This window comes from Fodinibius roseus (assembly GCF_900129315.1).
Lineage (GTDB): Bacteria > Bacteroidota > Rhodothermia > Balneolales > Balneolaceae > Fodinibius > Fodinibius roseus.
Map to the genome: position 1 here is coordinate 57,672 of NZ_FQUS01000015.1, position 57,671 is coordinate 115,342.

Sequence of the window (57,671 nt, forward strand, 5' to 3'; positions counted from 1 at the left end):
GAATACGACCTGATCCTTTATTTCGCTTCCAATAAAAATCATGTACTCTCCAAGCAAACCATCGCCGAACACCTGTGGGGTGATTACGTGGATCACCTTACAAATCTTGATTTCGTCTACCAGCATATCAAGAACCTGCGCAAAAAATTGGAAAAAGCCGGGGCTCAGAATTATATAGAAAGCGTGTACGGAATCGGCTACAAGTTCAAAGTGAACAACCGCGCATGAAACTCATTAATAAATTTATATTGATTTACCTTGTCGTCACCGTCATTGTGCTGGGCATTGCCGGGTATATATCCTTTTTCGTGATCAAGGGTGAGCTGGACAATGAGCTGAAGTGGCGTTTTATGGACCGGATTGACCGGGTGACGTACCTGCTGGATGAGGGAAAGAATTTTAAATCCAAAAAATTGAAAGGGTCGGGTGATCGCAACCTGATTATCCAGCAGCTTCCCCAAAAAGTAGCCCCGGAAACTGTTATCAAAGATACCATGGTCTGGCACGACCGCCTGCAACAGATGGAACCCAACCTGAAAGTATCGGCCTACCGGACGGTGGAAGACACTTCTTATTTTATTTCCACCTACGGGGCCCTTGTTGAAACCGACGATATCACGGAAGCAGTGGTGCAGATTTTATTGTGGATTTTGGGACTGCAGGTCATCGGGGCGATCGGGGTCGGATTTATCGTCTCCGGCCGGCTGTTTAAACCCTTTCGTGAAACTCTGGCCCGTATCAAGCGATTTAATATCCAGGATAAGGAACCTATTCTGGCCAGAGAAACCAACGTCGAAGAATTTAATGATCTGAACCGGTTCGTGGAAGAGATGACCCGCAAGGCCGTAAAGGACTATAAGAACTTAAAAGAATTTGCTGAAAATGCGTCTCATGAACTGCAAACACCTCTTTCTATTACCAAAGGGAAGCTGGAGCTGCTTACCGAGACCGATCTTACGCCCGAACAGTATCAATATGTGGAAGCAAGTCAGCGTTCAATTAAAAAACTGTCGCGGCTCAGCGAGTCGCTTGCCCTGCTGACCAAGATTGAAAATCATGAATTTACCAACAAGGATGAGGTGAATGTTACGAACCTCATCCGGGAAAGCACGCAGGCTTTTGAAGAGTTTATCAAATTAAACGGTCTGCAAGTGGAAACGGACCTTGAAGAGGATGTCTTTTTGCAGATACACCCGGTGTTGGCCGATATCATGTGGACCAATCTTTTTCAGAATGCTATTAAGCATAATATTGAGGATGGCCGCATCCGAATCAGGCTGACAAAAGACAGCCTGGAGATCTCGAATACCGGCAAGCCGCTGGATATGGATACCGACCTGCTCTTCAAGCGTTTTAAAAAGGCTGACCACGGCGTAGACTCTATCGGTCTTGGTCTCTCGATCATCGAACAAATTGTGGATCAGAATAACTACGCGATCTCTTATGACTATGAAGATGGCTGGCATACCATAAACGTGAAATTTCATCCGGAGTCTGTGTAAAACGGGATCTATATAAGAAGGTTTTGAAAAACGGGGGTTTTGTTCCATACCCAAACCTGAGCATTTTTTAAAACCGCAGTTAATGTATAGAGGATAATGAGGCGGTTGAAACCGCGAAAATGCAGAGAATGGGCAAAACAACAGCTTCGCAAAGCTCTCTAAAAAGGTTTTTTCCCGCAGCTTCTAACTGTTTTCCTTTCATTCGACTATCCCGGCAATCTCCTCTCCCTCGTCTTAGACGAAGTATTAGCTGCTTCGGTGCCGCCTGAATGTTCATCGTTCTGCCGTACAGCTTAGATTGTTCCTGCGGCGTGGCTTCCGGCCTTGCATCCACCTGCTTGTTCAGGCGAAGCAAAGAGCGCTCGGCAAAGTCAAAGATTCATTTTGTAAATATTTGTTAGAAGTATTTAAAAGCATAAATAATTCAGATTTCCTTCAGCTTTCATACAATCTTACCACAGGTTCATTTGTTACGTTAAACACAAACAGAAAAGGAAACCATATTATTTGAATGAAAAAGTTACTATTAGAGGTTTTTGAAAAACCAGGAATTTTCTTCAAGGTCAAGACCAAAGGGAGGGTGAAGTCGCAGCATATTGCGCCCATAGGTGAGAATTTCAACCGACCGATTACGCCGGCATTGGGCAAAAAAACGGTTTTGAAAAGGTTTCTATTATTATTTGTCTTCATTTTATTGACCGCTCCCTTTGCCATCGGACAGACCGGAGAGGGGATTATTACGGGGGAAGTTCTGGACAACCAGGACGAGCCCGTACCTTCCGCTTCGGTATCGGTGTATGATTCTACCGAGTCGGAGGTGATAACCGGAGCCCCCACCGGTTCTGACGGGACCTTCAGGATTGGTATAGATCCCGGCCGATATGTCTTGAAAATCACCTTTCTGTCCCTCTCCCCCCATACGCAGCCGGTAGAAGTCGATACCGGTGAAACCGTGGATATTGGTCAGGTAACGCTGACCCCTACCTCCCAGGAAATGGAGGAAGTGGTGGTCCGCGGGGAAAGTTCACAAATGGAGATGAGTTTCGACCGGCGCGTTTTTAATGTGGGCCAGGATATTACCAGCCTGGGCGGATCGGCCGTAAATGTGCTTGATAACGTGCCTTCTATTGCTACGGATATCGAAGGGAATATCAGCCTGCGGGGAAATGAGTCGGTCCGCGTCCTTATCAACGGCAAGCCGTCAAGTATGGTGAGCAGCAGTAATGTGGATGCCCTGAGAAGTATTCCGGCTTCCATGATTAAGGAAGTGGAAATCATCACCAATCCCTCCTCCAAATATGCTGCCGAAGGGTCAGCCGGTATTATTAATATTATCCTTATGGATGACCGGGAGCTCGGACTGAACGGGAGCGCCAATATCGGCACGGGTCATCCCGAAGAATATGAAGGCTCGGTAAATCTTAACTATCGAACGCCCAGGGTGAACTGGTTTGCTGACGTGGGGGTTGACTACCGCTCCGAACCGGAATCCGGCTATTCTTTCCAGCGATTTTCCGGTCCCGATACCGAGTATATGTATCGCGAGGAAACGGATGCCCGTGAATCGGAAATTGACGGGGACTTTCGTTTCGGGGCCGATTTTTATCTTTCAGATGATGAAATCCTGACCGCCAGCAGCTATATCAGTCTTGAAGAAGAGACGAATGAAGAAGACATGACTTATACCGACTGGGCCTATTCCGACTGGGAGTACAGCGGGGATAACTTCGAGGGAGATCCAATGGATTATATAAGCGCCCCGCCCGAAGAGATTACCCGCCGGGATACCGAGGAAACGGAAAAAGGAAGCAATGTTGATTTCAATCTCGATTATGAGAATGAGTTTGACGGGGATGAGCATAAATTCGAGGCCGATGCCAGCTTTGATATCAGCCGGGAGAATGCCGAGACGGATATTGATGAAGTCGTACAGCAGGGATCGGCCGACCCGCTGCAACAGCGAGCCGAAGACACCGAAGAAGAGATGGACCTGCGGTTCGATGCCGAATACGTGCGTCCCCTCGGTGAAAACGGCAAGCTGGAAACCGGTCTTCGCAGCGATACCGAATGGATGGATACGGGCTATCTGGCGGAAACGCTCGTCGACGGTACCTGGGAGCAGGAACCGGCCTATACGCAAAACTTTCTCTACCGGGAAAATGTGAATGCGGCCTTTCTTATTCTGGGCGGTGAGCTTGGCGACTTTTCCGGGCAGGTTGGCGTGCGGGCCGAAAACACGAATATCCGCACTGAAATTAAAGAAACAGGCGATGTAAATGAACAAAATTATATCGGCCTGTTTCCCAGCGTCTTTTTGAACTACTCCTTCAATGAGCAGCAATCGGTACAGGTAAGCTATAGCCGCAGGTTGCGCCGACCGTGGTCCCGTTCGTTACTGCCGGGCATCGACTTTGATGACAACCGGAGCCAGTATACCGGCAACCCCGATCTGACGCCCGAGTACAGCAATTCCTACGAAGCGGGTTACCTGCATTACTGGGGAAGCGGGTCGCTGCTGACCAGTTTTTACTACCGCTATCGCACGGATGTGATTGAACGCATCACCGAGCAGAGAGATGGGGTGCAGTTCCGGTTCCCGATCAACTTTGCCAGCGAAGAAGCGTGGGGCGTTGAGTTTTCGGCAGACCAGGAGATCGGTGATATTTTTACCCTTACCGGCAGTGCCAACCTGTTCCAGTCAAATACGGACGGCACGTACGAGGGACGGGTGTTCAGCAGCGAGTCGGATAATTTTCAGGCACGCATGCGACTCCGGTGGGAGATTGTTGAGGGCTTGAATTACCAGGCGTCCATGCGGTATCGCGGTCCGAGCAATACGCCACAGGGAACCCGAGACGGTATGACAATGACCGATACCGGCATTTCTTACGACCTGCTTGATGAAAAAGCAAAAATTGTCTTTAATGTGCGCGATGTGTTTGATGCCCAGAATTATAGCAACACGGTCAATACGGATGGAAACCCCGATACCGACTACTTTACCCACCGGGAATTCAGCTGGTCAACGCGTTCGTTTTCCCTGAACTTCCAGTACTTCTTCGGAAGTCAGCGGAACCGGTGAGGGCGCTATTTTTCCTTCACCTTGCTGAAGAAGAAATTTCCCGGTGAGAAATCCTGGATAATCGCTCCGGCTCCCGGCTAATGCGATTCCCTCCGGACGGCGCTCCCGGATCCCCCGGCCAGGAAATCCATGTCGGCTCCCAGGTGGGCCTGCTGCACGTGGTCGATGTAGAGGCGGACGTAGCCCCGCTCGTAGTCGTGGGGAGGCGGATTCCACTGGGTTCTCCTTCGCTGCAGCTCCTGCTCGGACACCTCGAGGTGGAGGCGCTTGTTTTCCACGTCGACCTCGATCATATCCCCGTTTTCCACCAGCGCCAGGGTCCCGCCGGCATACGATTCGGGGGACACATGCAGGAATGCCGTGCCGTAGGCCGTACCGCTCATGCGCCCGTCGGAGATCCGAACCATATCGTCGACTCCCTGCCGGAGAATCTTTTTCGGCAGCGTCATATTGCCAACCTCGGCCATTCCGGGGTAGCCTCTGGGACCCACATGCTTGAGGACCAGCACAGAGTCCGGGGTCACCTCCAGCTCGGGGTCATCGACCCGGGCGTGGTAATCCTCGATGGTTTCGAAGACTACGGCGGGTCCCCGGTGCCGGAGCAGCTCCTGGGAGGCCGCCGAGGTCTTGATCACGGCCCCGTCGGGGCACAGGTTGCCCCGCACCACGGTGATTCCGGCCTCCCGCTGGAACGGCTCCTCGATGGAGGCGATCACATCGCGGTCGTAACAGGGAGCGTCCCGGTTATTATCCACCAGGGTTTTGCCATTGGCCGTTACCGGCTCTTGGCTTAAATGATCCTGCAGCTCGCAGATAACGGCCGGCAGCCCGCCCGCATAGTAAAAATCTTCCATGTGATACTCCCCGGAAGGTTTCAGGTTCACCAGCAGCGGTACCTGGCTGCCATAGGTGTCAAAGTCCTCCAGGGCCAGGGGGACCCCGATGCGGCGGGCGATGGCCGTCAGGTGCACGATAAAATTGGTGGAGCCGCCAATGGCGGCGTTGATTTTAATAGCATTCAGGAAGGCCTCGCGGCTGAGGATCTCCGAGAGGGTAAGGTCTTTCTCCACCATCTCCACGATCCGCCGGCCCGAGCGGTGAGCCAGGACCTTGCGGCGGGCGTCGACGGCGGGAATCGCCGCGTTGCCGGGCAGGCTGATCCCCAGCGACTCCGCCATGGAGGCCATGGTGGAGGCGGTGCCCATAACCGCGCAGTGGCCGGCGCTGCGGCACATGGCCCCTTCAGCCTCCCGGAACGCTTCCGTGCTCAGATCGCCCACTTTGTGCTCGGCGGCAAACCGCCACACGTCGGTGGTGCCGATATCCTCCCCCCGGAACTTCCCTGTGAGCATGGGTCCCCCGGAGACCACGATCGCCGGGATATCCACGCTGCAGGCCCCCATCACCAGCGCGGGGGTGGTTTTGTCGCACCCGCACATCAGCACGACCCCGTCGAGGGGATTGGCCCGAATCGATTCCTCAACATCCATGCTGGCCAGGTTCCGGTACAGCATGGCGGTGGGACGAATGAGCGTCTCGCCCAGCGACATGACGGGGAACTCCAGGGGAAGCCCGCCGGCCTCCCAAATTCCCCGCTTAACTGATTCTGCCAACTCCCGGAAATGAGCATTACAAGGCGTTAGCTCTGACCATGTGTTACAGATACCGATGACCGGTTTGCCCTCAAACTCGTCGGGGGGAAACCCCTGGTTCTTCATCCAGGCACGGTAGATGAAGCCGTCTTTTCCGCTTTTGCCAAACCAGTCGCTGCTTCTGAGTTTTTTGTCGGGGGACATAGTATATGTTGTTTTGCTATTATGTTAACCTGTTAGGGGACGTTGCGGGCCAACCTGCGAGGGAGAACAGGCAATATTCATATTACCCACCGAACCGGTGGGCGGGGCTGCCTGCAAAGGGGACGCTCGCTTTAAAAAGCGAACCCGACAGCGGCCACCGCTGGATCTCTTTGCTTGACATATGCTCCCGGGCGGTGGTAATATAAAGCTCGCGGAACTCCGACCCGCCAAAGGTACAGGAGGTGACCTGCGGGACCGGCAGGTGGACTTCAAACAGGGTTTGGCCGCTGGCCGGGTCTATCCTTATTACTTTATTACCCCCGTACAAAGCCACCCACAGCGCTCCCTCCCGGTCGATCGTCATCCCGTCCGGGTAGCCTTCCTCTTCGTCCACTGTTCTCAGGACCTCCGGGTTGGCAATGTCTCCCGATTCCTGATCATAGGCAAAGGCCATGACCTGCCGGGTGGGCGTATCAATAAAGAAAAACCGGTCTTCGCTCCAGGCCATCCCGTTGGAGATAGTCAGATCCTGCAGCCTGACCTCCACTTCCAGGTTCTGGTCCAGGCTGTATAGGCTTCCCGCTCCCTTCTCCAGCTCATACGACAGGGTGCCCGCCCAGAACCGACCGGAAGGGTCGCTTTTGCCGTCGTTGAACCGGGTGCCGGTCCGGTCCGCTTCGGGGTCGGTGATGGGGGTTATCTGCCGGTCCGCCGGATCGTAGAAGGCAAAGCCCGATTGCAGGGCCATCACCAGTCCGCCCTCCCGGCGAAGCCCGATCGCTCCCAGGTGTTCTCCGACATCATGCGCCCTGTTGCGATTGGTCAGAGGATCGTAGCGGAACAGAGTGCCCGACAGGATATCCACCCAGTACAGCCGGCCTTCCCGCTCGTCCCACACAGGCCCCTCGCCCAGCGTGGCATCGTGTTGGTATTCCATGGAAGCTTTTACTTTCTGCATAGTATCTCCGTATTTCCTGTCATCAATCTTTTTTACTTCCCGCTATTTTAATGCCCATCCCGCCGTCAATGCGAATCGGCTGCCCGTTGATAAATGAACCTTTGTCACTGGCAACGAACGCCACCAGCTCGCCGATATCATCCGGCTGGCCCATCCGTCCGGTAAGGTGCAAATCAATCGTTTCCTGGCGGACCTGCTCCGGATCCGGTGACTGCCGGAAGGCGGACCGGTTCATCGGGGTATCTACGCCTCCCGGGCAGATGGCCACGCTGCGCACCCGGGGCGCGTAGTCCACGGCAATGCTGCGGGTAAGCCCGATCAGTGCCGACTTGGAGGCCGCGTAGGCCGCGACGTTCTGCTGGGTCACAAACGCCTGCACGCTCGACATGTTGACCACAATCCCTTCCCCGGCCTCCAACATATGCGGGATGGCATGCTTGGCGCACAGGAAGGCGCCCTTGAGATTGACCCCTAAAAGACGGTCCCAATCCTCCTCCGCCGTTTCGGTTACCGTGGAATAGTGCAGGATGCCGGCATTGTTGACCAGCACGTCCACCCCGCCCAAAGTTACGGCCGCTTGCCCCATGGCTTCTTCCACGTCGGATTCCCGGGAAACATCGCATTCTATGAAGTGTGCCCGGTCGCCGAGATCCGCGCACCGCTGCCGGCCGGCCTCTTCATCCACATCCAGGACCACCACATTCCCCCCTTGCCGGTAAAAAACCTCCGCGCAGCCGGCGCCGATGCCTTTGGCCCCTCCGGTTATCACAATGGTTTTATCTTTGAATGACATAAATAATGTATACAGATTAAGTTTTTTTAAGATACTTGCGAAACGGCTCCGTTTTTAATACCGATTCAGCCCGTATTTCTCACCATAAAACGTTGTGAAGTAACATGGAAAAAAGGACCCCAATCCTTTACTTCATTGGTTAACCACGACCAAAAACGGAGGAGTCCTCTTATTCAAACAATATGGGTTAGCTGTATAACCGGGGATTAAGTGAACGAAAACACTAATTATAACTACCCCTTAAACGTTTACCAAATGACACGGCACCTTTTTGTCTCATATGCTCTGCCGTATGCCCTGTTTAATTAAGGCCAAACGGCAAGTGCCCATCCGGGGAATTCGGATTCTTTACGGGAAGTACCAAGTGCGTACCCATCGTTTAAATAGTTCAACGGCCAACCGCGTTGGAGTCCTTTTCAGACAGTACTGTACCGGCCTTTCCCCATCCCGTATCGACATACAAGTCCGAGAGTTGTTGTTGGAGTTCTTCAACTCCCCGGGGGGTTATCTTTGTTTGCCATACATAAAGTGACTCAAGACGGGGATTTTCCGCCAGGTACTTCAATCCTGTATCACTGACTTCTGTCTTGTATAGATTAAGATACTTCAACTGCTTAAGCGTGTTGAGTGCCTTGAGGCCCGGGTCTCCGATCTTCGTATGTTCAAGATTCAGACGTGTCAGGTTCTTAAACGCAGTCAAGACAGCGAGTGAACTGTCTTCCACAGTCGTTTTGGCCAGATCAAGCCAGACAACCTGCTGTGACAAAGGAAGCAACTGTTTTAAATACACACTATCCGCCGATTCAGGATATTTGACCTGCAAGAAATTCTTGTCCCGGACGATGAGTGAAATCTCGATACCCCTGCTGCGCAGCTGATTGACAACAGTGGAATCCGCCCCGGGAACGTTAGTCCCGGCAAGAAAGGGGGTGCCTTTCACGGTGAGCTTGTTCAAGGCTTCAGAAATGTGTTTCGGCACCTCCAATTCTGATATTTTCCGTTTGATTGGCGCCCCCTGATCGATCCACCAGGCAATCAGATCGATTTGATCGCCGGTTAGCTGCAGTTTGCCTTCCGGAGGCATGTGGTCGTCATCGGCCTCCGGAAGCAACAAGCGATAAACCAAGTTGCTGCTGTCTGCGCTACCTGCCTGCAAGACCGGACCGTTTTCTCCTCCCTTCATCAATTCATCATAACTCGTAAGTAGCAGTTCTCCTTTCTTTTTTTCCGGATTATGACAGGTCACGCATCGGGTATCCAGAATGGGGTGAATCACATCCGTGAACACCTGTGCCGAATCGAGATCCTCAATTTTTTTTATGCCCTTTTTCCGTTTCGGTGGCAACCCGGCTACCGATCGAAGCGGTTCCGGCATATGACGGGTCAGATAGTCGGAACCATGGGTCAGCGAGCCCCCGTAATGACCCGCTGCCATTAGACAGGCGACCATCAGCAACAAGATTCCTTCATACATTGTCCTGATCTTTGGTCGATCAAAAAACCTGGTCCGCAGAATAAAGGCTGACAGTGAAAGTACGGCTACCGTTATCCCGAGCCACATATGGGTCGAGAGCAAGTCCTCCCCATAACCGCCATCCAGGGACAGCAGGTACCCTGTCAGGACAGCTCCTATGGCACTAATACCACCCGAGAGCAAAGAAAAAGGTACCGCATTTTCCAACCCGGCCTCCTGAAATCGTTCCAGGCGCCCAAAACATTCCAGTAAAAAAGCCAGTAACAAAAATCCGATTGGCAAATGTACCAGCAGCGGATGGAATCGCCCAATAAACAGAATCAGATCTGAGGATTCCCCGGCAACAGCAGGTTGTAGCAGGGCTGATACCGCGAATACCACCGCCGGTGACAATACTTCCGCTTGCGAATCGGCAGCAAGAATAAAAAATAAACCTATCAAACAAGAATTTCTCAGCATTTGTTAACTTCTAATTTGGTACAACCATCCTCTTTCACAGGGCAGCCAGGTATGTATGGGGGGGTACATTGGGAAGCTACCCCTATCATGTGGCGGCACTATCTTGCATGCATCAGGTCAAAATATCTTCGATAACGTCACCATGCACATCGGTTAGGCGGAACCGGCGTCCCTGCTGTTTAAAGGTTAGTTTTTCATGGTCAATGCCCATCAGATATAGGATCGTTGCCTGTATGTCGTGGATATGTACCGGATTTTCCAGGATGTTGTATCCGAAGTCATCGGTTTTGCCGTATTCAAATCCCGCCTTCACGCCGGCACCTGCCATCCACATAGTAAAGCACCGCGGGTGGTGATCCCGTCCGTACGTTTCATTAGTCAGCTTACCCTGGCAGTAGGAGGTGCGTCCGAACTCTCCGCCCCATACGACCAGGGTTTCCTCCAGAAGCCCCCGTTGCTTCAGGTCTTTGATCAACGCCGCCGAAGCCTGGTCAATGTCCTTACACTGCAGTGGCAACTGGTCGGGGATACCGTTGTGCTGATCCCAGCCCATATGATAAAGCTGGATAAACTTCACATCTCGTTCAGCCATCCGGCGGGCAAGCAGGCAGTTGGCGGCATAGGTTCCCGGCTTGCGGGCATCCTCTCCATACATATCAAATACCCAGTCCGGCTCGTCAGAGACATCCATCGTTTCCGGGACCGAAGTTTGCATCCGGTAGGCCATTTCGTACTGACTGATACGCGAAGTAATTTCCGGGTCTCCAAAACGGTTCAAATGAAGCTGGTTCAAATCTTTTAGCTTGCTAAGCATATTACGGCGACTCATTTTATTAACGCCTGGCGGGTCATTCAGATTCAATACCGGATCTTTGCCGGAGCGGAACTGTACCCCCTGGTGAAGAGACGGAAGAAAACCGTTGCCCCATAAGCGGGAGTAGAGCGGTTGGTCGAACGGGCGCCCGGATCCCCGGGAAATAAGCACACTAAAAGCGGGCAGGTTTTCATTGTCAGAGCCGAGACCATAGCTGATCCAGGAACCCATACTGGGACGACCCGCTTGCTGGGAACCGGTTTGGATAAAGGTGATGGCCGGATCATGATTAATCGCATCAGTGTAGACTGACTTTATAAAACAAAGCTCATCGACTACTTCGGCGGTATGGGGCATCAACTCACTGACATAAATACCACTGTTGCCATGCCGCTGAAAGTCGTAATGTGAACCTGCCAGGGGCAGACCGTCCTGGTTGGCGGTCATGCCCGTAAGTCGCTGATCACCACGGACCGAAGGCGGCAGATCTTTCCCCTGCATCTCCCGAAGCATGGGCTTGTAATCAAACATATCCTGCTGAGAGGGTCCCCCGCTTTGGAACAGGTAAATGATACGTTTAGCCTTGGGTATGACATGCGGAGAATCCAGCACCCCCTCCAGGGGATCAGTATCGCTGGAAAACAGCGACTTGGGATCTAACAGGAACGCCAATGCCGCCGCACCGATCCCGAGACTGGTTTTAGAAAGAAAATGCCGACGATTCATATTACAGTTCAGCTTGTCAATTTCTTTAGACATAATTCTTTACTCCTTGGTTATGGTTTCGTCAAGGTTCAGTATGGTGCTGGCCACAATAGTTTTCGCAGCAAGCTCGGTCGTATCCAGTCCGGAGCCGACCGGATACTCCCCCACTTCGACTAAGGTATCCCCCCGTTGAGGTTGCGCCCGAAAAGCTTCCAGCTCTTGTCGGTATAGCTCCGAAAGCAGCTCAATCTCTTTGGTTTCCGGTGAGCGGGAAGTAGCCGCTTTAAAGGCAAAAGAAATTTGGCTCTGCAGGCTGTCGCCTCCCTCTTTTATCATCCGTTCGGCCAGCAAGCGGGAAGCTTCTACAAATTGCGGATCGTTTAGCGTGAACAGAGCCTGAAGCGGTGTACTTGTTTGATTTCGTTTTACAGAAGTATGACTACGACTGGGGGTGTCGAACGTGGTCATGAACGGAGGTGGAGAAGTTCGCTTCCAGAAGGTATAGAGACTTCTCCTGTAAAGGGAATCCCCGTGATCCTGTATGTATTCGGTCAGGTGCCGGCCCGACGTTTTTTCTTTCCATAACCCTTCCGGCTGATAGGGTTTCACGCTGGGGCCCCCGACCTTCTCTACCAACAGTCCACTCGCCGCCAGGGCATTATCGCGAATCATCTCCGCTGTCATGCGATACCGCGGTCCCCGGGCCAAGAATTTGTTAGCGGGATCTTTTTGTAATTTTTCTTCGGTCATAACCGCTGACTGCCGGTATGTTCGGGACATAACGATCTGTTTTTGCATCGCTTTTACGTCCCATCCGCTCTCACGAAAAGTAACGGCCAGCCAGTCCAGCAGTTCCGGATGCGAGGGAAGGGACCCTTGATTTCCGAAATCTCCAGGCGTATCTACTATTCCTTTCCCAAAATAATTTTGCCAGTACCGGTTGACGATAACCCGGGATGTAAGCGGATTTTCAGGGCTTACGAGCCATCGGGCCAGCCCACGGCGATTTTTGGGCAAATCATCAGGAAAGTCCGTAATACTATTCGGTACGCCGGGTTTCACTTCCTCACCACGGTTGCTATATATCCCGCGTTTTAACAGATAGGTTTTGCGGGGCTTTATGCGTTCCCTCATCACCATTACTTCCGGCAGAGTATCGGTGAGCTGGCTCTTCCGGGTTCGCAAATCGTTAAGCTCCGAAAAATAGCTATTGAATTCTGCATCCTCTTGCAGCAAGTAGTGATCAAAAAGAAGCTGTTTTTGATACCGGCTCCGTAGTTCCGGTGACTGGGCCATTATACGAGCAAGCTCGTCGTTGTCCGCAAGCGCCAGTATCTCGGCACGGCTTAATCGGCGGCTGTATATTTTTATGTCATCAAGTTTTAACCCTTTATACTCAATTTTTTCAAATGATTTCCGCTCCCCAATCAAAAAATCCTGGGTTCGGTATTTTTCTACATTATCAGTGATATTTATATCCTTAAACAGTTCATCGTGCAGGGTCTGCGTTTTCCACTGTTTACCATCCACATAAATTCGTACTCCTTCAGCCTTGCTGGAGCCATCGTAGGTTATGGCTACATGACTCCACTGGTTTCGGGGCAGTTTTTCAAACGTTTTTACCTGTACGGCATTATAGGGCCACCCGTGAATGAGCCGAAATGAAATCCGGTTTTTATTCAGGGAAACGTCATACCCGCGATATCCGATATAAATGGCGCCCGTTTTAACCAAGACAGGTACTTCTTCGGCCGTGTCAGCCGGATTAATCCAAAAACCGAACGAAAAGGGGTCGGTACGTTCAACATTAGCGATATCGCCCATGTTGATGTAGTCCCCCTTATTAAACTCCAGGGCATCTCCCAGTTTACCACTCACTTTTTTAAGGTCTCCCTCGATGCTTCCGTTCAGCGTATCCTCAACGCTATTGTCGACGGACCTGTCCTGCACATTGTCAAAATGCATATGTGCCACCAGATCCTTGTTATCCGGGATGAAGGAGCCGGCAGATTGCTGGTTTTTCTGCCATAACGTAAACTCCTCTTGCTTTTCTTTCTCAAGAGCCCGGAGCTTTTGCTCCTGTTTACTTATCTCCGCATCAAGGTATTTGATCTGTTGTACGGCAGCGCTGTCGGGCAACAGCATGGTCGGCCCCGAGGCCCCGACATTGGGAATCTGTCCCGCTTCATTGACATTGTTAAAAAAGGCTGAAAACTCATAGTATTCTTTTTGAGAGAGCGGATCGTATTTGTGGTCGTGGCAGCGGGCGCACTCCATCGTCATCCCCAGAAAGGCTGAGGCGGTGGTATTGGTCCTGTCCACTACATATTCTACGCGATATTCCTCGCCGACAATACCCCCTTCCTGATTTTGCATATGAACCCGGTTAAAACCAGTAGCCAGTTTTTGCTCACGCGTAGCGTCTGGCAGCAGATCCCCGGCAATCTGCCAAATGGTAAATTGATCGAAGGGCATATTTTTATTAAAGGCTTCAATTACCCAGTCTCTCCACGGCCACATGTGATTGGGACCATCATCCTGGTAGCCGTGGGTGTCGGCATAGCGAGCTACATCCAGCCACTCGGCGGCCATCCGTTCCCCATATGCGTTGGAGGCCAAAAGACGATCCACGGCCTTCTCGTAGGCATTTTCTGAACGATCGGCAACAAATCGGTTTACCTCTTCGACGGTGGGAGGCAAGCCAGTCAGGTCAAAGGTGACCCGCCGGATCAATTTTTCTTTCGTGGCCTGGGGAGAGGGACTCATTCCTTGCTCTTCCATCCTGCTGAGCACAAAGTAATCAATCGGATTTTCCGGCCAGCTTCGATCCTGCACTTCCGGCAGCTCCGGCTTTTCCGGGGGAATGAAGGACCAGTGCCTTTTGTAATGGGCTCCTTGCTCAATCCACCTTGTAAGGATCGCGATTTCCCGTTCACTGAGATCCAGGTTCGACTCCGGGGGAGGCATCATGAAATCGGGGTCGTCCGAGGATATGCGTTTGTACATTTCACTTTGACGGGGGCTGCCGGGTTTTATGGCGTATCGATCCTTATTATCCCCCAGTGCCGCATAAGCGGTTTTTTCGGTATGTAGTTGCAGGTCAGCTTCTACCGCATTTTCATCAGGACCGTGACAGGCAAAGCATCGATCCGACAGAATGGGCTTTACGTCAAAATTGAAGTCTACTTTTTCGGGTATTTTATCTGTTTGCGGCAAATTTTTTTTATTGTCCGATTGGCAACCGATCAAGGTCACGGCAAGAAGCAATATAATGCCTGTAACAAGAAAGGAATAAATGTCAGAAACACTCCTCTTATTTTCCTTGTGACACTTCATTATTATGACCAGATTATCGGTGTATGTGTGAGGCCTTTCCCCTCCAAAAAATCCCCATTTTTTATAGGCCTGTGCAAAACCGTTCTCCCTCCGATTTCCAGGAACAGGGCCTGATGAAAAAATTGGATCAGAACTTCTAACGTACCGCTGCAAAAGATGCTGAAGAACAGAGCTTGTCCCGGCTATCATCGGGGTTCAACAGGATATGGCAAGGTTTTTCAAAATCTTCCAATATATTTTAAATATGTAAAATATATTTTGTTAAAAAAATTTTAATGCAAAAAAGAAGGGAGAAATATTGTCCGGGCTTTAAAGAAACCCAATACCGGGGTTAACCGAAATATTCATGTATGAATATGACATGATCTTTGCTCATGTTATGTTATTGAGTTTATTCAATGTGTGGTTTAGCTTACATCTGAGGAAAGAGCAAATTTCCTGGTGGATCATCCGGGGCGAGTTATTTCGAAGAGTACATACAGGAAAACGTTTGGCCAGTGTCGCCGGCGTAATCGGTTAATAAGCATTTGAGCGAAGTGACTACTCCCGGCCTTTTTCCTGCCAGTCGGTGTGGAAGAAAGTACCCCCGGGCCGGTCCAGTCGTTCATACTGGTGCGCCCCGAAATAATCGCGCTGCGCCTGGATGAGGTTAGCCGGCAGTCGTTTTGTTCGGAGACTGTCGTAATGAGAAAGTGCCGCTGCGGTTGCAGGCACCGGTATTCCTGTCTCTACGCCGAAACGAGCAGCTGATCGCCACCCCTCCTGAGCGGTATCCAGTATTTTCCTGAAAGCGGGCGCCAGCAGCAAGTGGGGCAGCCCCGGGTTCTCCCGATACGATGTGGCGATCGGCTGTAACAGTGCCGATCGTATGATACAACCGCCGCTCCAGGTATGGGCGACCTTCCCGAACGGTATGTTCCAGCCGAACTCCTCATTGGCGGCTTTCAAGAGCCAGAATCCCTCCGCAAAAGCCACCAGCTGTCCCCCTAACAGCGCCTGCCGCAGCCTGGTAGTGTCGATTGCTTCCCGTTTTTCATCAGTGGCAGAGCGGAAGGCTTCGGAGGCCTGCCGGCGTAAATCCTTAAAACTGGAGATGCTTCGTGCAAAAACCGATTCCGTGATCAGCGGCAGCGGGATGCCGAGTTCCAGGGCCGCAAGGGCGGTCCACCGCCCCGTCCCCTTCTGGCCCGCCCTGTCGAGGATGTGATCGAGAATAAGATTACCGTTTTCCTCTTCTGCATTAAAGATACGGGTGGTAATTTCAAGCAGGTAACTGTTTAATAATCCGCTGTCCCAGCTGTCGAAGGTATCGGCGATGGCCTGATTCTCCATATGTAACCCATCGCGCATCAGCTGGTAACATTCGGCGATAAGCTGCATGATTGCGTATTCAATGCCGTTGTGGACCATCTTTACAAAATGTCCCCCGCTTTCGGGACCCATCCACGCGCAGCAGGAACCTCCGTCCGGAGACAAAGCTGCGATGGACTCCAGGAACGGCTGTACTACCGGCCAGGCTTCCGCATCACCGCCCGGCATCAGTGAGGGACCGTGTCGTGCGCCTTCTTCCCCGCCGGATACGCCCATGCCTATGTAGCGGATATCTCGCTGTGAAAGCATTTCGAGGCGCCGGTTGGTATCGCTGTAGTGTGTATTGCCCCCGTCAATCAGGATATCCTTTTTATCGAGGAGGGGAATGAGCTGATCGATAACCGTATCTACCGGGCGGCCTGCCTTCACCATGAGCAGTATTTTGCGCGGTCTCTCCAGCGAGGCCACAAATGAATCCACCTCATCGAAGGTCCGGATAGGGGTTCCGGCGGCTTCATCGGATGCAAAAGCAGCTGCAAGGTCTTCTTCGCCCGGAAGGTTGGGGTTGTAGGCCGATACCCCGAAGTCGTGGTCATTAAAGTTAAGGGCCAGATTTCGTCCCATCACCCCCAGTCCGTAAATGCCGATATCAGCTTTTTTCATTAATCGGAATTGTTAAATAGCATGTTACGCGGTTAACTGACCTGATGGCATGCGTAACGGGAGTCAACTCCCGTCAGCGGTCCCTGCCAAACCAATAGCTGCAGGTGGCATGAACACGAAAGATCTATTCGGAAAACCAACCGCACAGCGAGTTGTTAATAAAAAACAGGAATATCAAAGTGTTACTCTTACTATTAGCTACCGAATCGACAGCAAAGATGCAAGGCTTTAAATGAGCTTGCAAGCGTATGTTAGCGGCCAATAGAGCGCAGGAAATATTCAGTTTGTACCCTGACCTAAAATGGTATCCTGTCAGAAAGAGGACAGGTGCCCGGTGCTACCTCGTGTTTTTGATGGTAAACAGGAAGCATTCTTTATAGTAAAACAGGGAGATTAACGGTCAGTCCTCTTTCTTCGGCTGAAGCCGCGCAAGTATATCCGATACGATCTCTTCCGGCGGCGGCTCAATGGAAACCGTGATAGCATCGGAAGGCTCTTCGAGGGTCTCAAACTGGGATTTCAACAATTTTTCAGGCATAAAATGGCCGGTCCTGTCGGCCATCCGTTCAGCGATTAGAGAAATGGGTCCTTTTAAATAAATAAATTGGGCGGCCTGTCTGGAAGTAAGAGTATCCCGATACTTTTTTTTGAGCGCCGAACAGGCCAGAACGGCTCCGCCCGAGGCATGCCAGCCGGCTATTTTCCGAGCCAGTGCCTCGAGCCAGGGACGACGGTCCCGGTCGCTAAGCGGTCGGCCCGATTCCATTTTTACAATATTTTCCTGCGGATGGAATTTATCGCCGTCATAAAAAGGGATCTCCAGCCGGCGCGCCAGTTTTTGTCCCACTACCGTTTTGCCGGCGCTCGAAACGCCCATAACAATGTAAACCATGGATCTGTCGGTTAGCTGTTTTTCAGGTGTTTCCAGTTGTTTTGGCCATCAAAGAGTTGACTGTTCACCACCTTCAAAATGCTGCACGAGTTGGTGATCCCCCCGCAGTATGAGGGCTCCTGGGCGATCGTGAGCCCCTCCAGCCGGGGCAGCAGATAATCGAAAACCGGGCTTTGATAGTCAATTACGGCCTTGATTTCTGTCTCGGAGTAGGGTTCGAAGGTACCCGGATAAAAGACATTGCCTTTGCCGTGGATGAAATAATCGAGGTCGATATCCAGGAAGACATTGTGATCGTCGCGCCCGGTCAAAAATTCTTCAAACCGTTCGTATTCCCTGAATTCAAAAATCCGATGGCTATTGTCCTCCCGGTCGGTAAAGGTGTCGCGCAGGGGACCTGCTGAGTTTTTCAGCAGAACTATATCCCCGATCAGGTTCAGCCAGGCTGCGCAGAGAATGTGTCCGTCGTTGGTCTGATCAAACTGTGCCCACACATAGTTGGCGGTATCCGACAGGTTTGACAGGTCGAGCTTCTCCAGACCCCTCTTCTGGTGGTCCCCCGGCGGCGCCAGATCCCGATGCCAGTCAATCGTAACCAGGGTGGGCGCCGGCTGGCGGAGCCATCCCCGTTGCTGCAGCGCCTGTTTCCATTTCATCCAGAAAACAAAGGCGAAGCGATGCTCCATCATAATGGCCTTCTCAATTACGCGATTATGTCCCCCGGGATGGGCCACAATTTCCCGGAACGTCCCCGGCGGATCGCATTTGAAAGGTTCTGTATTATCGTACATAGGTACTTACGCGAATGTCTAATGGTTTGAACGGGCGACAGCTCCCTGTCGGGTCTCCCTTAAATTAGGAGAAACAGGGAGAATCTCAACCAAAGAGTTTGCAGTATGCTGTTATCCCCCCGGAAAATGATTCGGGCTACAGTACAGATATAAGTCAATAACCATCCATCCCATAACTTTTTGGTTCATGTGAGCCCATTCCGCTTCCTGTTTCATGTGTCGTACCGGGAAGGGATACAGATGCCTCCCCGCTTAAACAGGCTGTATATTACCCGGTTCACGATGGACAACAGTGCCAGTGTCGGTTTCAACAGTTCACTTGAATTTAGATACGTCATTATTCCAGGCGGAGTTGCAGCTAAACACAAGCTGTCAAAAGATCAGGTACAGAAAATGTCGTACCAGGAGATTCAAAAGCTGTTCTGATCAGCGGCAAAAGCCGATTCAGTCTTCACGTGTTAAAACAGGCTCCGGGCAGGAGACGGGGCCTGTTCTGTTTTGAAAAGTATTACTAAAAGTTCACAAAGAAACTGTTTTGTCTTATCTTGCTGCAAACCAAAGTAAACTACGAGTACTGTGCTTGACTCCTACAAATTAGGTTCCATCAGTGTTGAAATAAGGGAAACCGACCATCCCAACAAACTAAAGGTGGTGTGCAACGACGGCAATTACCGCTCTGAATTTACCGTGCGAAAATACGAATATGAAAATTACAAGCGGCATATGAACCAGCGCATCAAGAATGCTTATGACGAACAGTACGAGGAAGAGTAAATTTTTGCTTTTCTTTCCTCCTTCCAAAATTAATTAAGGGAGGCATAAAGAGGGGTTCCTCTGTATTGATGGCCATTCCACTCGGAGCTGGAGCATGTTTCAGAAGGTGCCTGTCCGCCCCATCTCCATCAGTCGCTCTACCCGGTCTTCGGTATCTGGGTGCGTGGAAAAGAGGCTCATCAGACGCTTGCCGCTGAAGGGATTTACCGGAAACATGTGGGAGGTGGATCGCATAGCTGATTCGGAAACGTTCATCGGTATCTGTTTCGCCGCTTTTTGGATACGCTGCAGCGCCGAAGCCAGCTGTTGCGGGTTGCCGGAGATCCGGGCTCCCTCGCGGTCGGCCTCATATTCACGGGTACGGCTGATGGCCGCCTTCAGCAACATGGCGGCAAGGGGAGCGGTAATCAGCACGATAAGGGTTACCAGGGGATTTCCCCGGTCCCGGTCGCCCATCGGAATAAAGTAAGCGAACTGGGCCAGCATGCTCAGGGCGCTTACGACTGTAGCTACGACGGTGGAGGTAAGAATATCGCGATTTTTGATATGGGCCAGCTCATGGGCGGCCACCCCGCGCAGTTCCTCCTCATCCAGCGTTTCCAGGATGCCCCGGGTAAAAGCCACGGCTGAATGTTCGGGATTACGTCCCGTCGCAAAGGCATTGGGCTGCTGCTGCGGGATAATATACAGGGCAGGCATAGGAAGGTCTGCATTTCGGGCTAATTCTTCCATCATCCGGTATAGCCCGGGATGCGATTGCCGGTCCACGGGCTGTGCATTGTACATCTTAAGCACCATCTTGTCGGACTTCCAGTAGCTGAAGAAATTCATGGCCGTGGCCACTACAAAGGCTATAACCATACCCGAGGTACCGGCCACCAAGTGTCCCACAAACATGACCAAAACCGCAACCAGGGTCATCAGGAATACCGTGCGCAAACCATTACTGTTCATCATTGAATTCCATTAACTTGTTTTTAATTATATCACTACGAATTTTAATCATTTACCCCTACGTTTAGACTTGAGTAACAGGGTCGAACCCTTATTAAGTTATCGCAGGGTGTTACCTCAAGCGTATAGGTATACTTTAAATAAAAGTACTCTTACTGCCATAAACAGGCTTAACATTATTTTCATTCTTTGAATGTAAGAGAGAGAACAATTATAGTTTAAGTACCATTGCTGTCTCTCTTTCACTTCTACAAGCTTTTGCGATATTGTCCGTCCCGAGAGCTCGCGCTGCGGTCAGACGGATTAAGTCACTTGTCGGATGGCAAAGCCAGCCATTCGATCATTTTTTCAAAGCTTCTTTATAAAACGCAGCATGTTGAGGTTAAGTATTTGCTAAATGATATGAAAACACAGATTAAAGAACTCGAACGCCGGGCCCGGAAACTTGAGCTGGACGCCGGCGACCGAACGGAACTGATTGATAAAGCCAAAGCCTATAGTGAGCGTTTCCTGGAGGATCTTCCGGAAAAACCGGCCCATGTTGAGGCTGAAAACAGAGGCAGGGGCGTTTACAAACTGCTCTTTGGCGAGGACCCCAGGCCGTTCCCGCAGCTGCTTGAGCTGCTGGATTCCGAAGTGGACCGGCCGGGACTTAATCCCGCTTCGGGCAGACATGCCGGCTATATACCCGGCGGCGGGGTGTATCCCTCGGCTGTGGCCGATTTTCTGGCGGCCGTTACCAACCGGTATGCGGGGATGTTTTTTACCTCGCCCGGGGCGGTACGGATTGAAAACATGTGCATCCGGTGGATGTGCAACCTGGTCGGCTATCCCGGGGACGCGGCCGGAAACCTTACCTCCGGTGGATCCATTGCCAATCTGATCGGCATGGTTGCGGCGCGCGATGATTCCGGGATAAGGTCCCGGGATTTCGAACGGGCTGTTATCTACACCACGCACCAGGTGCATCACTGTGTTATCAAAGCGATTAAATTTGCGGGACTCCGGGAAGCCACTATTCGTGAAATTGAGATGGACGATCGCTACCGGATGAATGCCCGGTCGCTGCGAGAGCATATTGAAGCGGATAAGCGGGAGGGACGCATTCCACTGATGGTTTTTGCCTCGGCCGGCACCACGGACCTGGGAGCGGTGGATCCGCTCGATGATATTGCCGACATTGCCCGGAAGCATGCTCTCTGGTTTCATGTGGATGCAGCCTATGGCGGCTTTTTCCTGCTGACCGATCACGGCAGAGAAGTGATGCGGGGAATCAGCCGGTCGGACTCTGTGACGATTGATCCCCACAAAGGCCTGTTTCTGCCGTATGGCCTGGGAGCGGTGCTGGTCAAGGAAGGCGAGAAGCTCTACGCATCGCAACATATGTCTGCCAATTATTTGCAGGATACGCTTAAAGCCACGGAAGAGTATTCGCCTGCTGATCTATCCCCGGAACTTTCCAAACATTTTCGCGGCCTGCGGATGTGGCTTCCGCTCCAGCTTCTGGGGATTGCGCCGTTCCGGGCGGCCCTCGAAGAAAAGTTGCTGCTCACCCGGTACTGTTATAAAGAACTCCGAAAAATAGCGGGTATTGAGGTGGGACCGGAACCGGAGTTGTCGATCCTGTTTTTTCGATATATTCCAGACTCGGGGGACCCCAATGATTTTAATAAAAAGCTCGTGGATTATATCCACCGCGACGGACGAATATTCCTCTCTTCTACCCACATCGATGAAACAATTTATGTGCGCATGGCACTGCTTAATTTCCGCACTCACCTTGAAGAGGTCGAACTGATGCTGGATATCATCAGGGAAGCAATCTGTCATGTTAAGAAGGCTTCCTCATGAATATAAGCTTCGAGTGGGCTTTTTTATTGATTGCATCTTTTTCACCAAAAAAAGGTGCTGTTCCGGAATGGCGTAACATATTCCCCTGGAATCTCCTAAGCCGTCAGCCAGTTTAAAATCGTATCGAGTATGATACCCTGACGGTTGGCCACAAGCTCCCTGTCGTCGCCATCGGTCAATACCGCCCGGTTGATCGGCGCTGACAGGGACGGATAATAACACAGCGAAAAAATATTCAGCAGCAGCTGATTCGGATCTACCGAGGTGATGGTGTAGCTTGCGGACGCTTCTGCTATCTGCTCGGCAAATGCGGCCTTCTCCAGGGAGACCTCTTCCTCGATGAGAGGCAGCAGCCAGTCGGCGTTCCGGTTGCTTTCGGTGAGCACAAACCCCAAAACCCCCGGATCGTTTTTGGCCTTATCGAGACAAACAGAAATCAGCTGCTCTATTTTCTTGAAGAGGGGAATATCTTTGTCCAGCAACTCCGTCAATCCGCTGAACATCTCTTCAACGGACTGCCGGAACACGTGCTCGAATAATTGCTGTTTGGTATTAAAGTAATAATGAATCATCGCCTTGGTGACTCCGATCCCGTCTGCTATTCTCTGCAGCCGGGCTCCTTCGTAGCCATGAGCTATAAATTCTGACCGGGCCGCCTGCGCGATCTCGGAGCGAGTATCGATCTTATTCTCTGCCATAAAGTGAAACCAATTGGTTAGTTAATATTGATTTTGTCCAACATAACTCCTAATCCACAGTAAATCAATAAAACTAATCGGAAGGTTAGTTCCATAATGATTTTTTAGAAGAAGGTGTAGTGGTGGAAGTCCCTATAAGGTGTACTATGGTGTAAACAAACCATGGAGTCTTAATAGTTACGCTGTATTATGTTACAACATTCCCGATATATCGTCCGCTTATCTGTTCTTCTTTGTTTCTTCTTAGTGTCGCATGCTAATACTATAATAGGACAACCTGCCGAACGTCCTGTTTTCGGACCGTCTTCAGTGTTTTATCATGCACTGCGATCTTTATCACCGGAGGTTCTGCGACTGAACCGTAGCTTCGAGGGACTCCCCAAACCAACACGTCCCTCCCCCTTAACAATATTCGCCGGCAAAAAATGGCGGTACGGGCCCGGCACTCCTATCGAAGGGCTGGAGGTTAGCCTGTCGCATGTCCCCCAAAACCGTTATCCCGTTGAAGTTCAACACCGTATCCTACAACCCAACAGTCCCTTGTGGTATACTGTTCGGCTTCCCATGCCGCAGCCGGTAACCCTGCGGGTACACGCCGATGACGGAGCACAGCTGTGGTATGATAACAAACGAATCCCGGTTTACCGGGGACGTTCGTTCAACCTGCCGGCGAGCCAGGAGCCCAAACAGCTGGTTGTACGGGTGTTGAATAATGCGATGTGGGGAGGCCTAAATGCTGTTCGTGCGTATGATCAGAAGCACTATACAGAGTATGTGCAATACCGCCGGTTGTATCGCCGCATAGAACGGTTGGTAAAAAAAGCTACGACCTGGCCAACCCACTTACCCGCCGAAACGATAGCTGCAATCCAGGCAGCGGTCGATAATCCTGCTGGGATCAGGGTTTCTGCAGCAGAAAAAAAAGTTGCGGAATATCCCCATTTCACAACTCCCCCTTACCTCCAGCAGACCGGTTCCGACAGTCTATCAATCCTTTGGGAGACCGACTTGGCAAGCCATCATGAGCTTACCTGGGGCCTCCAGCCGGATCAACTCAATCGTTCGATTGAGAGCGATTCCGTGCAAACGTTACACGAAGCCAGGCTATCAAACATGGAAACCGGTGAAACATACTATTACCGGGTTAAACAGGGGAAAAGCCGTTCTAACCTATACCGCTTCAGGATACCCAAGGATACAACGCATTTCCAATTTGCCATCTGGGGAGATAGTCAAAGCGGGTGGGAAACATTCGATCAGATAGTGCATGCCATGCAGTCACACCCATTGCAATTTACTATTGGAGTAGGAGATTTGACGAATCAAGCGTGGCGTCCCCGGCAATACTCGCAATTGTTGCAGACGCTCCACCCTGTCGGCGCCCATATCCCCACGTTCTTTATACCGGGCAATCACGATTACGATGGTTTTTACGACAATATGATTCCGAATAATTATCACCGATATATAAGAAACGGACGTGAATCCCTTCAAACCTATTATTCATGGTCCAGTGGAAATGCAGCTTTTATAGCCCTCGATCCCCATCATACCTTTCCTGTAGGGCTCTCTGAAAAATCAGAGCAATACCAGTGGCTGAAAAGTGAACTGAAGAAATCATTCTGGACCGGGGCCACATGGAACTTTATCCTTTTGCATCACCCTCCGTATGCCCAGGGCTGGCCGGGCTATCACGGCGAACTTTCAGTCCGTGACGCCCTTGAACCCCTGCTACGGGAGCACAACATTGACTTTGTAGTGGCGGGACACAGCCACGCCTATGAGCGGCTTATCAAACAATACGGCGATCATAGAACCTACTATATTGTTACCGGGGGGGCAGGGGGAGGATTAGAACCGGGAAAAACCATATCGGAATACCCGGAAATGGACAGGCTCCGCTTCAAACACCATTATACTCACTGGCATATTAAAGGCGATACGCTGCTCTTCAAGGCCATTGATAGTAATAGAAACGTACTGGACCAGCTTAAGATTACCAATTAAATACCCGAGATCCATATCACAGAATTCTTTCCCGTCTTTTGGGCTTCGTCCCCAACCTTGGTTCCCCGGGAGTGAAACATGCGGGCTAAACATATGCTAATAATAAAAAGGGAAGAATGACTGAACATCCTCCCCTTTGGTTATCAGGGTTTTTGAAATAATTCGGTGGTCTAATTCCCCGACCCTCTGGGTCGAAAACTACACGTAACGTTTGCGCAGCAAAGTTGAAGTAATACCCGATGGGCTCTGCTTCGGGGTAGGTTAATTGTATTTGAGCCGGATTATTATTGATCCCACCAAACGGGAGTGTTGATGCTGTTTTCTCCCTGTCGGCCGATGACTTCTTCGTAATGTTTCTTGTTTGTCGTTTCCAGTTGAAAGGGATACTGCATTCTGACCGGGATCCGGTCATCATTGTCATTTGCTACAGAGGGCTTAAGATCCGGGTAACCTGTTCTGCGCCACTCGTTCCAGGCTTCCAATCCCTGCCCGTAAAGAGCGATCCATTTTTGGTTCCCAATCTGCTGGAGTGCTTGCGACGGGTCAAAAACCACCTCTTCCTGTGATAAATAGGCTGAAAGACCCGATACGCCGTACTGTTCTAAGGAAGCTGCAATGCCCTGCTCATAGTAATCCTCTGCCGATCCGGATATGAATCCCCGGTGAGCGGCCTCGGCCTTCAGAAAATTAAGCTCGGCAAGAGTCATGAGAACCCCCGGAGTTTCCGGCCGCCGAAAAAAAGAACCTATCCTGGATGTGCGGCTGATATCAATCTCTCCCACAGCTTCCGGCGATAGGCCATTGGGAACCCCAACGTAAAGACTGCCATTCGCATCGGCCGTATCGGCAAAAACCTCCAGCCGCGGGTCGTTCAGCTTATCCAGATAATCGATAAGGGTTCGGCTCATTCGAAATTGGTTTTGACGCCCGGACGGCAGTTCCGCAAAGGGATGCCGGTTCGGAGGATCCGACAAATAGGTAAGCTGAGCATTATCCCTATTGTCCGTAAACATTGGTTCGTTGTCAACGAGATGCTGCAATTCGGTGGATACCTCTTCTTTGCCGGAGATACGCATTAACAACCTGAAGCGGAGTGAGTTGGCAAATTTCTTCCATTTCATCATATCGTTATCAAACAAAATATCCCCATTGACCGGATGCTCGCCGGGTACAATAATTTCCCGGGCTTCATCTAACTGTTTAGTTAAATCGGTGTAGATAGCTTGCTGGCGATCAAACACGGGCTTTGTAATAGCCTCCTCATCCTTTCCTTTCAGGGCCTCCGAGTAGGGTATATCGCCATAGGAATCTGTAAGAAGCGAAAAATTCCAGGCCGTCATAATCATGCCAATGGCCTGGTAATTGGGGTTATCCAGTTCTTGTCCCAACTGGATTATTTTTTTAAAGTCCATTAATTCACCGGCATATGAATCGTTCCATAATCCGGAAAACTGTGAATTAGAATAGATGTACCGGTCCTGGTTTGTCCCCGCTACCCGTGCCCAGTACTGTACGACCAGGTTTCCGAATTCCATCCCCGTCGACGCACCTTGATAATGATCGACAGCACTTTCTATCCCCTGGGGCAGTAACAGATCAGGTCCTACTTCCACCGGATCGTTCGGATTAGTATTTATTTTTTCGAATTTATCATTGAACAGGTCATTACACCCTGTTAACAGAAGAAGAATCACAACAGTCGCAATTACAATATTTTTAGAATTCATGATAGAAAATGTTTAGAAGGTTTATTTAGAAAGAGACAGAAACGTTGAAGCTTACGGATCGGGGGGAAGGGACCTGGGCGACCTCTAACCCCTGTGGCAGGTCACTTGCTATAGCTGTTTCAGGATCAATATTGGGAACGCTGTTATGCAGCAGTAACAGATTGCGACCTACCATCGACAGGTTAATCGAGCGGACAGGTATATGCTCCAACAGGCTGTTGGGAAGATTATATGCCAGGCGGGCCTCACGTAATTTGATATAGTTGGAGTCGAAGATGCTAACCTCAGTATTATCGTAGGCATAATACCCGCTATACCAACTTTTAGCGTCAACCCTGGTCGTATTAGTGCTATACGTACCATCCGGATTTTCAACGACCCCGTCCCCAATAATGCCCTCCTCGCGGCCGGGAAGGGTAGAGGCCAACACGCCGGCTCTTCTACCAACAACATTGGTACCTGAGTATATTTGACCGCCAAAGCTGCCGTCGATCAAAGCTGTTACGGTAATGTTTCTGAAGGTGATTGAATTGGAAATACTTCCTGTCCAATCCGGCTGATAGTTACCCTGTATTTCTCCTGTTTCGGTTAACTCCGGGAGTCCGTTGGAGCCAAAAATAACTTCACCATCGTCATTCCGTTGCATCCCCCGGCCGTAGAAGGCGCCATAGGGTTCCCCTTCCACAGCTACGACATCAAGCCCGAACAGGTGATTTCCCTGCAGTTGTATGCGGTCAATCCCTTCTGCCAGCTCCACTACTTCATTTCGGTTGCGGGCATAATTAACCTCGACCTCCCATTGTACCGGTGAATCCTGGCCCAATGGCTTCAGGTAGGTGGTGAGCTCAATACCCTTGTTTTGGATTTCGCCGGCATTGAAGTAACGCTGTGAATATCCGCTTGTATTGGAAATACTCGAACTGATGATTTGGTTCTCCGTAAGCGTATGGTACCAGGTGAAATCAACCCCCAGGCGACCTTGAAACAGACGAATATCCGCCCCTGCTTCATAAGAATTCGTTAATTGAGGCTTGAGATCAGCATTCGGAATGGTATTGGCTTCCGAAACCGTGGTCATTGACCCCCAATTACTAACCGCGCTGTTGTATACCGAACTGATCTGGTATGGATCGGTATCGGAGCCGACCTGGGCGAGGCTTCCCCGAAGCTTCGCATAATCTAAAATGGTTCCCTCGGAGTCAAACATCTCTGTCAAAACACCGCTAAGGGAGATAGAGGGATAGAAGTAAGAGTTGTTATGCAGAGGCAGGGTACTGGACCAGTCGTTTCTGCCGGTAACCTCAAGGAAAAGATAATCTCTAAACCGTACTTCCGTTAACCCGTATAAACTATAGACCTGCTTTTCTTCATATCTATTTCTGGCAGAAGGTATGCCTTTCGCGTTTCCTACGTTATAAACGCCCGGAACGGCAAGTTGATTGGCCTGAACCTTATTTTGCCGCAGCGTCTTTTTCAGCCAGTTTCCTCCCACAGAATAATTAACCGAAAAATTTTCGTTTAAAGACTGATCGCCTTTTAAAAGAAAGTCATAGTTCTGTTCCGAAATTTTATAGGCATCCTCGGTAAAAGCACCCTTCGGGAATTCAAAGTCCTCATAGGCACGACGTAAAGATCGGACATCGCTGTAAAAATCATTTCCGGCTCTCAAAGACAGCGATAACCGTTCGGAAAAGTTATAAGTCAATGCGACATTTCCGATGAGCCGGTCTCGGTCTAATGAATTCGTATTTTCATACAACATGAAATAGGGGTTGCTATGCCAGCTGGTGTTCCAGTTCATGACGTTCCCATATTGGTTATACTGTTCCTTTAAGGCAGGGATATCGACCTGGCGTCCAAACCACATAAACTGCTTCATCACATTTTGATCGTCATATCCCCCGCCCATGCGATTTCCACTATTCGTTTTTATGTAGTTGACAGATGTTCGCACATTAAAATTATCGGAAAGCCTGGCGCCGGCGTTCAGGGAAATATTATTCCGTCCCAAATCAGTATTCGGTACCATCCCCTTTTCATTCACGCTGGTCATGGAAAGTTTATAATCCACTCCGCCCGAACCCCCGGCGATGGCAATATTGTTAGATAGTTTCGTACCGGTCTCAAAAAAGTTTTTGACATTATCCGGATGTGAAACCCAAGGCGCCGGTTCCCCCTCAGAGTTAAATTGTACAAACTCGAGTCCCTCGTCGAGGGGGGGACCAAAGCTGCTATCGGTGCCATCATGGACGCCATTGGCACCATCTACATATTCAAAATAGTCCCCTGCGCCCTGGCCGTACTCATTTTGATAATCCGGTAATATGCTGGGCCGTTGAAAGGCGACACTTGAATTTGCTGTGACTCTGAAGCCTTCTATGCCCTGTCCGGTTTTGGTTTTTATCTGTATAACCCCGTTAGCAGCACGTGAACCGTATAAGGCTGCGGCATTCGGTCCCTTTAAAATACTGATGGATTCGATATCAGCGGGATTAAGGTCGCTGATAGCATTTCCAAAGTCTATGGCTGATCGACTGCCACTCGGACTCGGTCTGAAGCCGGATCCCGTACCGGACTTTATGTTGCTATTATCCACCGGCGTACCATCAATAACAAACAAAGGCTGATTATTTCCGCTAATAGAACTTTCTCCCCGGATAACTATCCTGGAAGAGCTTCCTATATTTCCGCTGGCACTGGTCACATTGATTCCAGAGGCCTTACCGCTGAGGGCATTTATTATATTCGATTCAGAGCTGCTATTGAGTTCTTCGCCCTTAACGCTTTGGATGGAGTATCCCAACCGGCTCCGCTCCCGGTCGATATTCAGTGCGGTTACCACCACTTCAGAGAGTTCGTTAGCTTTGGGATAAAGTCGTACGGTTATCTCATTGGCCTCCCGTACCGTCACTTCCTTCGACCTGTAGCCGATAAAGCTAAAGACCAGCTGATCCCCTTCTGTTAACTTACCGACCGAAAACCGGCCTTCGCGGTCTGTGGTGGTTCCCCGGCTGCTATCTTTTATACGGATATTAACACCCGGCAGAGGAAGGCCGGAATCACCATCCAGCACCTGGCCGCTGACGGTAAAAGCGGCTAAAGGCGCGGTTTCTTTCTGATTGGAAGAGAGAATTATTTTATCAGAACGAAATTGGTAGGTGATGCTCAACTGGCTGCACAAGTCGTCCACCAGTTCACCAATGGGTGTTTGATCTGCCTGGAGAATGAGCGGTTTCTGCAGGTCAATGTTATCCCGGCTGTAAATAAAGGTCAGCTTCGTAAGCGGCTCAATTTTTTTAACGGCTGATTCGAGCGTCAGTTCCTGTCGTTTTATTGTGATTGCCTTGTTGTGTTCTGTGGACCAAGGGCTGAAGTGGACCCGTTCGTCCAGGCTCGTTACCTGTGCATAGCTATGGTCCGGGGGCGAAATGAATAGAATTAAGACAAATGCTATTGATTTGGGTAATAAATTTTTCATAGTTTAGTTTATGACTTAGCGATGCTCACCCCTGTTTGGGGTAAACAGTGATTTTTATTGCTGTGTTGAGTTGTCAGCCGGATGTGTTGCAGCACATCCGGCTTTTTTATTACCAATTGTATACTCACTTCATCATAGGCCTCCTTGCTTTGTCCGTAGTCAGTGGATTGTTATGGTTGAATCCGCAATCTCATAATTCAAGTCCGTAGACAGGCAGATCATTTCAATAATTTCTTCCCAGGAATCGTTGTCGAATGTTCCGGTAATCCGGATTTCATGCATTTCGGGCTTGGCAAAGCGTATCATGACACCAAAACGACGGGAGAAGTCGTCTGCGACCTGCTTGAGCGGGGTTTGTGTGAATTGTAAGGTTCCGCTTCTCCATGCAGCGATCCGCTTGGTATTTACCATCTTCTTTTTAATGAGCGATAACTTCTGTACATCTGCCTGTACCTGCTCGCCTGCTTCCAAATCGATCTGTTTCTTGCTCTTCATGAAAGAGTTCTTATCCTGCCCTCTTGTTTGTACCCTGACCTTACCTTCAACGACCGAGACATACTGAAGGGAATCATCCCGATAGGATCGCACATTAAATTTTGTGCCTAATACCTGTGTAGACATCCCGTTGCTATGCACCCGGAACGGATGCTGCGAATCCGGTTGTACCTCAAAATAGGCTTCCCCACGGAGTGAAATCACCCTGTTTGCCTGGTTATAGTTCGCGGGTACCGATAAACGACTGTTCGCATTCAGCCAAATTTGCGTTCCGTCAAAAAGTTGCACTCTTTTTGTTTCCCCGACGGAGGTACGGTACTCCTTGGTTTCAAGGCCGTCTTCAACAGGATTTGTATTCAGATGCAATCCAAGAAGTATAGCAGCCAAAAGAAGCAATGAAGCGGCGGCGGTAAGCACATAAGCGTATTTTGGAAAAGCAGAGCGGGATACGGCATTCTGTTCACTGAGCGAAAGGGTTTCAACGATTCGTGACTTTATCTGTTCTCGCTGGTCCTTCTCTAACGGGGCCTCATTGAGGGCATCCCAACGTTTTTTATATTCGTTATGCTCGGGGTTTGACATTGACTGCACGGTCGGTTTTGATTATCTACTGGTTATACACATAGATAGATCTTCACCATTACGCAGTTTACAATTATTTAACAAAGGGGAGTCGAACTCAGGAATACAGGTTCCGAATTAAGGTCCGAAGCCGTTGATCTCCCTGAAGGTCCAAACTATTCCGAATGGATTTAAGAGCGCGGACAATATGCACCTCGACAGTATTTTTAGAGATATCCAATTTGGCCGCAATCTCCTTGTAGGTGAGTCCCTCTTGTCGGCTGAGCAGATAAACCTGTTTTCTCCGGTCCGGCAGGAGGGTTAGCGCCTTGTCGTATATTGCCTTGTATTCAGCTCCTGACACCTGCCGGATGGTAGGATTGGCATGAATGTCTATGGATTTCTGAATAGAATTCCGGCAGTCTCGGCGGACCTTCTTATTTCGAATCCGATTTAGGATATGGTTTTTGGATACTGTGAAGAGGTACGCATCAAAATTTTCGTTTTCCTGAAGTTGCTCTTTCTTCTCCCAAAGTTTTACAAAAAGATCATGTACGACATCTTCGGCCTCTTCCTTCGATTTCAGGTAGCTTAGTGCGAATCGAAATAATTTACCATGATATTTATCATAAAGTTCCGCAAATGCTTGTTGGTCACCATGTTTAAATCGTTCGACCAGCCCATTTTTCTTGCTGTATTTGCCCATTCTCCGTCTATTACAGGTAAAAAAATTCTGTAAACAATATTAGTACATTCAAGGAAAAAGGTAATTGCGAGAATATTATTATTAGATTAAGAATATGTTATCACAACAAGCTTCTTGCATCCGGCGTAACACCGTTAAAGTCTTTTATCGCTCCATACAGCCATAGCCTTGCCGCATTCCGAATTTTTCGATTGAACCTGTTTCTAAATAGCGACTATCAGTTATGGCCAGAGTGACAAAAATATCTGTGCAGTTTTTATTTCCTGTTGTAACCCGGTAACATTTATTTTGTACCATAAATGATTCATGTTAATTAATATCCGTATTTCTATTGCTTCCGAAATCCTTTTTGATATCTTACATATATGAAGCGATTGATGATCATCATAACACTATTATGTCTGGCAGCCGGGGACGGGCAGGCCCAGCCCGATACCACGGCCGTATCCGACACCTCCTCGGCCCGGGTGGCCATGATTTTGGTCGAGGGCTCTATTTCTCCGACGGCCACCAACTATATAAACCGTGGAATTGCCAGGGCGAGAGAGCTGCAGGCCGAAGCGCTCATTATTCAATTGGATACGCCGGGCGGTCTGCTGGAATCCACCAAAGATATCGTACAGCTGTTCCTGGACTCCGATGATATGCCCATTGTGGTCTATGTGGCTCCAGAAGGGGGGCGGGCGGCCAGTGCCGGTACGTTTATCACCATGGCTGCCCATATCGCCGCCATGGCCCCGGCCACAACCATCGGAGCGGCTTCTCCGGTGCAGATGGGAGGCGGACAGCAGGATTCGGTAATGCAGAAGAAAATATTTAATTATTCGGAAAGCTTTATCGAAAGCGTGGCCAACCGGCGCGACCGGAATGCCGAGTGGGCGAAATCCGCGGTTCGTGACGGGGAATCCATTACCGCCGCCGAAGCGCTTGAGCTGAATGTTATCGATTTTATCTCCAGTAACCGGGAGGAGGTGCTCGAACAGATAGACGGGCGGGTGATAGGGGGCGATACCCTGCAAACCCGAAATGCTACCATTGAAGAGATTCCCACGAATCTGGCAGAAAGTCTCCTTAGTTTTATCATGCGTCCCGAAGTCATGCTCATCCTCACCATGATCGCCATCTACGGGATTATCGGCGAGGTCACGAATCCCGGTGCCATCGTCCCGGGCGTGGCGGGGGTTATCGCGCTGATCCTGGTGCTGTACGCCTCGGCTTCCATGCCGATCAATATCGCAGGCTTTGCACTCATCGGCCTGGCAATTGTGCTCTTTGTTGCCGAGGCGTTTACCCCGGCCTTCGGTATCCTGATCGGGGGCGGGGCTGTTGCTTTTTTTCTCGGCGCACTGATGTTGTTTCAGGACTTGCCGCAGTCGATGGAGCTTTCGTGGGCATGGCTCGTTCCGGCCACGGTACTGACCACCCTCTTTTTTGTCTGGATCGTAACAGAGGGAATCCGGATTCAGTTCTCCGGTAATATTACCGGCAAGGAGTCGATGATCGGACGCAAGGCGGAGATTGTAGAGCCTATCAAGGGGGGCAGGGGACGCATTTTTATCAGTGGAGAATACTGGAATGCGGTAAGTGATGAGGAAATCGGGGAGGGGGAGACATGCGAAATTATTGAAATCGATGGCCTGACGGCCAAGGTCAAACGCAGTACGTAATAGAAAACACAAATAAAAAATACTGATATGGAAAACGGAGATGAATTTATCAATTCTCTCACTTGGATCATTACCATCGCAGTGCTGGCAGCTATCCTGCTGCCCCAGATGTTTAAGATCCTCCGGGAGTACGAGCGGGCTGTTATTTTCCGGCTTGGAAAGTATAAGGGTACCAAGGGACCCGGACTCATTTTTCTTATTCCCTTTATTGATAAGATAGAGCGGGTGGACCTGCGGGTGCTGACCATTAATGTGGATAAGCAGGAGGTCATTACGAAGGACAATGTGACGGTGAATGTGGATGCCATTACTTTTTTCCGGGTTATCGATGCAGAAGATGCCGTCATACAGGTAGAGCAATATATCCATGCAACCTCCATGCTGGCTCAAACGACCCTGCGCAGCATTGTGGGACAGGTGGAACTGGATGAACTGTTGGCCGAGCGCGAAAAAGTGAATAGGAATATTCAGGAAATAATTGACCGGCAGACCGACCCCTGGGGCATTAAGGTGGTCTCGGTGGAGGTTCGTGACGTGGTCTTGCCTGAAAATATGAAACGAGCAATGGCACGGCAGGCTGAAACCGAGCGTGAGCGTCGCGCCAAGGTGATTAACGCCGAAGGGGAATTCCAGGCCGCCGAGCGCCTTGTTGAGGCCGCTACCATGATGAAAGAAGCACCGATGGCCCTGCAGCTGCGTTTCCTGCAGACGATGACTGATATCAGCGAGGAGAATGCGACCTTTGCGTTTATTCCCCTGCCTATGGAGATGCTGGAAGTCTTTAAAAATATGTCGGGCGTGCAGCTGCCTCCCGGGGTCGGAGGTAACGAAGACGATTCCGGCGAGGAATCGTAAAAGCGAGCGCTTTTATTAACAATGAGCCCTTGTGCGGGAATAGATCCGCCAGGATTCCAGCGATTGCCGGCTCTTGTCAATGTCATTATCAAAACAATACTTTTAGGTTTCGGAAGATACATATTTTATTTGGGAATCTGCCGCATCATGTACTAACAATAATTATTGATCAGTATTTATATTTATGGAAAGACAACGAACTATTCGATGGGGCATATTGAGTACCGCTAAAATCGGGATTGAGAAGGTGATTCCGGCGATGCAGCAGGCTGATCACTGTGAAATTGTGGCTATTTCATCCCGAAGTGGCGACCGGGCACGGGAGGCCGCCGACCAGCTGGATATCAACCGGGCCGTGGGGTCGTACGAAGAGCTTTTGGAGCTGCCGGAAGTCGAGGCTGTCTATAACCCGCTTCCCAACCACCTGCATGTGCCCTGGTCGGTAAAAGCACTGGAAGCCGGCAAGCATGTGCTCTGTGAGAAGCCGATCGGACTCTCTGCGGATGAAGCCGAAAAGCTGCTTTCAGAAACCCGGAAACATCCGGATTTAAAGGTGATGGAAGCCTTTATGTACCGGCACCACCCGCGCTGGATCAGGGCAAAAGAACTGGTGGAAAGCGGCATCCTGGGGAAGGTCCGTACCATCCGGTCCTTCTTTTCCTATTACAATGATGACCCTGAAAATGTACGCAACAAGCCCGATATTGGCGGGGGCGGGCTTATGGATATCGGTTGTTACTGTATCTCCGTACCCCGTTTCCTGTTTGGAGAGGAGCCCGAGCAGGTTTTCGGAACGAGGGAGATCGATCCCGATCTGGGGATCGACCGGCTCACTTCCGGGGTTATGGAATTTCCCCGGGGGACGGCTACCTTCACCTGTGCCACCCAGCTGGCACCGCACCAAAGCGTGCGCATTTTTGGGACGGAGGGGAAAATGGAAATCGATATGCCTTTTAATGCTCCCGTTGACCAGCCGACGTCCATTCACCTGCATACCGGTGAAGAAAGCAGGAAGATCAGCTTTGAGCCGAGCAATCAATATACGGTTCAGGGCGAGCTTTTTTCCAAAGCCATACTCGAAGATAAAGAAGTGCCTACCGCGCTGGAGGATGCCGTGGCCAATATGAAGGTGATAGAGGCGGTGGTGCGAAGCGATATAGAGGGAGTATGGACTGGGTGTTGAAGTGGTGACCCGTAGAAATCAGGGTATCCCGGCCGATGTGTAGTGGCGGGCGAAGCGGGGTACGCCTGCACTACAATTTTTTCTTCGCCTTGCTGAAGTACAAGTTTCCCGGAGAGAAATCCGGGTTAGTGGGGCTGTATCGGTTCCGTAAAGATGCGATCCATCAATCGGCCGAGCAGCGCTGCACGACGCTCGAAGTCGGGCTGAAAGCGGCGAAATCCCGTGACCTGAGTTGAATCCTTGTTAAACTGAAGCTGGTAGTTCCAAACATAGGGTGCCGGCTGATCGGTAAGCCAGAAGTCCGATCGGCCGAAGCGCAGGTCATGCATAAACAGCTCGCCGCTTGTACCTTTATCGGCCACAAAATAGCCCCGGGAGAACCAGAGCATCCGCTCTACGGCAGGTTGTCCCCGGTACGGTTCCAGGAGTTCTTCATGTTGTGTTATCCGGTGAAACCGGATATCGTCCTCACCATCAAAGAAGGAATAAAGCCCGGCATAAAGCGTATCCCCTTGTTCGGCATAGCCTGTCCACAAAAAAATATTGAAGGGGGTGGGTGTTGTCATATATTGTTCCGGAGTGATGTTTTTTGCCTCGAAGTTTCGTTCGAAAACGGCATTTATATGTGACTTGATACCCAGTCCGGCCAGCATATACAGGGTACTGACCGCAATGCCGGTATAATTGGCCCATCGTCTCACGGGTGACTCTCGTTGAATAAAAAGTGCAGTGAGTACACCGATCATGAGAGGCAGCGTGTAGAAGGGATCGATGATAAAGATCGTATCTAAACTAAAGAGCCTGTTGCTGAAAGGCTGCAGTATCTGGGTGCCGTAAGTCGTGCAGACGTCAATAAAAACATGTGTAGACAGCGTCCAGAATGCCATCCACGACCAGTGGCGCCATCCCACCTTCTCCCTGCGGTAGAGCCGGTCGAGCATCCAGCCCAGCAGAACTGCAGCCGCCACGCAGAATACTATCGAATGGGTAATGCCCCGGTGTAGTGCCAGCGCCTGCATGTTGCTGACAAAAGGTATGGTTAGAATATCAAGGTCGGGTACTATGCCCAAGACGCCCCCCCAGAGAGGAGCCTTGTTGCCTATCTTTTTGCCCAGTACCGCCTCCCCGACGGCTGCCCCGAGGGTTATCTGTGTTATGGTATCCATAGCAGGCCTGAATAGATTCGCAATTGGTTCATTATTGGTTGTCCTGGTCCCGGTTTTGGCTGTTCATGGTTATGAGTTGTGCTCACCCGGGTCCCCCGTGCAAATTATACGGGTTGATTCATGGCCATATAGTTTCCGGTTATGGGGTCTCCGGGAAAGACACAAGGTACCAATCCCACTTCATTCTCCCAACTGTCCGGGGGCAGGGATCAGGACGTTTTTGTTTTCCCTTCCGGGAGTTTTCATTGATCTGGGACACCGGTTGTGAGGTTATATAAAAAAGAGGACTCCGATCCATTGCTTAATTGGTTAACCTACAATCAAAAACGGTGGAGTCATTTTATTCAAGCAACATACATTGGAACGGGTGTACGTGCAATGACAAGCGTTATTGAATGGATGAACGAGAAATACGTGTCGTCTCTTTTATTACGGGTTGCTCTAAAGGCAAGACCGATGATGAACGGATGATTGTAAAATTACATTAAATAAATTCCGGCGAGACATTATGGGGTCTAAAACTCAATTTTTCTTCAGAATTATGCCGTTTATTTAATTCTAACAAGATATTACATCTCTTAATGAAGGTTTTGAGTAAAATTCGGCATATATTTCATCCAGGCACTGTTTTTAATGAGGACTTGGTAAACCATGCCAGTCCCGTGGCAGCCAAGATGCGAACAGGTGGTTTAAACAAGTAGCTAATAGGAAACCCTCCTTGTCGGACGTCCGGACAGCCGCCCGATATGAGACGGAGCGTAACCTGTAGCGAAGCTACCCACAGTGAGCGGCCTAACAAGGCTCCCTCAGATCGGTCAAAGTACCACGCAGGTATTTGAGAACGTAATCAGAATGTATATACAGACAACGAATGATCTTTTTAAAGGCTGATATTTCCATCCATAATTTACTCCTGACTTTGGCGGCGATGTTGCTGGTCTCCTGCTATGGCGATTCAAATAGCAGGGAAGAGGGAGCCAATACCGCCTCTATCCCGGCTGTTGAAGCGGTACAGGCGCGCTACGGATCGCTGCCGCTGTCTGAGCGATTGAGCGGCACCGTGGTCGCCCAGAACCAGGTGCAACTCTATCCCGAGATATCGGGGAAAATCTCGCAGATTCACGTCCAGACCGGCGATTCCGTCCAAAAAGGGGAGCCCCTCATCTCACTGGAAGATCGCCAGTACCGGGAGCAGGTCGAGCAAGCCCGTGCGAACGCCCGCATTAACCAGGCCCGGTTGAAGCAGGCACAGGCGCGTTATAAAGAGCTGGAAGCGCAATACAGGCGTACGAAACAGCTCAGCGATAAAAACCTTTCAAGTGACATGGAGATGGAGACCCTGGAGGCCCAGATGTCATCTGCGGAAGCAGATATAGAACTGGCCGAAGCTCAGCTGGAACAATCCGAATCGAGCCTTCAGGAACAACAGGAGGTGTTGTCGAAGACCGTCATTCGTGCACCCATAAACGGGACCGTGGGACAACGCAACGCAGAAGTAGGCATGCAGGTTGGTCCCAATACCTCCCTTTTTAAGATTGGTGACTTGAATAATTTGCGGATAGAGGTGGTGTTGACGGATGATATGCTCAACAAAGTACAGATAGGCCAGACCGCCCGCATTTATACCGGGTCCGCAGCCGGGGGAAACCGTGAAGTTATTGAAGCCAGGCTATCCCGCATTTCACCTTTTCTGAATAATATTACCCGGAGTACCGAAGGTGAAATTGACGTCGCTGACCGCGACCACAACCTCCGTCCCGGGATGTTCGTACCGGTTGATATTCTCTACGGGGAGAGCCGGCAGGCCACGATCATCCCGACGAGTGCGCTTTTTACGAATCCCAATACCGGGGAGGAAGGAGTCTATGTTGCTGCTTCGCTGGGCAGCGAAATAGAGCCTGTAGAGCAGGTTGAGGGTGAAAATCTCCCGCCGCTGACAGAGCCGACCGGGGTGCAGTTTCATCCGGTTGACGTTATTGCCGAAGGCCGGCTGGAAGTGGGCATAGAAGGTATCGAATCCGGAAGCTGGGTGGTCACGGTGGGACAGGACCTGCTGGTGAGCGGTCCAGGCCAGGCCCGCGTGCGTGCGAGTTCCTGGGATCGTATTTTAGCGCTCCAGGGACTGCAGCGACAGGATCTGCTGCAGCGTGTGTTGGATGGAGAATAGATCGCTGCGATTTTTCTAATTTATATGATCCACCATGATTGATAAAATAGCACTGTTATGAAGATTACTGAAACCGCTGTCAAACGTCCCATTGCCACGACGATGCTATTTCTCATTATTGTCGTCCTTGGCATCATGTCTTTCCGCTACTTGCCGGTGGATCTGCTGCCGCCGATAGAGTACCCACAACTTAGCGTTGCAACAGATTATCCCAATGTCGGATCCGAGGAGATTGAAAAAATAATAACTGAACGCATTGAAAATACGATTGCGGGTGTACCCGGAGTAGAACGCGTGCGCTCCAGCTCAGAAGAGGGCCAAAGCCGGGTTACACTCGAATTTGCCCAGGGGACAGATATCGATGTTGCGGCCAACGATATCCGGGCGGCCCTGGACCGTGTCCGGGATGAACTCCCGCCCGAAGCGGAACCGCCCCGGATATGGAAATTCGATCCCAATAACTTTCCCGTGGTCATTGTGGGGGCAAATTCGGATATGAATCTCCAGGAGCTTACGCAGGTTCTGGAACGCGAAGTGACCCAGCGGTTTGACCAAATTGCAGGGGTCGGGTCCATTGATATCTGGGGCGGAGTCTATAAGGAAGTACACATAGATATCAAGCGCGACCGGCTCATTGCCAGTGGATTATCCTCTGCCCAGGTACAACAGGCAATTGCCAGCGAAAATGTAAACCTGCCGGGGGGGAATGTTAACTCGGGGGTGCAACAGTTATATGTACGCACGCTGGGCGAATACGAGTCCCTCGATCAAATTTCCAACACCATAATTGCCATGGTGGATGATAAGCCAATTCGCGTTGAGGATGTTGCAGACGTGAAGTGGGGATACGAGGATCTGAATCGGCTCGTGACTATCAATAAAAAGCCGATGGTCCGATTTGGCATCCGCAAGCAAACGGGCGCCAATACGGTGGCTGTTGCGGAAGAAATCCGGGATGAGATCGAGCGGGTCAACGCGGAGCGCGACGACATGAGCCTGTTCGTGACGACGGATCAGAGTGAGTTTATTCAAAATTCGATCGACAATGTGCAAAGTTCGGCCGTCTGGGGGGCGCTCCTGGCGATTGTTGTCTTATATTTGTTCCTGAGAAATGGTTCGTCGACGTTTATTATCGCCGTGTCCATTCCGATTTCCATTATTGCCACCTTTGCGCTGCTTTATTTTAACGGTCTGACGCTGAATCAGATGAGTTTTGGGGGACTTGCCCTGGGGGTGGGCCTTATTGTCGATAATGCCATTGTGGTGCTTGAAAATATTATCAGGCTCCGGGAGGAGCGGGGTAAAGACCTTGAAGCCAGTGCCCTGGTCGGAACGCGCGAAGTGGGCGGGGCCATTGTCGCCTCCACGATTACCACTTCCGTTATATTTCTGCCGGTGGTGTTCATGCAGACCATCTCGGGCTCGATATTCCAGCAGCTGGCTCTGGTTGTCGTCTTTGCCCTCGTGTGCTCCCTTTTTGCCGCTCTTACGCTGGTACCGATGCTCTGCAGCAAATTTCTGACGGTCCAGCCTTCCGGTTCCGAGAAAGCCCGGAAAAAAAACTGGTTCCAGCGAATTTTTGCTGTCATGGAACACAAATATGCAAAGCTGATTGATCAAACGCTCCAGCGGAAACCGATGGTCTTCGGGGTTACGGGCGCTTTGGTTATAGGATGTGTGCTGCTTATTCCCTTAATTCCGGTTGAACTTGCCCCGCAGTCGGATGCAGATGAAATTGACGTGGATTTTATGATGGCTGAAGGAACGAATATTGCCGTGCAAAACGAATACCTGCAAGAACTGGAACAAGTAGTCCGCGCCAATCTGCCCATGGAGGATGTCAGGCATATAACGACCGACGTGCGCGACGGGCGGGCGGAAGTGGAGATAGCAATGGTTGAAGCCTCCCAGCGTTCGATGAGTACCTCCAGGATTGCCGACCAAATCCGGGAAAATGTGGCCGGCCTTGTCCCGGGCGGCGATATACGGGTAAGCGCCCAGTCGGGATTATGGATGCTTCGCAGGCTGTTCGGTTCCGGAGGAGGTGAAGAGGTAGAAGTGCAGCTGAGAGGCTATAACCTGGACCAGGCCAAAACACTGTCCGAAGAAATTAAGCGCCGGATGGAAGAAATCCCGGAAGTGGCTGGAGTCCGTACCGACCGGCGCGAGGGGCGGCCGGAGCAGAACATGGTCTTTAATCGCGAAAAAATTGCCGATCTTGGCCTTACGGTCCGTGAAGTGGCCCAGGTGATCCAGACCAATGTGGGGGGAAGCCGGGCCGGAACATACCGCGTAGGCGGAGATGAATTCCCAATCAGGGTCCGCCTGCGGCCGGAAGACCGGCTGAGCACCACCGACCTCGAAAATATTTCTATCCGCACGCCCGGGGGACAAGTCCTTCCTGTGTCGTCAGTGGTTTCCAAAAGCAAGGGACGGGGACCGACGGACATCAACAGGGTGAACAGCCAGCGAGTCTCCTATATTTCAGCGAACCTGGAAAGTGGCGTTGTCTTGGGTGAAGCCGTGGAGATGATCCGTGATAAACTTTCCGACATGCAGCTGCCGGAAGGCTTTTCCATTGTTTACGGCGGAGAATATGAAGAACAGCAGAAGGCCGCAGCTGATTTTCGACTTTCTATTATCATGGCGCTGATCCTTATCTATATGGTAATGGCGGCACAGTTTGAGCGATTCTTTGACCCGCTGGTAGTCATGTTTTCCGTGCCTCTGGCTATTATCGGGGTTATTCCCACGCTGATGATTACCGGAACGAGCATCAATATGCAAAGCATGATGGGTATTGTAATGCTTATCGGGATCGTGGTGAACAACGCTATTGTGCTGGTCGACTATATCAACCTGATGCGCCGCGAACACCATATGAATATTCGTGAGGCAGTTATTCACTCGGGGAAATTGCGACTTCGCCCCATCCTGATGACCACGCTTACCACGATTTTGGGATTGCTTCCCCTCTCTTTTGGTTTTGGATCAGGAGCCGAACTTCAGGCTTCCCTGGCGCGGGTGGTGATAGGGGGACTCGCAGCATCAACGCTCGTTACCCTGGTATTTATCCCGGTAGTCTATGTGGCGGCGGAAAATGCACTGGCCAAGGTCAGGGAAAAAAGCTGGTCGCCTTTCAGTAAGAGCGAAACCGTAAAGCCGGCCAAGGCTTAGCTCCGGTTATTTGTTACGGGCTTATCCGTTAAACACTTCGTAACCTCCGAAAGATACACCTTCTTCAACGGAATGAATCAGCAATTCGTCCAACAGTATGGTCGCTGAAGGGTAAAGGTATGTTTATTTTATATTAATATTTGTTTTGTATATCCTATGTTAATACTTGCTCATTAGTCAAATTCAGGAACAGATAATAAATAAACCATGTCGATTTCACGCAAACACTTTTTAAGGCAGGCCGGGGCCCTGACGCTTGGCTTTTCAGGATTACACATACTAAGCAGCTGCACGTCTTCGGGAGGAGTCACTGAGAAGCTGATAACCGATCCCTTTGGACCGTTACAGTCAGACCCTGCGGGACTTTTTAATTTGCCGGAAGGTTTTTCCTACAACATTATTTCTACTTTCGGCGATAAAATGGATGACGGCCTTTTGGTACCGCATCGCCCGGATGGCATGGCCACCTTCCCGGGACCTGACGGACTTACTATCTTAATACGGAATCACGAAGTGAATGCAGCCAAGGGCGGAGCTGAGAGTGCGTTTGGTGAGAATTTTGCTCTGGCCGACCGGCTTGATCCCGATGAGTTCTATGACCCGGGACAGGATAATAACCCGGGACAGGGCGGGACGACGACGGTGGTGTATGACACTGAAAACCAAAAGGTAGTCCGCGAGTTTCTAAGCCTGGCCGGTACCATCCGCAACTGTGCGGGGGGACCCACGCCCTGGAACAGCTGGTTGACTTGCGAAGAATTTGTCTCCAATCCCGATGATGTCTATGCCCGGCGGCATGGCTATGTATTTGAAGTACCGGCTACTTCTGAAATTGGCCGCGCACGCCCCATCCCGATCAAATCGATGGGACGCTTTAACCACGAGGCCGTGGCAGTGGACCCTGACAGTAATGCTATTTATTTGACCGAGGATGATTCGGAAGGGTTGCTTTATCGTTTTATTCCCGATACGCCGGGACAGCTGTTGAATGGCGGAACCCTGCAGGCCCTGGCAATTCGCGAACGTCCCGGGCTGGATACCCGCAACTGGGAGTCGCAAACGGTGGACGTGGGAGAGCAGCTGCAGACCGAGTGGATTGACATGGAAGAGGTCGACAGTCCCGAGGACGATCTGCGGTACCGGGGATTTGAGGATGGAGCCGCCCGCTTTGCCCGCGGTGAAGGAATGTGGTATGGCAATGATGCGGTCTATTTTGCCTGTACGAACGGCGGCCCTGAAGAACTGGGACAAATATGGAAATATACGCCGAGTGATTCCGAAGCTGCCCCTGGCGAGGCGGATCATCCCGGCACGCTTGAGCTTTTTGTAGAATCGATGGATAGCACCATCATTGAGAACGCCGATAATCTGACCGTAGCTCCCTGGGGCGATCTGATTGTCTGTGAGGATACCGGCGAAAAACAGGATTTGAATGGTATAACACCAGAGGGTAAAGTGTATAAGCTCGGCCGCAATGCCAAGTCAAACTCAGAGCTGGCCGGCGCTACTTTTTCCCCCGATGGATCAACGTTGTTTATGAATATCCAGCATTCCGGCCTTACCATGGCGATAACGGGTCCCTGGCAAAAAGCGAGGGGTTGACAAAAAAAGGCCTGCCCGATGATAGGACAGACCTTTGATGATGGATTGAAAAACAGAGATCTATTCGTTAAATCCTGAGCCCGTATCGCTCGTAAACTGACCGGCAAGCACCCAGGCACCACCCGCCATAACGGTATCTTTCAGCAACATGGTCATCGCTGTTTGTCCCCCCTCTCCCAATACGCCGGGGAGATGAATGCTCAACACGAAGATAAGCAGCATAACCCCGAGCAGTATACAAGCCAGGCGTGCTTTTTTTTCAATCAGGATACTTATACATGCGGCTAACAATGCTATTCCCGTCAAGTAAACCCAAAAAACGCCACCGGGAATCGGAACCATTCCTGCCATTTGGCCTGCATTCATAAAGTGAAAGAGCCCAAAAATACCAAATGGCAGTGCGAATAAATAACGACCTGCTTTTTCTATCATATCCATACCCTCCTTTTATTAAAATTAAAATAACAAAGTAATATAGAGAAAACTCATTTAATGTTAAACTATAGCTCCAAATGAATGAGCGAACGGACCGGTTCTTAAGGGTTGACCAATAGAAAACGGCTGACAGCTATATAATGGGTCCGCTACAACCCTATTGCAGCTTCGCACCGGTAGCGAAGAATAGTCTTGCAATACTGCAACACTGAAAAGAAAGGCTTGTCGGCAGTTGTTTTCCATTGGAAAAAAGAGTGTATATAATCCCCTTTATTAACCTGTAAAGAGCAATTCGCAATGGTTCTCAGGATTTTTTTGTTCTCATCTTCCTTTTTGGAACAGAAGTTGTAACCACTACTACCAGCATGCGGTGGAAGGCAGTTGGAAGGTGATCTCCAGCGTAACAAGCATCAACGAAATTCACTGAAATCATTAGTCCATTTTAACAAACCAGCAAGCACTAACCAAAAATAAACAGGTACTACCATGAAATCTTTCATACAATATACCTCACTATTCCTTCTCGGCTTCTTTATGATGGCGGGAAGCGCTTTTGCCCAGTTCGACCGGGAGATGCAGTATTATACCAATCCCGATCAGACCGGGCTAAACCAGTTTGAAGCTCCTTTCGAGACGGATGTCGAGTTTGACGGGCTGAACGTTCGTATTGGCGGGGCGAATACGCTACAGTTCCAGGGTATTCGTCACGATAACAATGCCACTGATCAAAATGAGATTCCCGCTCTTTCCGAACTGGAATCCAATTTCAATCTCGCAACGTCGAATTTAGATCTTGATGTGGCCCTTGGGGACGGACTTCGCATGCACTTGCGGACCTACCTGACTTCGCAGCACCACACGGAAGCGTATGTCAAGAGTGGCTATATGCAGGTCGATCGTCTTGATTTCATTCAGGAAGGGTTGCTTTCCGGCCTTATGGACAAGGTGCGCATTAAAGTGGGTCACATGGAGCTCAACTACGGCGACAACCACTTCAGAAGAACCGATAACGCATTTGCCATTCACAACCCGTTTGTAGGAAACTATATCATGGATTCCTTTACTACGGAAGTAGCCGGTGAGGTCTATTACTACAATAAGGGTCTGCTTGCCATGGTCGGCCTGAGCAACGGGAAACTGAATCAGAGCGTTGTTGCCAGTGATATAAAAACCCATGGTACCGTCTATGGCAAACTGGGATATGAAAAGAAGATGGGCGATGTCATACACCTTCGTTTGACGGGATCCATTCTTAATGTATCCAACTCTCCCTCGATCTACCTGTACTCCGGAGACCGCGCGGGCTCCCGCTACTACAGTGTAATGGATGATGGTTTTCGTTCCGGACGTTTTGCTCCCAGCTTTACACCTCCACGAGGTGCTGATCCTGCTGCAGGAGAGATGACGGCTATTATGATTAATCCCTTTGTAAAATTCCAGGGACTGGAGTTCTACGGTGTATATGAAAACACATCTGGCAAAATAAAAGACGGTGTCGATGATACACGCACATTTAATCAGTATGGGGCAGAGCTGCTCTATCGTTTCGGCGCCAATGATGATTTTTACCTGGGCGGCCGCTATAACCTGGTAGACGGGGAATCCGTTAGCGGAGATATCGAAATCGATCGCTTCAACATAGGCGGCGGCTGGTTCCTGACGAAAAACGTGTTGGCCAAGCTGGAGTATGTGAAGCAAACCTATGACGGAGATGGTTTTGCCGGTACCAAGTATGACGGTGGCGAATTTGACGGGGTCATGCTCGAAGCCGTTATCAGTTTCTAATGTAGCCCTGACTATTCCCTATCCCTAATCCCTTCAACGGTGTCGCCATGATATGGCGGCACCGTTTTTTTTATTGCAATAGCGTCCCCTGACACGATTGTGTCCCCTTCAGTCATTCCTCAAGAGGATAGATAACAGCATTTAAAGCATCAACTGAAAAAGAGGCCGGAATCCCGTGAATCGTACGACCGCAGGTTGTGGAAATATTCTATTATAACCTGTATCTATTCAATTCAAGCCTTCAGAACATTGAAGTGGATATCGTTGCCAGGCCTGTTAGAAATACGGCTTATTGTAGAGGCCTTTACAAAACCGTTCCTTTGCCCGGTGTCGGCGTTATCGGTCGGTTGAAATGCTTACATATGGGGTATATGCTGCGATTCCAACCTCCCCCTGGCAATAATTAATTCCCTTATTTTTTAAACCCCTCTTGTAGTTAAAATTGATAAAAACCATGACCGGACCGCCCGGAGGATATATTTTGTTTAGGCAACGTGAAACGTGAAGAATAAAACAACCCACTTTTCGCTCATAACATATAAAAGCTGAATTTGTAATATAAAATACATTTCACTATGATACTCATAACCGGAGCAAACGGACATCTGGGGTCCCAAGCGATTGACGTATTGCTGGAAAATAATCCCGATAAAGAGATAGCGGGACTCGTGCGAAGTGCGGAAAAAGGAGCTGAGCTGAAAGAGAAGGGCGTTGAGCTGAGAATCGGGGATTATTCAGATTACCCATCGATTCAGAAAGCGATGCAGGGAATCGACCGGGTATTGCTCATCTCCTCAAGTTCAATGGAAGGCCGGGCTAACCAGCACAGCAACGTCATAGAGGCTGCCAGAGAAGCCGATGTGCAACAACTGTACTATACCAGCATGCTACAGGCCGATAAGAAATTGAGCCCCCTTTCCCTGGATCACGCCAAGACGGAAGAACTTATTAAGGAGTCGGGTCTTGCCTACAGTATTTTCAGACATACTTTTTATACCGAATTTCTACCCTTCTTTTGGGGGAATGCTCCCGAAACAGGAGAATGGGCGTTCCCTTCGAGAGGACAAAAGATAAACCTGGCGTACCGCAGCGAGATGGCCGAGGCCCTGGCGAGAGGACTTGCTGATCCTGAACAGCATGTAAATGAGACCTATGAAATAACGTCGTCGGAGGCGTACACGCTCGAAGAGCTTGCAGGAATGCTGAGTAAAGCTACAGGCAAGGATATAACATACACCGATATCAGTATTTCGGACCTCGAAAATACGCTGGAAGAGATCGGCCTGCCCGAAGAACAGATCGCTATGAGTGTGATGACGGCCACCACTTTTGTCAATGGAGCGCTCAACTTTGCTTTTGACGATATGGAAAAGCTGCTGGGACGTAAACCTACCGGCATTGAAACCTTTATAGAGGAATTCATCAGCCAGCAATAATAACCACTCACATTCAAGAGCGACGCTGAAGCGCAGGGATGTCCGGGGATGGTTTATAATCAGGGCGTAATAACTGTTTTGCCCCGGGTATGAAGAGATTCGATTTCCCGGATAGCTTCAGCGGTGTCCCCCAGGTCAAATGTTCTGGAAACGGGCATTGTAATGCCCTCTTTATCGACCAGTTCCCGAAGGTGTTTCAGTTGCCTTGCATTCGGCTCTACAAACACATACCGGAAGCTGATATCGTCACGGACCCCGGGCTGGCTGTTCGTAATGGAAACAAGCTGTCCCCCGCTTTTGAGCGTATCGATACTTTGACCCAGGGAATCGCCCCGGGAACAGTGAAAGATAAAATCAATATCCTCCCTGACTATGGCACGGACCGCTTCTCCAATATTACCGGCCGTATAGTCAATCGTTTCATCCGCACCGAGCTCTTTCATGTACGCCTGGTTGCGTTCGCTTGCGACCCCGATGACGATGGCACCGGCGGTTTTGGCCAGCTGTATGGCCATGGTTCCGACTCCGCCGGAAGCACCAAGTATCAACAGCGTATCACCTTCGCTGAGATCTCCGGCCTGGAAAAGTGCCTGGTAGGCCGTAAGTCCAACGAGGGGAATCCCGCCGGCTTCGGTCATCGTTATCGTTCCGGGGCGTCGGGCAAGATAGCACTCAGGCAGGGCCACATATTCAGCGAATGTACCATGTTGTACCGTGGGCCTGCGCGCATAGGCATAGACCTCATCTCCAGCGTCGAACCGGCGGGCCGCATGACCCCGTTCTTCCACCACGCCGGCAAGGTCCCAGCCTGGGATGACCGGGAATTTGGCCGGTACGGCCTGCTGCAGCATACCCCGGGCTACGGCGGCGTCCACGGGATTTACGCCCGCTGCTCTCACACGGACCAGCACTTCCCCCTCTCCGGCTTCAGGGCGTTCCAGCGTGCCGGTTTTAATCTGGTCTAATTCTCCGAATTTCTCAAAGTAAGATGCCCTCATTGATGTACTCATAATTGTCAATTGTTTTTATGGAGATTTTGTAAAACCGTTCCTCTGGCCATTTTTTGGTATTTTCGCGTATTGAATATTCTCATAGATGCTTAACCCGGATTATTCACGAAATAATAACAATTAAAGATTATCCCATTGATTTTGACCGGAACTCCTGGTTTTTGAGAGTCCTTTTATATGACCATTTGAATAATATCATAATGTAGAACGTCATATGGGTCAGATACGTTTCGGTTTTATTCTTTAGAGGCAAGCATCCGGGGAGTGTTATATAATATGAGGCCTGAATTTGTCCTAAACAGCTCCGGCCGGAGAACAAATGCAATCCTGGCCACTCATAAAATATCCCTTCCTTTAAGGTAAAAGAAAACTATTTCTTTGCCGGGGATTTCCTTTGGCAGGCTGTCCTGCGGAGAAAGAAGACACTGATTCAGTCCGGCCCGGCGCCTGAACGGTGTGTCTGTTAATTATGCAGGCGGAAGAAAAAGTATAGAACTTGGCGTGTCAGACGGCGGCAGCCTCAGCGGCTATGGTATGCCCTTTTAAAGATGCGTTAGGACCGGGCGTCCGGCTTTTGGGTTCGGTTTGGAAATGAATTTTTATAATGAAGCAGGTTCCGTTAAGCGATTGACCAGTTCGATCAGTTCATCAAAATCGAGGGGCTTGAGGATGATTCCATCCGTGTTGTCCATCAGGACAAGCTGGATGCTCTCCAGTGCTGCATACGAACTGATAACAACCATTTTAATCGAGGGATATTGCTCCTTGATGATTGTTGGCAGCCTGGTTTTAATAGCCAGCTGGCTATCAATTATAATAGCGTTGATCTCTTCGTTATCGAGTATTTTTAATATTTCCGACTTGCTGGAACCGGAGAAACACCGATAGCCCTCGTCGCTCATGATTAACTGAAGCGATTCTCTGACTGCTTCTTCCTGATCTGCAATAAGAATGGCCCGCGATTGCATCGTTTGTTTGTATTTTTTGAATGTTATAATAAAATAAGTACGCTGCTGCATCGATTGCGATTGGTTTAAACAACCTGTTCTGCGTGCTGCCACAGCGATAACTGAAGACGAAGACGGTAGAGAAACATGTTGACCCTTACGAATTTAACAGGTCACGGTTATTTATTTTTACCCACTCGAAGCGTTATGCTACTTTATATCAATGCAATTAACAGACCAGTTTTCTGATTTGGGAATGTTAATTTGATATTTTTCGTCCGGTACGCTACGGCTGAGCATTACCGGCACTCTGCATAAGTAAAAATGGAAAAACGATAATCCCATTAATGGCAATGAATGATCGTTATTTTAGAAAATGAATTGGATGTAGCCTTGTGGTACCGGTGAAATGGGTCCCTGTACTGCAAGCCCCCCATCAACTGTCTTAGTGCAGGGATACACTGCTCGCCGCACTTCCGGAGATTTGTTTTGGATACAGTTGAATTTTCAGGTGAAAATTCAGGACAAGAGCAGAGACATTCCGTTTAACCCCTTGTGGGTATTGCATAGCTGCAACGAACGCTTAGGCTGTAGCTTGCATGTCTGCAATCTTTTTTTAGCCACAGAGTGGCATGCTTTAGACGTCTCCTGCAGGAAAATCACCCATATGCGTCGCTGAGTTATTTTTTAATTATAAGTTTTGTGATAAGCATTCTTTGGAACGATGATTGCACTATTAAGTACTGAAACCATTTAACAATAAAATGAGGTTATTATGAAATCGTTGCTATTATCACTGTTACTGTTCCTGTTTGTATTCAGCGGAAGTGTAACTGCACAATCTTCCAATTATGAGTTGCTCGAGAAAAGTACCATGCAGGTTGACGGCACGTCCACTATTCACGACTGGACAGCCGACGTTGAAGAAATTAATATTGATGTTGATTTTAATACATCCGCTCTTACGGCGGAATCTGAAGAAAATCCCGTTCCATCACTTACCCTTACGGTCCCGGTTGAAAGTTTGGAAAGTGGCAAGGGACGAATGAATGGCAAGATCTATGATGCCCTTAAGAAAGACGATCATCCGAACATCACGTTTGAACTTTCATCGGCCGAAGTATCGGAAGGCTCTTCATCAGCATCTTCCTTTACCCTTAATACGACCGGTACGCTCACCATTGCCGGTGTCAGTGAAGAAATAAACTTTCCGGTAGAAGGAAGTGTTATAGAGGATGGAGTCTATACCTTTACCGGCAGTTATGAACTCAACATGGAAGACTATGAAGTTGATCCGCCGTCTGCTATGTTCGGTACCATAAAGAGTGGTGAAATGGTTACGATCTCCTTTGAACTCTTTTTTTCTGAACAATAAGTGAATAATTCGTATGCTGATGTTGCGCCTCGCGCTATATATCCCGGCTGGAATCATGCGCACCCTTCAAAGAATGGGTGGCATGATTTTACTGGTGATGCTGATCCTCCCCTCGCAGGGTACGGCGCAGCCTCTCCCCGGAAATATCTCTATTGATGAAGGCGGGGAGCTTTGGATTGAAGGCACGGCCGGCCCGGTCGACTTTAGCTGTGAGGCCGAGGAGCTGTCGGGCAGAGGAAATATTGAAAATACGGCGGATCCCGCATCAACCGTACAAGGAGGAGGCCAAGTCGCTATTTCCGTATCTCTGCCGGTTGCCTCTCTCAACTGCGGCAAGCGCAAGATGAACAGGGACATGTATGAAGCCCTGAAGCAGGATCAGTTTCCGGTTATCAGGTATCGCCTGCTCAATGCCTCGCTGGTAGAAGAGCCTGGCGAATCTGTTGCCAAGGGTGATGACTGGATGACCATTCGCACCCGGGGCGTGATGGAAATTGCCGGGGTACGGGATACGACGACCTTCCTGGTACAGGGCAGAATCCATGACAATAACAAATTTCATGTGAAAGGCCGGAAAGAAGTTCACATGGATACGTACGATATCGAGCCTCCCAGTACGATGTTTGGCCTTATCCGCGCAAAAAAAACGTTGATGGTTTTCTTTGATGTCACCGTAACGCTCACGGGTAGGAATGATCAGGCAGCAACGATGATTTTGATCCCGGTTAAAAATCCGGGTAATGATATAGATCAGAAGGCAGAAGGCAGCCGTCCGTCCGAAATTTTCAATGTCTTACCGTAAAAAGTAATGCCGGCAACCTGTTTATTCCGATAATCCCAGCCGCTCCATTTTACGATAAAGGGTAGAGGGATCAATCCCCAGCAAGCGGGCCGCTTCCGATTTATTTCCGTCCGTGCGCTTAAGCATGCTCTGGATATGGTGTTTTTCGAATACCTGCACGGCCTGGTCCAGCTTGCCCGTACTCATGCTTACAAAATCTGATTCCGCTACATCAACGTCCCGGATGGCGCTCGGAAGGTCTTCCAGTAGGAGATAATCGTTATCACTGAGTAAAACCGCGCGTTCGATCACATTTTCCAGCTCCCGGACCTGTCCTTTCCATTCATAGGACATCATGGCACTCATCGCCTCGCTGGAAATTCCTTTTATATTTCGTGTTAACTCTTTATTGTATTTCTGCAGGAAATGGTGGGCCAGAAGCGGGATATCCTCGCGGCGCTGCTGCAGGCTGGGCAGCTCCAGTTCCACAACATTCAGCCGATAGTACAAGTCGTCCCGAAAAGCCCCTTTTTCCACTTCTGCTTCCAGGTCTTTGTTTGTCGCTGAGATGATGCGCGTGTCAAAGCTTATATTTTGATTCGCACCCACGGGCTTAACTTCCCGCTCCTGCAGTACCCGCAGCAAATTTACCTGTAGGTTGAGCGGTATCTCCGCCACCTCATCCAGGAAGACGGTCCCGCCGTGGGCTGCTACAAACACTCCGTCTTTGTCGGAGGAGGCCCCGGTAAAAGCCCCTTTTTTATGGCCAAAAAGTTCTGATTCGATTAAGTCTTCGGGAATGGCACCGCAATTTATGGCTAAAAAAGGTCTTTCAGCCCGTTTCCCGTTAAAGTGAATGGCCCGTGCAACCAGCTCTTTTCCGGTTCCGCTCTCACCGGTAATGAGCACATTACTGCTTGCGCCGCTGACCCGCTCGACCATTTTATAGATCTTTTTCATGGCCTCGCTCTCACCAATAATATGGTTGAAGTTGTATTCCTGGTCGATCTGTTCGCGCAGGTGTTTATTCTCCTGTATAATCTTTTTATGCTCAAGCAGGTTTTCGATGCGGATTAGCACTTCATCAAAATCGAGTGGTTTTAGAATATAATCGGCTGCTCCCTTCCGCAACGCCTGGATAGCAGTCTCTATGGTGCCGTGCGCCGTAATAATAATGGTCAGCGTATCCGACGAGTGCTGCAAAGCATGTTCTAACACGCCGATACCATTAACGTTCGGCATTTTTAAATCGGAAATAATAATATCGTAACTTCTTTTATTGATCGCTTCGATGGCTTCCTTCCCATCGCTGACAGTGGTACAGTCGTAGCCTTCATCCTGCAGTACAATGGTCAGCGATTCGCGGATGCCCGCCTCATCATCAGCTATTAAAATAGATCCTTTCATCATTCTTCAGTTTTTATCGGTAGTTTGATAATAAATGTTGTGCCTTTTCCATATTCGGATTCCGCATGTATAGCACCTCCCATTTTATTGATAATACCGTGACTCACCGAGAGTCCGAGTCCGGTACCCCGCCCTACATCCTTCGTAGTGAAGAAGGGTTCGAATATGCGCGGCTGGTTCTCCTCTCTTATCCCTTTGCCCACATCCGCAACGGTCAGTTTGATGTTATTTTGCTGCTTCAAGGTGAATATCGTGATCTTTGGCTTCGCCGTCTCCTTCATCGCATCGACAGCATTCAACAGAAGATTTACCAGTACCTGGTGGATCTGATCGGGTACACAGGTAATAGATGGGAGATTATCGGCAAGATTCAGCTTAAAATTCACATCCCGACAGCGGGCGTCATGCTTTAGGAGTCCGACCGCAGACTTAATCACCTCATTGATCTGGACATGTTCGGTTTGCATGCTTGAGGGTCGTGAAAAATCAACCAGCTCGCGCACAATTTTATTGATCCGCTGGATATGCTCCCGGACTTTTTTTAGCTGGTCCTGTATAAACTCGTCATTGGTTTTTCGCTGGCAGACCTGAACCAGCGACGAAATGGCCGTCAGGGGATTACCCACCTCGTGAGCCACCCCTGCGGCCATATGTCCCACGGTAGCCAGCCGTTCCGACTGCTGAATCTGCTCCTCCCGCATCTTCACATCTGTCAGGTCCCGCAGGATAAGCGAACGGCCTACCGTCTCGTTGTCTTTATTGCGGACGTAAGATTCCGTAAGGTTTACCAGCTTTTTCTCGCCCTTCTTTGTCAGGCGTTCGGTTTCAAAATTTTGAATATACCCCCGCCTTTGTATTTCAGCGTCAATATGCTCAAGTTCCTCTAATTCAATAAGCTTGTCCGGGACAATAAGATTAATGGATTCACCGATTATTTCATCGCGATGCCATCCGAGCATCTGTTCCGCTCCCCGGTTCCATGAGGTAATACGGCCCTCAGTATCCAGCGATATTATCGCCTCGGCCGAGTGTTCGATAATATCGCTGTACCGCAGCTTGGTAGCCTGCAGCTGATCTTCATAGTACTCCCGGTAGTTGTAAACCGTCCACGCTGCCCAGATCATGAGCAGGAGTGCCGCAAGAGCGCCCCTGCTGAAATACAGCCACCGCATTGTCTCCGGGGGGATGTCCTTGAGGAGCGTTTGATCAATAATTTCAAAAGCCCCGAAAATAACTCCCAGGACAATCAGTGATGTAAACAGCAGGTAGCCGATCCGGGCTTCCCGTAAGAATTTCAGTATATCTTTCATGGTACATTGTTTGAGCGCTTTCTAAAACCGTTTTTGTGCCCGTCTTTGTTTTTTTCACGCATTCAACATTCTCACACAGGCTTAACCCGGATTATTTACGAAATAGCAACAAGTAAAGATTAGCCTATTGATATGGTTTGACCTATCGAACATTAAATATAGCTCAAAGTTGAGTGCAGTCGCAATGGGCTGCGAAATTGAGCCGTAGCTACTTCGGTGAGGGAAAGAATGACCTGCTCAAGGTTCATAGCATAGGTACCTTTCTGCCGCCATTTTTCCTTCACCTCGTACAGGACCATATTTCCCGGATGACTAATCCGGGCTATTATGCGGTGGTTTTGAATGTGTTCAGAGGTTGATATTGAATAAAATTCCTGTTTTTTCAAAGCCCTCCTGTTTATAACATGATAAGAGTAGCTCGTCACAGCGATAACTATTTATTACCAGCTGCCCATTGAACGGCGAACTTGCACAATCTGTCCGATATGGTACGCATTATGATCTACAAATAACATGGCTTCCCGAAAAAGCGTTTGGCCATCGCCATGCGGTATGGGTGCCAGCAAGTCATTCTGAGGGTCTGACACCATCGATTTCATCTCTTTGATGCCCTCTGGCACCGCACGGACCGATGTATGGAATGCCTTTTCGTTTTCCGGGCCGGCGGATGCAGGCCAATAGTCATCAGGCCAGTTCGGGGCCTCATAATCGGGATTTTTACAAAACTCCAGAATGTCGTCCTGACTGATTCGAATATGTTCGATAAGCTCCCAGATGGTATGGGGCAGCCCCTCTACCTTTATACCGGTTTGTTTGTGGGTCAGTCCCTGCACAGCCTGCATAAAATCAACGTGTGCATCTTTACTGTCAAGCTGTTCAACAACTAAGTCGCGAATAGGTATAGCGGCGGACATGAGAATCGTCTTTCTGCTTGGAATGAGTGTATTATGTAATATAACCGCAGGAAACTAAAAAATTAACCTCTTTACGATACCAGGATAATGGGGTATGTTGGCAGAGAGTTTTGCAAAACCGTTCTTTTGCCCGAGGTAGGCCTTATCGCCCGGTTGAATTCCTCGTATATGAGCTATATGCTGCAATTCCTATCTCCCCTGACTTTGACCTTGAACAAAATTCCCGGTTTTCAAAGCTCTTTTGGTAGTAAGAAAAATTATAATACAGGGGGCAAAAAATGTCAATTCAGAAGGGCTGAAACAACAAAAACCCTGCGGTTGCAGAGCTTTCTTTGGAATCACTGATTATAATATACGAGGAACAGCCTATACGGAGCAAGTATTTTTTATATCAGCAGGTTAATATATAACTAATATATAATTAATCTATAATATTCTTTAACTATTCTTTAACTATCATTAAATTTAATACTGTTGTCATTCACACAAAACCAGATCCAAAATTTATTTTTTGTGCTTTATGCCCAAACAAATAGGAGCTCTTACTCTTTACTCGGTTGACGACCTCCACGATCAGCTGGGTCTCAGTAAAATGACCATACGGGCTTACCTGCGGAAAGGCAAAATCCGGGGGCGCAAGCTGGGTGTGAAATGGTATGTTACTGAAGAAGCGCTTCGCAATTATTTTGCCGAGCCCTCAACGGGAAATCAGCAGAAACCCAGCCCTCCCAAAAATTACCGGTACGTTGTAAAAGGGGTAAACGATTTGGTAAGCGAGCAGGATGAGTGCGATACCATTGATGAAACGATCAGGTGCATCGAAAATCAGGCGATTATCAGTTTGTTTCAGGTTGCGGTTATTGACAAAAAGAATGATGAGGTTGTAGAACTCATTAAAGCGCGTGACTTTTTAGAGCGGCATCAGCGTCCCTAAGGAGCCTGTCGGACTTCGTCAAAGCTACTGCGGGCCGTCGGATTTGGCCGGATTCCGAGTTCTTTTTCGTTAACCAGGTCCACTATTCGCCTCAATAGACCCCAAAATGGGACTGGAATCGTCTGACTCTCCTAAGTCCGACACCTTGGGGCAGCAACTCCTCAAAGCGGTATGGCGCCTGGTACGCTTACGCAGTGCGGGCTATCCATTTTTTTTACAAAAGTATCCTTCTTGTGTGGTATATTTAGGATAAATTATAAGACTAAGTATATATATTAAGAGCATGCTGCAACAAGATGATACAAAGCTCGAAATATTTGGGTTTGGCGACGACGCGGACGATAATTTTTACTGTCTTGTCAACACCAGGAAGAGCCCGGAAGGTATTGACCTGGAAAAACTTTCTTCGGCCGATCCGCGAAAATTTGATGAAGCACTCAATGAAATGGGCTGTATTTTACTTTTGCGCGGCGATGAGCTGGAGGAGCTCATCAGCCGGGGAGCAATCACGGATTCGGATCTTCATTCCTCCATCTACGAGCTTGCGGTGAAAGAAGGAATCATAGAGTAACAGCAGCAGGGTGGTTCGCCCGTTGGTTGCTGTCCCCGCCGCTCTGCGCCTCTCGTCCGCGGCTTAGCGGACGACGAACGGCCCTTCCTCCTTCCACCAGTGCCAGGCCCTCAGGAGGGTTACCATCGATTTGCCGTCGGTTATTTCGCCTGAGTGCACCATATCTACAGCTTCCCGAAAGGGGATCCGTTCTTTCAGTAAAAATTCATCTTCATCGACCTGCTGATCAAAAGATTCGATATCCCAGGCCGTATAGAGGTGAATAAGTTCATCCGAATAGCCGATGCCCGGGTAAAATTGCCCGATATATTGAAAATGGCTGCACGTCAGTCCCGCTTCCTCTCTCAGCTCGCGCCGGGCCGTGGAGCCGGCTTCTTCGTCCGGATCTATTTTACCGGCGGGGACCTCATAAAAGATCTGCGACATCGGGTAGCGGAACTGCCGCACCAGCATAACGTCGCCATTTTCGAATACGGGAAGTACGGCCGAGGCGCCGGGATGCTTTATCCATTCGCGGGTGGAGGTGGATCCGTCGGGCAGGCTTACCTCGTCAACGTATACGTGCAGCAGGCGCCCGTTAAAAACCTCTTTCGAGGAAAGGGTCTGTTCGATAAGTTTATGTGTATCGTTCATAGCAAGAATTTTATGTATCTTTGGCCATTAAGGCGTAAGTATAACAAAGAATTGGGTTTCCATTGGCTGAATTGCATAATATAGACCGGCGGGAGGTGGATGTTAAGCAGATCCTGTTTACCTGGTCGAACCTAATCTCCGTTTCGCGTATACTGGTAGCTATCCCGATTGTTTACCTGCATTATACCAGTGGTCGGGAAATTACATGGACGATTACGCTGCTGGTGTTCTATGGCATTATTTCAGATTACCTGGATGGGTATGTCGCGCGGCGGACCAACCAGATTTCGGAGTGGGGGAAAATTCTCGATCCGGTAGCTGACAAATTTTGTGCGTTCCTCCTGTTTTCATATGCTGTTTATATCGATCTTATTCCGCTGTGGTTTTTTGTTGTTGAAATAGTTCGGGACGTGATCATCATGGGGGGCTCGCTCTATATTCGAAAACTGCGCGGAAAAGTGGCTATGGCTGAAATGTCGGGCAAGGTAA

Annotated in this window: 45 protein-coding genes (2 of these 45 cut by a window edge); 20 read left to right on the forward strand and 25 right to left on the reverse strand. The window is 49.7% G+C overall.

The features are described 5' to 3' along the window. The 3 genes from BUB16_RS13930 to BUB16_RS13945 form a co-directional block, all read left to right on the forward strand. Positions 1–228: the 3' portion of a response regulator transcription factor gene (locus tag BUB16_RS13930; protein ID WP_073065585.1), read on the forward strand. Its footprint begins 459 nt before the window's first position; 228 of the gene's 687 nt are visible here — the last part of the coding sequence; its start codon lies off the left edge, out of view; its stop codon occupies positions 226–228. Continuing rightward, entirely contained in the window at positions 225–1,502 is a 1,278-nt protein-coding gene (locus tag BUB16_RS13935; protein WP_073065588.1) for a sensor histidine kinase, read from the forward strand. The genes BUB16_RS13930 and BUB16_RS13935 overlap by 4 nt, the downstream gene beginning before the upstream one ends. A gap of 511 nt (positions 1,503–2,013) precedes the next feature. Further along, positions 2,014–4,584 (forward strand): TonB-dependent receptor, encoded by a 2,571-nt coding sequence (locus tag BUB16_RS13945; protein ID WP_073065593.1) that lies wholly within the window; start codon positions 2,014–2,016, stop codon positions 4,582–4,584. Between the two features lie 77 nt (positions 4,585–4,661). On the opposite strand, the gene BUB16_RS13950 is transcribed toward BUB16_RS13945, so the two are convergent. From BUB16_RS13950 to BUB16_RS13990, 9 genes are all read right to left on the reverse strand, one after another. Next, positions 4,662–6,380: an IlvD/Edd family dehydratase gene (locus BUB16_RS13950; RefSeq protein ID WP_073065597.1), complete on the reverse strand. Its 1,719-nt coding sequence runs from the start codon at positions 6,378–6,380 to the stop codon at positions 4,662–4,664. 82 nt (positions 6,381–6,462) lie between these two features. Then, on the reverse strand, positions 6,463–7,338 hold the full coding sequence (locus BUB16_RS13955) for an SMP-30/gluconolactonase/LRE family protein (protein WP_073065600.1): 876 nt from the start codon (positions 7,336–7,338) through the stop codon (positions 6,463–6,465). Positions 7,339–7,360: 22 nt separating this feature from the next. Continuing rightward, positions 7,361–8,131: an SDR family NAD(P)-dependent oxidoreductase gene (locus BUB16_RS13960; RefSeq protein ID WP_073065603.1), complete on the reverse strand. Its 771-nt coding sequence runs from the start codon at positions 8,129–8,131 to the stop codon at positions 7,361–7,363. A gap of 388 nt (positions 8,132–8,519) precedes the next feature. Continuing rightward, entirely contained in the window at positions 8,520–10,046 is a 1,527-nt protein-coding gene (locus BUB16_RS13965) for a c-type cytochrome domain-containing protein (protein WP_170864401.1), read from the reverse strand. A 130-nt stretch (positions 10,047–10,176) separates the two neighbouring features. Beyond that, complete coding sequence (locus tag BUB16_RS13970) at positions 10,177–11,637, reverse strand: DUF1501 domain-containing protein (RefSeq protein WP_073065606.1); 1,461 nt, start codon at positions 11,635–11,637, stop codon at positions 10,177–10,179. 6 nt (positions 11,638–11,643) lie between these two features. Next, the gene (locus tag BUB16_RS13975; protein WP_170864402.1) at positions 11,644–14,799 is read right to left on the reverse strand and encodes a DUF1553 domain-containing protein; all 3,156 of its coding nucleotides are present in this window, start codon (positions 14,797–14,799) and stop codon (positions 11,644–11,646) included. Between the two features lie 660 nt (positions 14,800–15,459). Beyond that, positions 15,460–16,893, reverse strand: a complete 1,434-nt coding sequence (gnd, locus tag BUB16_RS13980; RefSeq protein ID WP_073065610.1) for a decarboxylating NADP(+)-dependent phosphogluconate dehydrogenase — start codon at positions 16,891–16,893, stop codon at positions 15,460–15,462. A 400-nt stretch (positions 16,894–17,293) separates the two neighbouring features. Next, positions 17,294–17,785, reverse strand: a complete 492-nt coding sequence (locus BUB16_RS13985; RefSeq protein WP_073065613.1) for a gluconokinase — start codon at positions 17,783–17,785, stop codon at positions 17,294–17,296. A gap of 11 nt (positions 17,786–17,796) precedes the next feature. Next, complete coding sequence (locus tag BUB16_RS13990) at positions 17,797–18,576, reverse strand: UPF0489 family protein (protein ID WP_073065616.1); 780 nt, start codon at positions 18,574–18,576, stop codon at positions 17,797–17,799. A 189-nt stretch (positions 18,577–18,765) separates the two neighbouring features. On the opposite strand from BUB16_RS13990, the gene BUB16_RS21585 reads away from it, so the two are divergent. Continuing rightward, on the forward strand, positions 18,766–19,002 hold the full coding sequence (locus tag BUB16_RS21585) for a hypothetical protein (RefSeq protein WP_170864403.1): 237 nt from the start codon (positions 18,766–18,768) through the stop codon (positions 19,000–19,002). 150 nt (positions 19,003–19,152) lie between these two features. After that, positions 19,153–19,350 (forward strand): hypothetical protein, encoded by a 198-nt coding sequence (locus BUB16_RS13995; RefSeq protein WP_073065619.1) that lies wholly within the window; start codon positions 19,153–19,155, stop codon positions 19,348–19,350. A gap of 99 nt (positions 19,351–19,449) precedes the next feature. Here BUB16_RS13995 and htpX read toward each other — a convergent pair whose 3' ends face one another. Continuing rightward, positions 19,450–20,307 (reverse strand): zinc metalloprotease HtpX, encoded by an 858-nt coding sequence (gene htpX / locus BUB16_RS14000; protein ID WP_084088303.1) that lies wholly within the window; start codon positions 20,305–20,307, stop codon positions 19,450–19,452. 399 nt (positions 20,308–20,706) lie between these two features. Here htpX and BUB16_RS14005 point away from each other — a divergent pair, with 399 nt between their 5' ends. After that, positions 20,707–22,155 carry a pyridoxal phosphate-dependent decarboxylase family protein gene (locus tag BUB16_RS14005; RefSeq protein ID WP_073065776.1) on the forward strand — a complete coding sequence of 483 codons (1,449 nt, stop codon included), beginning with the start codon at positions 20,707–20,709 and terminating at the stop codon, positions 22,153–22,155. 95 nt (positions 22,156–22,250) lie between these two features. Here BUB16_RS14005 and BUB16_RS14010 read toward each other — a convergent pair whose 3' ends face one another. Then, positions 22,251–22,853, reverse strand: a complete 603-nt coding sequence (locus tag BUB16_RS14010; RefSeq protein WP_073065622.1) for a TetR/AcrR family transcriptional regulator — start codon at positions 22,851–22,853, stop codon at positions 22,251–22,253. 189 nt (positions 22,854–23,042) lie between these two features. On the opposite strand from BUB16_RS14010, the gene BUB16_RS14015 reads away from it, so the two are divergent. Then, positions 23,043–24,860, forward strand: a complete 1,818-nt coding sequence (locus BUB16_RS14015) for a purple acid phosphatase family protein (RefSeq protein ID WP_084088304.1) — start codon at positions 23,043–23,045, stop codon at positions 24,858–24,860. A 284-nt stretch (positions 24,861–25,144) separates the two neighbouring features. On the opposite strand, the gene BUB16_RS14020 is transcribed toward BUB16_RS14015, so the two are convergent. From BUB16_RS14020 to BUB16_RS21810, 5 genes are all read right to left on the reverse strand, one after another. Then, positions 25,145–26,587 carry a SusD/RagB family nutrient-binding outer membrane lipoprotein gene (locus tag BUB16_RS14020; protein ID WP_084088305.1) on the reverse strand — a complete coding sequence of 481 codons (1,443 nt, stop codon included), beginning with the start codon at positions 26,585–26,587 and terminating at the stop codon, positions 25,145–25,147. Positions 26,588–26,612: 25 nt separating this feature from the next. Next, a complete protein-coding gene (locus tag BUB16_RS14025) occupies positions 26,613–30,065 on the reverse strand; it encodes a SusC/RagA family TonB-linked outer membrane protein (protein WP_084088306.1) in 3,453 nt (1,150 codons plus the stop codon). Positions 30,066–30,224: 159 nt separating this feature from the next. Continuing rightward, entirely contained in the window at positions 30,225–31,142 is a 918-nt protein-coding gene (locus BUB16_RS14030; protein WP_073065629.1) for a FecR family protein, read from the reverse strand. A 97-nt stretch (positions 31,143–31,239) separates the two neighbouring features. Continuing rightward, positions 31,240–31,827, reverse strand: coding sequence for an RNA polymerase sigma factor (locus BUB16_RS14035; RefSeq protein WP_073065633.1), 588 nt, complete (start codon positions 31,825–31,827; stop codon positions 31,240–31,242). Between the two features lie 144 nt (positions 31,828–31,971). After that, positions 31,972–32,124: a hypothetical protein gene (locus BUB16_RS21810; RefSeq protein ID WP_211483187.1), complete on the reverse strand. Its 153-nt coding sequence runs from the start codon at positions 32,122–32,124 to the stop codon at positions 31,972–31,974. 68 nt (positions 32,125–32,192) lie between these two features. Here BUB16_RS21810 and BUB16_RS14040 point away from each other — a divergent pair, with 68 nt between their 5' ends. From BUB16_RS14040 to BUB16_RS14050, 3 genes are all read left to right on the forward strand, one after another. Beyond that, on the forward strand, positions 32,193–33,494 hold the full coding sequence (locus BUB16_RS14040) for an NfeD family protein (protein WP_073065636.1): 1,302 nt from the start codon (positions 32,193–32,195) through the stop codon (positions 33,492–33,494). 27 nt (positions 33,495–33,521) lie between these two features. Beyond that, on the forward strand, positions 33,522–34,349 hold the full coding sequence (locus BUB16_RS14045) for a slipin family protein (RefSeq protein WP_073065639.1): 828 nt from the start codon (positions 33,522–33,524) through the stop codon (positions 34,347–34,349). Positions 34,350–34,533: 184 nt separating this feature from the next. Next, positions 34,534–35,532 (forward strand): Gfo/Idh/MocA family protein, encoded by a 999-nt coding sequence (locus tag BUB16_RS14050; protein WP_073065642.1) that lies wholly within the window; start codon positions 34,534–34,536, stop codon positions 35,530–35,532. Between the two features lie 125 nt (positions 35,533–35,657). On the opposite strand, the gene BUB16_RS14055 is transcribed toward BUB16_RS14050, so the two are convergent. After that, positions 35,658–36,698 carry a metal-dependent hydrolase gene (locus BUB16_RS14055; protein ID WP_073065645.1) on the reverse strand — a complete coding sequence of 347 codons (1,041 nt, stop codon included), beginning with the start codon at positions 36,696–36,698 and terminating at the stop codon, positions 35,658–35,660. A gap of 871 nt (positions 36,699–37,569) precedes the next feature. On the opposite strand from BUB16_RS14055, the gene BUB16_RS14060 reads away from it, so the two are divergent. The 3 genes from BUB16_RS14060 to BUB16_RS14070 all read left to right on the forward strand — a co-directional run bounded on the left by BUB16_RS14060 (position 37,570) and on the right by BUB16_RS14070 (position 43,644). Next, positions 37,570–38,865, forward strand: a complete 1,296-nt coding sequence (locus BUB16_RS14060; RefSeq protein WP_073065649.1) for an efflux RND transporter periplasmic adaptor subunit — start codon at positions 37,570–37,572, stop codon at positions 38,863–38,865. 57 nt (positions 38,866–38,922) lie between these two features. Continuing rightward, the gene (locus BUB16_RS14065; RefSeq protein ID WP_073065652.1) at positions 38,923–42,042 is read left to right on the forward strand and encodes an efflux RND transporter permease subunit; all 3,120 of its coding nucleotides are present in this window, start codon (positions 38,923–38,925) and stop codon (positions 42,040–42,042) included. Between the two features lie 207 nt (positions 42,043–42,249). Then, entirely contained in the window at positions 42,250–43,644 is a 1,395-nt protein-coding gene (locus BUB16_RS14070; RefSeq protein ID WP_073065655.1) for an alkaline phosphatase PhoX, read from the forward strand. A 60-nt stretch (positions 43,645–43,704) separates the two neighbouring features. Here the strand turns inward: BUB16_RS14070 and BUB16_RS14075 are convergent, their stop codons facing one another. Then, positions 43,705–44,082, reverse strand: a complete 378-nt coding sequence (locus tag BUB16_RS14075) for a DoxX family protein (protein WP_211483188.1) — start codon at positions 44,080–44,082, stop codon at positions 43,705–43,707. 483 nt (positions 44,083–44,565) lie between these two features. On the opposite strand from BUB16_RS14075, the gene BUB16_RS14080 reads away from it, so the two are divergent. Both BUB16_RS14080 and BUB16_RS14085 read left to right on the forward strand, forming a co-directional pair. Beyond that, positions 44,566–45,864, forward strand: a complete 1,299-nt coding sequence (locus BUB16_RS14080; RefSeq protein WP_073065658.1) for a hypothetical protein — start codon at positions 44,566–44,568, stop codon at positions 45,862–45,864. 575 nt (positions 45,865–46,439) lie between these two features. Continuing rightward, positions 46,440–47,300 (forward strand): SDR family oxidoreductase, encoded by an 861-nt coding sequence (locus BUB16_RS14085; protein ID WP_073065661.1) that lies wholly within the window; start codon positions 46,440–46,442, stop codon positions 47,298–47,300. Between the two features lie 59 nt (positions 47,301–47,359). Here BUB16_RS14085 and BUB16_RS14090 read toward each other — a convergent pair whose 3' ends face one another. After that, a complete protein-coding gene (locus BUB16_RS14090; RefSeq protein ID WP_084088307.1) occupies positions 47,360–48,310 on the reverse strand; it encodes an NADP-dependent oxidoreductase in 951 nt (316 codons plus the stop codon). Between the two features lie 599 nt (positions 48,311–48,909). Further along, positions 48,910–49,329 carry a response regulator gene (locus tag BUB16_RS14095; RefSeq protein WP_073065667.1) on the reverse strand — a complete coding sequence of 140 codons (420 nt, stop codon included), beginning with the start codon at positions 49,327–49,329 and terminating at the stop codon, positions 48,910–48,912. A gap of 703 nt (positions 49,330–50,032) precedes the next feature. Between BUB16_RS14095 and BUB16_RS14100 the strand changes: the two genes are divergently transcribed. Continuing rightward, positions 50,033–50,632, forward strand: coding sequence for a YceI family protein (locus BUB16_RS14100; RefSeq protein WP_073065670.1), 600 nt, complete (start codon positions 50,033–50,035; stop codon positions 50,630–50,632). 13 nt (positions 50,633–50,645) lie between these two features. Then, positions 50,646–51,434, forward strand: a complete 789-nt coding sequence (locus tag BUB16_RS14105; RefSeq protein WP_170864405.1) for a hypothetical protein — start codon at positions 50,646–50,648, stop codon at positions 51,432–51,434. Between the two features lie 21 nt (positions 51,435–51,455). Here the strand turns inward: BUB16_RS14105 and BUB16_RS14110 are convergent, their stop codons facing one another. From BUB16_RS14110 to BUB16_RS14125, 4 genes are all read right to left on the reverse strand, one after another. Then, positions 51,456–52,823, reverse strand: a complete 1,368-nt coding sequence (locus BUB16_RS14110; protein WP_211483189.1) for a sigma-54-dependent transcriptional regulator — start codon at positions 52,821–52,823, stop codon at positions 51,456–51,458. Further along, complete coding sequence (locus BUB16_RS14115; protein WP_073065676.1) at positions 52,820–54,130, reverse strand: two-component system sensor histidine kinase NtrB; 1,311 nt, start codon at positions 54,128–54,130, stop codon at positions 52,820–52,822. Before BUB16_RS14115 ends, BUB16_RS14110 begins: the two co-directional genes overlap by 4 nt. Positions 54,131–54,282: 152 nt before the next feature. Next, positions 54,283–54,516 carry a hypothetical protein gene (locus BUB16_RS14120; RefSeq protein WP_073065679.1) on the reverse strand — a complete coding sequence of 78 codons (234 nt, stop codon included), beginning with the start codon at positions 54,514–54,516 and terminating at the stop codon, positions 54,283–54,285. A gap of 54 nt (positions 54,517–54,570) precedes the next feature. After that, positions 54,571–55,044, reverse strand: a complete 474-nt coding sequence (locus BUB16_RS14125) for a DinB family protein (RefSeq protein WP_073065682.1) — start codon at positions 55,042–55,044, stop codon at positions 54,571–54,573. A 520-nt stretch (positions 55,045–55,564) separates the two neighbouring features. Between BUB16_RS14125 and BUB16_RS14135 the strand changes: the two genes are divergently transcribed. Both BUB16_RS14135 and BUB16_RS14140 read left to right on the forward strand, forming a co-directional pair. Continuing rightward, positions 55,565–55,978, forward strand: coding sequence for a helix-turn-helix domain-containing protein (locus BUB16_RS14135; RefSeq protein WP_073065689.1), 414 nt, complete (start codon positions 55,565–55,567; stop codon positions 55,976–55,978). Between the two features lie 283 nt (positions 55,979–56,261). Next, positions 56,262–56,549 carry a hypothetical protein gene (locus tag BUB16_RS14140; protein ID WP_073065692.1) on the forward strand — a complete coding sequence of 96 codons (288 nt, stop codon included), beginning with the start codon at positions 56,262–56,264 and terminating at the stop codon, positions 56,547–56,549. Between the two features lie 63 nt (positions 56,550–56,612). On the opposite strand, the gene BUB16_RS14145 is transcribed toward BUB16_RS14140, so the two are convergent. After that, positions 56,613–57,182, reverse strand: coding sequence for an NUDIX domain-containing protein (locus BUB16_RS14145; protein ID WP_073065695.1), 570 nt, complete (start codon positions 57,180–57,182; stop codon positions 56,613–56,615). 62 nt (positions 57,183–57,244) lie between these two features. On the opposite strand from BUB16_RS14145, the gene BUB16_RS14150 reads away from it, so the two are divergent. Then, positions 57,245–57,671: the 5' portion of a CDP-alcohol phosphatidyltransferase family protein gene (locus tag BUB16_RS14150; RefSeq protein WP_073065697.1), read on the forward strand. The gene runs 164 nt beyond the window's last position; 427 of the gene's 591 nt are visible here — the first part of the coding sequence; the start codon lies at positions 57,245–57,247; its stop codon lies beyond the right edge, outside the window.

Bases quoted from the DNA above. Each gene is read 5' to 3' on its own strand.
- BUB16_RS13935 (WP_073065588.1), top strand. From the start codon at position 225: ATGAAACTCATTAATAAATTTATATTGATTTACCTTGTCGTCACCGTC.
- BUB16_RS13945 (WP_073065593.1), top strand. From the start codon at position 2,014: ATGAAAAAGTTACTATTAGAGGTTTTTGAAAAACCAGGAATTTTCTTC.
- BUB16_RS13950 (WP_073065597.1), bottom strand. From the start codon at position 6,380: ATGTCCCCCGACAAAAAACTCAGAAGCAGCGACTGGTTTGGCAAAAGC.
- BUB16_RS13955 (WP_073065600.1), bottom strand. From the start codon at position 7,338: ATGCAGAAAGTAAAAGCTTCCATGGAATACCAACACGATGCCACGCTG.
- BUB16_RS13960 (WP_073065603.1), bottom strand. From the start codon at position 8,131: ATGTCATTCAAAGATAAAACCATTGTGATAACCGGAGGGGCCAAAGGC.
- BUB16_RS13970 (WP_073065606.1), bottom strand. From the start codon at position 11,637: ATGTCTAAAGAAATTGACAAGCTGAACTGTAATATGAATCGTCGGCAT.
- gnd (WP_073065610.1), bottom strand. From the start codon at position 16,893: ATGAAAAAAGCTGATATCGGCATTTACGGACTGGGGGTGATGGGACGA.
- BUB16_RS13985 (WP_073065613.1), bottom strand. From the start codon at position 17,785: ATGGTTTACATTGTTATGGGCGTTTCGAGCGCCGGCAAAACGGTAGTG.
- BUB16_RS13990 (WP_073065616.1), bottom strand. From the start codon at position 18,576: ATGTACGATAATACAGAACCTTTCAAATGCGATCCGCCGGGGACGTTC.
- htpX (WP_084088303.1), bottom strand. From the start codon at position 20,307: ATGATGAACAGTAATGGTTTGCGCACGGTATTCCTGATGACCCTGGTT.
- BUB16_RS14005 (WP_073065776.1), top strand. From the start codon at position 20,707: ATGAAAACACAGATTAAAGAACTCGAACGCCGGGCCCGGAAACTTGAG.
- BUB16_RS14010 (WP_073065622.1), bottom strand. From the start codon at position 22,853: ATGGCAGAGAATAAGATCGATACTCGCTCCGAGATCGCGCAGGCGGCC.
- BUB16_RS14015 (WP_084088304.1), top strand. From the start codon at position 23,043: ATGTTACAACATTCCCGATATATCGTCCGCTTATCTGTTCTTCTTTGT.
- BUB16_RS14020 (WP_084088305.1), bottom strand. From the start codon at position 26,587: ATGAATTCTAAAAATATTGTAATTGCGACTGTTGTGATTCTTCTTCTG.
- BUB16_RS14025 (WP_084088306.1), bottom strand. From the start codon at position 30,065: ATGAAAAATTTATTACCCAAATCAATAGCATTTGTCTTAATTCTATTC.
- BUB16_RS14030 (WP_073065629.1), bottom strand. From the start codon at position 31,142: ATGTCAAACCCCGAGCATAACGAATATAAAAAACGTTGGGATGCCCTC.
- BUB16_RS14035 (WP_073065633.1), bottom strand. From the start codon at position 31,827: ATGGGCAAATACAGCAAGAAAAATGGGCTGGTCGAACGATTTAAACAT.
- BUB16_RS21810 (WP_211483187.1), bottom strand. From the start codon at position 32,124: ATGGTACAAAATAAATGTTACCGGGTTACAACAGGAAATAAAAACTGC.
- BUB16_RS14040 (WP_073065636.1), top strand. From the start codon at position 32,193: ATGAAGCGATTGATGATCATCATAACACTATTATGTCTGGCAGCCGGG.
- BUB16_RS14045 (WP_073065639.1), top strand. From the start codon at position 33,522: ATGGAAAACGGAGATGAATTTATCAATTCTCTCACTTGGATCATTACC.
- BUB16_RS14050 (WP_073065642.1), top strand. From the start codon at position 34,534: ATGGAAAGACAACGAACTATTCGATGGGGCATATTGAGTACCGCTAAA.
- BUB16_RS14055 (WP_073065645.1), bottom strand. From the start codon at position 36,698: ATGGATACCATAACACAGATAACCCTCGGGGCAGCCGTCGGGGAGGCG.
- BUB16_RS14060 (WP_073065649.1), top strand. From the start codon at position 37,570: ATGATCTTTTTAAAGGCTGATATTTCCATCCATAATTTACTCCTGACT.
- BUB16_RS14065 (WP_073065652.1), top strand. From the start codon at position 38,923: ATGAAGATTACTGAAACCGCTGTCAAACGTCCCATTGCCACGACGATG.
- BUB16_RS14070 (WP_073065655.1), top strand. From the start codon at position 42,250: ATGTCGATTTCACGCAAACACTTTTTAAGGCAGGCCGGGGCCCTGACG.
- BUB16_RS14075 (WP_211483188.1), bottom strand. From the start codon at position 44,082: ATGGATATGATAGAAAAAGCAGGTCGTTATTTATTCGCACTGCCATTT.
- BUB16_RS14080 (WP_073065658.1), top strand. From the start codon at position 44,566: ATGAAATCTTTCATACAATATACCTCACTATTCCTTCTCGGCTTCTTT.
- BUB16_RS14085 (WP_073065661.1), top strand. From the start codon at position 46,440: ATGATACTCATAACCGGAGCAAACGGACATCTGGGGTCCCAAGCGATT.
- BUB16_RS14090 (WP_084088307.1), bottom strand. From the start codon at position 48,310: ATGAGTACATCAATGAGGGCATCTTACTTTGAGAAATTCGGAGAATTA.
- BUB16_RS14095 (WP_073065667.1), bottom strand. From the start codon at position 49,329: ATGCAGCAGCGTACTTATTTTATTATAACATTCAAAAAATACAAACAA.
- BUB16_RS14100 (WP_073065670.1), top strand. From the start codon at position 50,033: ATGAAATCGTTGCTATTATCACTGTTACTGTTCCTGTTTGTATTCAGC.
- BUB16_RS14105 (WP_170864405.1), top strand. From the start codon at position 50,646: ATGCTGATGTTGCGCCTCGCGCTATATATCCCGGCTGGAATCATGCGC.
- BUB16_RS14110 (WP_211483189.1), bottom strand. From the start codon at position 52,823: ATGATGAAAGGATCTATTTTAATAGCTGATGATGAGGCGGGCATCCGC.
- BUB16_RS14115 (WP_073065676.1), bottom strand. From the start codon at position 54,130: ATGAAAGATATACTGAAATTCTTACGGGAAGCCCGGATCGGCTACCTG.
- BUB16_RS14125 (WP_073065682.1), bottom strand. From the start codon at position 55,044: ATGTCCGCCGCTATACCTATTCGCGACTTAGTTGTTGAACAGCTTGAC.
- BUB16_RS14135 (WP_073065689.1), top strand. From the start codon at position 55,565: ATGCCCAAACAAATAGGAGCTCTTACTCTTTACTCGGTTGACGACCTC.
- BUB16_RS14140 (WP_073065692.1), top strand. From the start codon at position 56,262: ATGCTGCAACAAGATGATACAAAGCTCGAAATATTTGGGTTTGGCGAC.
- BUB16_RS14145 (WP_073065695.1), bottom strand. From the start codon at position 57,182: ATGAACGATACACATAAACTTATCGAACAGACCCTTTCCTCGAAAGAG.